The sequence below is a fragment of the Corynebacterium sp. 2571A genome (genome assembly GCF_055700935.1).
This window is the reverse complement of sequence record NZ_JASTTE010000005.1, coordinates 104,844-161,865: the sequence shown is the minus strand read 5'-3', so window position 1 is coordinate 161,865 and position 57,022 is coordinate 104,844. Positions and strand designations below refer to the sequence as shown.

The 57,022-nt window shown below is 66.3% G+C and carries 53 protein-coding genes and 2 pseudogenes (2 of these 55 only partly in view); 23 read left to right on the top strand and 32 right to left on the bottom strand.

Annotation, left to right across the window (positions count from 1 at the left end; all coding sequences use genetic code 11):
• The 11 genes and pseudogenes from QQS53_RS10850 to dacB form a co-directional block, all read right to left on the bottom strand.
• Positions 1 to 381, bottom strand: the 5' portion of a protein-coding gene (locus QQS53_RS10850) for a Rossmann-fold NAD(P)-binding domain-containing protein (RefSeq protein ID WP_472775841.1). It extends 225 nt beyond the left edge of the window; 381 of the gene's 606 nt are visible here — the first part of the coding sequence; its start codon is at positions 379 to 381; its stop codon lies off the left edge, out of view.
• A gap of 2 nt (positions 382 to 383) precedes the next feature.
• Entirely contained in the window at positions 384 to 1,076 is a 693-nt protein-coding gene (locus QQS53_RS10845; RefSeq protein ID WP_472775840.1) for a DUF6779 domain-containing protein, read from the bottom strand.
• Positions 1,077 to 1,081: 5 nt separating this feature from the next.
• Positions 1,082 to 1,552 carry a DUF3180 domain-containing protein gene (locus tag QQS53_RS10840; RefSeq protein WP_368534206.1) on the bottom strand — a complete coding sequence of 157 codons (471 nt, stop codon included), beginning with the start codon at positions 1,550 to 1,552 and terminating at the stop codon, positions 1,082 to 1,084.
• Positions 1,553 to 2,020: a 2-amino-4-hydroxy-6-hydroxymethyldihydropteridine diphosphokinase gene (gene folK, locus QQS53_RS10835; protein WP_472775839.1), complete on the bottom strand. Its 468-nt coding sequence runs from the start codon at positions 2,018 to 2,020 to the stop codon at positions 1,553 to 1,555.
• Positions 2,020 to 2,391, bottom strand: a complete 372-nt coding sequence (folB, locus tag QQS53_RS10830; RefSeq protein ID WP_472775838.1) for a dihydroneopterin aldolase — start codon at positions 2,389 to 2,391, stop codon at positions 2,020 to 2,022. Before folB ends, folK begins: the two co-directional genes overlap by 1 nt.
• Complete coding sequence (gene folP, locus QQS53_RS10825) at positions 2,391 to 3,251, bottom strand: dihydropteroate synthase (RefSeq protein WP_472775837.1); 861 nt, start codon at positions 3,249 to 3,251, stop codon at positions 2,391 to 2,393. The genes folB and folP overlap by 1 nt, the downstream gene beginning before the upstream one ends.
• 4 nt (positions 3,252 to 3,255) lie before the next feature.
• Positions 3,256 to 3,828: a GTP cyclohydrolase I FolE gene (folE, locus tag QQS53_RS10820; RefSeq protein ID WP_472775836.1), complete on the bottom strand. Its 573-nt coding sequence runs from the start codon at positions 3,826 to 3,828 to the stop codon at positions 3,256 to 3,258.
• Positions 3,829 to 3,901: 73 nt separating this feature from the next.
• Positions 3,902 to 5,896 (bottom strand): annotated as a pseudogene (ftsH, locus tag QQS53_RS10815) (ATP-dependent zinc metalloprotease FtsH); the annotation flags it as partial.
• 12 nt (positions 5,897 to 5,908) lie between these two features.
• Positions 5,909 to 6,496: a hypoxanthine phosphoribosyltransferase gene (hpt, locus tag QQS53_RS10810; protein ID WP_472775915.1), complete on the bottom strand. Its 588-nt coding sequence runs from the start codon at positions 6,494 to 6,496 to the stop codon at positions 5,909 to 5,911.
• A 42-nt stretch (positions 6,497 to 6,538) separates the two neighbouring features.
• Positions 6,539 to 7,417 (bottom strand): annotated as a pseudogene (gene tilS / locus QQS53_RS10805) (tRNA lysidine(34) synthetase TilS); the annotation flags it as partial.
• A 2-nt stretch (positions 7,418 to 7,419) separates the two neighbouring features.
• The gene (gene dacB / locus QQS53_RS10800) at positions 7,420 to 8,682 is read right to left on the bottom strand and encodes a D-alanyl-D-alanine carboxypeptidase/D-alanyl-D-alanine endopeptidase (protein WP_472775835.1); all 1,263 of its coding nucleotides are present in this window, start codon (positions 8,680 to 8,682) and stop codon (positions 7,420 to 7,422) included.
• Between the two features lie 86 nt (positions 8,683 to 8,768).
• Here dacB and QQS53_RS10795 point away from each other — a divergent pair, with 86 nt between their 5' ends.
• The 4 genes from QQS53_RS10795 to QQS53_RS10780 are packed head-to-tail and all read left to right on the top strand — an operon-like array spanning position 8,769 to position 13,883.
• Entirely contained in the window at positions 8,769 to 9,245 is a 477-nt protein-coding gene (locus tag QQS53_RS10795; RefSeq protein WP_070768674.1) for an inorganic diphosphatase, read from the top strand.
• Positions 9,246 to 9,253: 8 nt separating this feature from the next.
• A complete protein-coding gene (locus QQS53_RS10790) occupies positions 9,254 to 9,544 on the top strand; it encodes a rhodanese-like domain-containing protein (protein ID WP_290223330.1) in 291 nt (96 codons plus the stop codon).
• Positions 9,545 to 9,602: 58 nt separating this feature from the next.
• On the top strand, positions 9,603 to 10,046 hold the full coding sequence (locus QQS53_RS10785) for a MarR family winged helix-turn-helix transcriptional regulator (RefSeq protein ID WP_290223332.1): 444 nt from the start codon (positions 9,603 to 9,605) through the stop codon (positions 10,044 to 10,046).
• Positions 10,047 to 13,883, top strand: coding sequence for a Pls/PosA family non-ribosomal peptide synthetase (locus tag QQS53_RS10780; protein ID WP_472775834.1), 3,837 nt, complete (start codon positions 10,047 to 10,049; stop codon positions 13,881 to 13,883). It abuts the gene before it with no gap.
• On the opposite strand, the gene QQS53_RS10775 is transcribed toward QQS53_RS10780, so the two are convergent.
• From QQS53_RS10775 to QQS53_RS10745, 7 genes are all read right to left on the bottom strand, one after another.
• The gene (locus QQS53_RS10775; protein WP_472775833.1) at positions 13,880 to 15,289 is read right to left on the bottom strand and encodes a metallophosphoesterase family protein; all 1,410 of its coding nucleotides are present in this window, start codon (positions 15,287 to 15,289) and stop codon (positions 13,880 to 13,882) included. The genes QQS53_RS10780 and QQS53_RS10775 overlap by 4 nt on opposite strands.
• Before the next feature lie 241 nt (positions 15,290 to 15,530).
• Entirely contained in the window at positions 15,531 to 16,430 is a 900-nt protein-coding gene (gene ppk2 / locus QQS53_RS10770; protein WP_070768679.1) for a polyphosphate kinase 2, read from the bottom strand.
• Between the two features lie 132 nt (positions 16,431 to 16,562).
• Positions 16,563 to 16,703: a hypothetical protein gene (locus QQS53_RS10765; protein ID WP_472775832.1), complete on the bottom strand. Its 141-nt coding sequence runs from the start codon at positions 16,701 to 16,703 to the stop codon at positions 16,563 to 16,565.
• A 91-nt stretch (positions 16,704 to 16,794) separates the two neighbouring features.
• A complete protein-coding gene (locus QQS53_RS10760; protein ID WP_472775831.1) occupies positions 16,795 to 16,995 on the bottom strand; it encodes a hypothetical protein in 201 nt (66 codons plus the stop codon).
• 512 nt (positions 16,996 to 17,507) lie between these two features.
• Entirely contained in the window at positions 17,508 to 19,157 is a 1,650-nt protein-coding gene (groL, locus tag QQS53_RS10755) for a chaperonin GroEL (RefSeq protein WP_472775830.1), read from the bottom strand.
• A 188-nt stretch (positions 19,158 to 19,345) separates the two neighbouring features.
• Positions 19,346 to 20,584 carry a metallophosphoesterase family protein gene (locus tag QQS53_RS10750; RefSeq protein ID WP_472775829.1) on the bottom strand — a complete coding sequence of 413 codons (1,239 nt, stop codon included), beginning with the start codon at positions 20,582 to 20,584 and terminating at the stop codon, positions 19,346 to 19,348.
• A gap of 104 nt (positions 20,585 to 20,688) precedes the next feature.
• The gene (locus QQS53_RS10745) at positions 20,689 to 22,647 is read right to left on the bottom strand and encodes an OPT family oligopeptide transporter (protein WP_472775828.1); all 1,959 of its coding nucleotides are present in this window, start codon (positions 22,645 to 22,647) and stop codon (positions 20,689 to 20,691) included.
• A gap of 184 nt (positions 22,648 to 22,831) precedes the next feature.
• Here QQS53_RS10745 and QQS53_RS10740 point away from each other — a divergent pair, with 184 nt between their 5' ends.
• From QQS53_RS10740 to QQS53_RS10705, 8 genes are all read left to right on the top strand, one after another.
• Entirely contained in the window at positions 22,832 to 24,193 is a 1,362-nt protein-coding gene (locus QQS53_RS10740) for a M20/M25/M40 family metallo-hydrolase (protein ID WP_472775827.1), read from the top strand.
• A gap of 315 nt (positions 24,194 to 24,508) precedes the next feature.
• On the top strand, positions 24,509 to 27,523 hold the full coding sequence (locus QQS53_RS10735) for a Na+/H+ antiporter subunit A (protein ID WP_472775826.1): 3,015 nt from the start codon (positions 24,509 to 24,511) through the stop codon (positions 27,521 to 27,523).
• Positions 27,524 to 28,024 carry a Na(+)/H(+) antiporter subunit C gene (locus QQS53_RS10730; RefSeq protein ID WP_290223359.1) on the top strand — a complete coding sequence of 167 codons (501 nt, stop codon included), beginning with the start codon at positions 27,524 to 27,526 and terminating at the stop codon, positions 28,022 to 28,024.
• Positions 28,017 to 29,777: a Na+/H+ antiporter subunit D gene (locus QQS53_RS10725; RefSeq protein ID WP_472775825.1), complete on the top strand. Its 1,761-nt coding sequence runs from the start codon at positions 28,017 to 28,019 to the stop codon at positions 29,775 to 29,777. The genes QQS53_RS10730 and QQS53_RS10725 overlap by 8 nt, the downstream gene beginning before the upstream one ends.
• Complete coding sequence (locus QQS53_RS10720) at positions 29,778 to 30,317, top strand: Na+/H+ antiporter subunit E (RefSeq protein ID WP_472775824.1); 540 nt, start codon at positions 29,778 to 29,780, stop codon at positions 30,315 to 30,317. It begins immediately after the preceding gene.
• Complete coding sequence (locus tag QQS53_RS10715) at positions 30,318 to 30,593, top strand: monovalent cation/H+ antiporter complex subunit F (RefSeq protein WP_472775823.1); 276 nt, start codon at positions 30,318 to 30,320, stop codon at positions 30,591 to 30,593. It abuts the gene before it with no gap.
• Positions 30,590 to 30,970 (top strand): monovalent cation/H(+) antiporter subunit G, encoded by a 381-nt coding sequence (locus QQS53_RS10710; protein WP_472775822.1) that lies wholly within the window; start codon positions 30,590 to 30,592, stop codon positions 30,968 to 30,970. Before QQS53_RS10715 ends, QQS53_RS10710 begins: the two co-directional genes overlap by 4 nt.
• 13 nt (positions 30,971 to 30,983) lie before the next feature.
• Positions 30,984 to 32,246, top strand: a complete 1,263-nt coding sequence (locus QQS53_RS10705; RefSeq protein ID WP_472775821.1) for a glycosyltransferase 87 family protein — start codon at positions 30,984 to 30,986, stop codon at positions 32,244 to 32,246.
• Here the strand turns inward: QQS53_RS10705 and QQS53_RS10700 are convergent.
• The 3 genes from QQS53_RS10700 to QQS53_RS10690 form a co-directional block, all read right to left on the bottom strand.
• Positions 32,243 to 33,382 carry a glutamate--cysteine ligase gene (locus QQS53_RS10700; RefSeq protein ID WP_472775820.1) on the bottom strand — a complete coding sequence of 380 codons (1,140 nt, stop codon included), beginning with the start codon at positions 33,380 to 33,382 and terminating at the stop codon, positions 32,243 to 32,245. The genes QQS53_RS10705 and QQS53_RS10700 overlap by 4 nt on opposite strands.
• A gap of 71 nt (positions 33,383 to 33,453) precedes the next feature.
• Complete coding sequence (locus tag QQS53_RS10695) at positions 33,454 to 34,098, bottom strand: LytR C-terminal domain-containing protein (protein WP_472775819.1); 645 nt, start codon at positions 34,096 to 34,098, stop codon at positions 33,454 to 33,456.
• A gap of 10 nt (positions 34,099 to 34,108) precedes the next feature.
• Positions 34,109 to 34,414, bottom strand: a complete 306-nt coding sequence (locus tag QQS53_RS10690) for a DUF3263 domain-containing protein (RefSeq protein WP_472775818.1) — start codon at positions 34,412 to 34,414, stop codon at positions 34,109 to 34,111.
• Here QQS53_RS10690 and QQS53_RS10685 point away from each other — a divergent pair.
• The 5 genes from QQS53_RS10685 to QQS53_RS10665 all read left to right on the top strand — a co-directional run bounded on the left by QQS53_RS10685 (position 34,413) and on the right by QQS53_RS10665 (position 38,589).
• On the top strand, positions 34,413 to 35,036 hold the full coding sequence (locus QQS53_RS10685; protein WP_472775817.1) for a peptide deformylase: 624 nt from the start codon (positions 34,413 to 34,415) through the stop codon (positions 35,034 to 35,036). The two genes, QQS53_RS10690 and QQS53_RS10685, sit on opposite strands and share 2 nt — an antisense overlap.
• Before the next feature lie 3 nt (positions 35,037 to 35,039).
• Complete coding sequence (locus tag QQS53_RS10680; RefSeq protein ID WP_472775816.1) at positions 35,040 to 35,786, top strand: GNAT family N-acetyltransferase, cg3035/Rv0428c family; 747 nt, start codon at positions 35,040 to 35,042, stop codon at positions 35,784 to 35,786.
• Between the two features lie 3 nt (positions 35,787 to 35,789).
• On the top strand, positions 35,790 to 36,599 hold the full coding sequence (locus tag QQS53_RS10675) for an exodeoxyribonuclease III (protein WP_472775815.1): 810 nt from the start codon (positions 35,790 to 35,792) through the stop codon (positions 36,597 to 36,599).
• A complete protein-coding gene (locus QQS53_RS10670) occupies positions 36,599 to 38,071 on the top strand; it encodes a phospholipase D-like domain-containing protein (RefSeq protein ID WP_472775814.1) in 1,473 nt (490 codons plus the stop codon). Before QQS53_RS10675 ends, QQS53_RS10670 begins: the two co-directional genes overlap by 1 nt.
• Before the next feature lie 80 nt (positions 38,072 to 38,151).
• On the top strand, positions 38,152 to 38,589 hold the full coding sequence (locus QQS53_RS10665; protein ID WP_472775813.1) for a hypothetical protein: 438 nt from the start codon (positions 38,152 to 38,154) through the stop codon (positions 38,587 to 38,589).
• Between the two features lie 2 nt (positions 38,590 to 38,591).
• On the opposite strand, the gene QQS53_RS10660 is transcribed toward QQS53_RS10665, so the two are convergent.
• From QQS53_RS10660 to QQS53_RS10640, 5 genes are read right to left on the bottom strand one after another with little or no spacing between them, the layout of a single operon-like run.
• Positions 38,592 to 38,939 (bottom strand): hypothetical protein, encoded by a 348-nt coding sequence (locus tag QQS53_RS10660; RefSeq protein ID WP_472775812.1) that lies wholly within the window; start codon positions 38,937 to 38,939, stop codon positions 38,592 to 38,594.
• Complete coding sequence (locus QQS53_RS10655; RefSeq protein ID WP_472775811.1) at positions 38,864 to 39,175, bottom strand: MFS transporter; 312 nt, start codon at positions 39,173 to 39,175, stop codon at positions 38,864 to 38,866. Before QQS53_RS10655 ends, QQS53_RS10660 begins: the two co-directional genes overlap by 76 nt.
• 27 nt (positions 39,176 to 39,202) lie before the next feature.
• Entirely contained in the window at positions 39,203 to 39,964 is a 762-nt protein-coding gene (locus QQS53_RS10650) for an ABC transporter permease (protein WP_472775810.1), read from the bottom strand.
• Entirely contained in the window at positions 39,954 to 40,892 is a 939-nt protein-coding gene (locus tag QQS53_RS10645; RefSeq protein ID WP_472775809.1) for an ABC transporter ATP-binding protein, read from the bottom strand. Before QQS53_RS10645 ends, QQS53_RS10650 begins: the two co-directional genes overlap by 11 nt.
• A gap of 30 nt (positions 40,893 to 40,922) precedes the next feature.
• The gene (locus tag QQS53_RS10640) at positions 40,923 to 41,438 is read right to left on the bottom strand and encodes an NUDIX domain-containing protein (protein ID WP_472775808.1); all 516 of its coding nucleotides are present in this window, start codon (positions 41,436 to 41,438) and stop codon (positions 40,923 to 40,925) included.
• A 105-nt stretch (positions 41,439 to 41,543) separates the two neighbouring features.
• On the opposite strand from QQS53_RS10640, the gene QQS53_RS10635 reads away from it, so the two are divergent.
• From QQS53_RS10635 to QQS53_RS10625, 3 genes are read left to right on the top strand one after another with little or no spacing between them, the layout of a single operon-like run.
• Positions 41,544 to 43,022 (top strand): hypothetical protein, encoded by a 1,479-nt coding sequence (locus tag QQS53_RS10635; protein ID WP_472775914.1) that lies wholly within the window; start codon positions 41,544 to 41,546, stop codon positions 43,020 to 43,022.
• Positions 43,022 to 44,071 (top strand): glutamate ABC transporter substrate-binding protein, encoded by a 1,050-nt coding sequence (locus QQS53_RS10630; protein ID WP_472775807.1) that lies wholly within the window; start codon positions 43,022 to 43,024, stop codon positions 44,069 to 44,071. Before QQS53_RS10635 ends, QQS53_RS10630 begins: the two co-directional genes overlap by 1 nt.
• Positions 44,064 to 46,484: a serine/threonine protein kinase gene (locus QQS53_RS10625; protein ID WP_472775806.1), complete on the top strand. Its 2,421-nt coding sequence runs from the start codon at positions 44,064 to 44,066 to the stop codon at positions 46,482 to 46,484. The genes QQS53_RS10630 and QQS53_RS10625 overlap by 8 nt, the downstream gene beginning before the upstream one ends.
• Positions 46,485 to 46,762: 278 nt before the next feature.
• On the opposite strand, the gene QQS53_RS10620 is transcribed toward QQS53_RS10625, so the two are convergent.
• From QQS53_RS10620 to QQS53_RS10600, 5 genes are all read right to left on the bottom strand, one after another.
• Entirely contained in the window at positions 46,763 to 47,653 is an 891-nt protein-coding gene (locus QQS53_RS10620; RefSeq protein ID WP_472775805.1) for an endonuclease domain-containing protein, read from the bottom strand.
• 139 nt (positions 47,654 to 47,792) lie between these two features.
• A complete protein-coding gene (locus tag QQS53_RS10615; RefSeq protein ID WP_296203237.1) occupies positions 47,793 to 49,013 on the bottom strand; it encodes an acetate kinase in 1,221 nt (406 codons plus the stop codon).
• Positions 49,014 to 50,390, bottom strand: a complete 1,377-nt coding sequence (gene pta / locus QQS53_RS10610) for a phosphate acetyltransferase (RefSeq protein WP_472775804.1) — start codon at positions 50,388 to 50,390, stop codon at positions 49,014 to 49,016.
• 149 nt (positions 50,391 to 50,539) lie between these two features.
• Positions 50,540 to 51,526: a lactate/malate family dehydrogenase gene (locus QQS53_RS10605; RefSeq protein WP_472775803.1), complete on the bottom strand. Its 987-nt coding sequence runs from the start codon at positions 51,524 to 51,526 to the stop codon at positions 50,540 to 50,542.
• An 88-nt stretch (positions 51,527 to 51,614) separates the two neighbouring features.
• A complete protein-coding gene (locus QQS53_RS10600) occupies positions 51,615 to 52,964 on the bottom strand; it encodes an SLC5/6 family protein (protein WP_472775802.1) in 1,350 nt (449 codons plus the stop codon).
• 439 nt (positions 52,965 to 53,403) lie between these two features.
• Here QQS53_RS10600 and ilvA point away from each other — a divergent pair, with 439 nt between their 5' ends.
• From ilvA to QQS53_RS10585, 3 genes are all read left to right on the top strand, one after another.
• Positions 53,404 to 54,681 (top strand): threonine ammonia-lyase IlvA, encoded by a 1,278-nt coding sequence (ilvA, locus tag QQS53_RS10595; RefSeq protein ID WP_472775801.1) that lies wholly within the window; start codon positions 53,404 to 53,406, stop codon positions 54,679 to 54,681.
• 138 nt (positions 54,682 to 54,819) lie between these two features.
• Positions 54,820 to 56,184 (top strand): FAD-dependent oxidoreductase, encoded by a 1,365-nt coding sequence (locus QQS53_RS10590; RefSeq protein ID WP_472775800.1) that lies wholly within the window; start codon positions 54,820 to 54,822, stop codon positions 56,182 to 56,184.
• 23 nt (positions 56,185 to 56,207) lie between these two features.
• Entirely contained in the window at positions 56,208 to 56,765 is a 558-nt protein-coding gene (locus QQS53_RS10585; RefSeq protein WP_472775799.1) for a GNAT family N-acetyltransferase, read from the top strand.
• 15 nt (positions 56,766 to 56,780) lie between these two features.
• On the opposite strand, the gene purT is transcribed toward QQS53_RS10585, so the two are convergent.
• Positions 56,781 to 57,022, bottom strand: partial view of a formate-dependent phosphoribosylglycinamide formyltransferase gene (gene purT, locus QQS53_RS10580; protein WP_472775798.1) — the 3' end only. 1,135 nt of this gene lie beyond the right edge of the window; only the last 242 of its 1,377 coding nucleotides appear in the window; the start codon falls outside the window, past its right edge — the gene reads right to left on this strand; it ends in the stop codon at positions 56,781 to 56,783.

The following is a 57,022-nucleotide window of genomic DNA, read 5'->3' as shown; positions in this document are numbered from 1 at the left end:
AGCGAGCAGCATATACTTTCCACGCGCCTCGAAGACTAGGAGCGTGGCGACGGTCTCGCCGAGCTCGTCTAAGGCATCGACGGCCCAGGCCTCGTCATCGACCGGGCAGACAGCGGCGACGATAGCGCCGCGGGTCTCCAGGGCATCGAGGGCCTGCGCGCCCCGGGTCAGGCAGGTGTGCATGACGATGGTGCCGGAGCGGACGATGCCGGCCGCCTCGTCGATGGCCCCGGGCAGCCGGTCTTCCTCCACCGCCAGGATGAGAGCCTCCGCGTCCGCGGCAGTACCGAGCTTGTGGCCGGCTTCGGCCAGGCGTTCGGCGAAGAGCTTTCCGGGGGCGGAGTCACCGATCACCCCGATGCGCATGCGCGGTGCGTCCACGGCTACTTCTTTTTCTTCATCTCGGCCATGAGCTCCGCGACGGAGACCGAGCCCTCGCGGTGAGCGTCCTGGCGGCGGCGGCCGCGCTTTTCTTCCTTCGGCTTACTCACTTCCGGATCCCCGCCGCTATCCCAGCGCACGGCCTGGAAGGAGTCAGTCTGGAAGGTGGGGCTTTCCTTCTCCGGCTTTTCCTGCTTTTCCTTGATGATCTCCTCGAGCGGGGTCTCCTGCGGCGTCTGGTTGCCCAGGCGGCCGGCGATGGCGTCCTCGGAGGGGGCGCCGGCGGAGGTCTGCTTGAAGTTGTCTTCCAGCTCCATGATGCGGCGGGCCTCGGCGCGCAGGGCGGCCGGCTCGTAACCGAACTCGCGGCCCGACAGATCCTCCAGCTGCTTGCGGATGGTGCTCAGCTGCTCACGGATCTCGGCGAGGACCTCCGGTTCTTCGGCGGTCTGCGCCTTTTCCAGCTCCGCCTGGTGGAGCTTCTCGCGGTAGGCGAGCTCGTCCTCGCTCTTCTGGGCCAGGCGGCGGTAGCGGGTGACGAGGAAGAACCCGACCACAGCGGCCCACAGAGCGGCGAGAAGTGCGATCTTTAGCGCGGCGTCGGAACCGGCAATGAGCATGACGATGCTGGCAACAATTGCGAGCACCACCAGCACTGCGAGCCCAATCTGGCCGCGATCGGTCTGGTTATTCATGGGTACTACTCTAACGCGTCCGATCCCGTTTCGGGCGGAGGGACTTCGCAGTATCGCTCCAAAACCACTCCCGCGATCGCCATAGCCAGCCCACCCAGGGCGGAGGCCAACACGCCGGTCAGATCGTCGGAGGCAGCGGCCAGGCGGCCGGCGTTCGGGACGACGTAACAGGCAATGCCTGCGTACGCGCCGCCGACGATGGTCCCGGTCCACGCCGAGGCCTTCGCCACCAGCATGAACTGGGCGATCGTCAGAGGGTTCAGCTGGGTGCGGTCCAGGCCGATGCCGTCGTCGTTTTTGGCCTGCCGCACCTTCCACGCCAGGCCTAGGCAGAGCGCGGTCATGACCCATAGGGTGATAGACACCGTCGCGGGGATGGCCAGCATGGAGCCGTAGAAGCGGCCGGTCAGGATCGCGGCCGCGGCGGCCACGAAGAGCCCTACCCCGACTAGCGTTCCAATGGAGGTGCGTTTCACTTAGCGTTCCTTGATCTCGGCGACCTCGGCCGGGTCCAGCTTCGCGATCAGATCGCGGACGGGCACGCCGTTCAGGCGCGCGTCCGGGTCGGCCGCCAGCCACGGGACGAGGACGAAGGCGCGCTCGTGGGCGTACGGGTGCGGCACGGTCAGCGCGGGGTCATCACTGACGTAGCCGTCGATGTCGACGATGTCGACGTCCAGGGTGCGCGGGCCCCAGTGCTGGATGCGCTGGCGATCGGCGGCCTGCTCGAGCTTCTGCCCGCGGCGTAGCAGCTCGATCGGGGTCTCCTCCACGTCGACGATGAGCACCGCGTTGAGGAATTCGTCCTGGTCGGTAACGCCCCACGGCGGGGTGGAATAGACGGGTGAGGCCGCCACCGTCTGGTCCGCGAACTCGCGGAAGACGGTCTCCAAGAGTTTTTCCCGGTCGTCCATGTTGGAGCCGATGGATAGTACCGCGCGCATTAGCCCCTCCGGATGGTCTTCTTCGAGCGCCGGGCGACGACGGCGACGTCACCGAAGGTGCGCTCAATGGGGGCCTGCGGCTTGTGCACGGTCACCTCGACGGCGAAAAGCTGCTCGTAGGCTTCCATCGCGGCGTCGGCAATCCGGGAGGCGACTGTCTCGATGAGATCGTAGGGCTCGCCCTCGACGATCCCGGCGGCGAGATCCGCCAGCTCCGCGTAGTTGATGGTCGCGGCTAGATCATCGCTCTGACTGAAGCTCAACCAGCAGGTGATGTCGACGAGGAACTTCTGGCCGTCCCGCTTCTCGTGGTCGAAGACCCCGTGGTAGCCGTAGCACTCGAGGCCGGTGAGCTCAATGCGATCTGCCATTAGTTCCCCCGGTAGTCCGCGCCGAGCTTCCAGGCGGCGGCGACATCGACGGCGTCGCGGGAGACGGCCACCTCGTGCACGCGCACGCACCACGCGCCCAGCTGGGCGGACAGCGCGGTCACGGCGGCGGTCGCGGGATCGGCTTCAGTCGGGCCGGCCGGCAGGTCGCGGTTTTTACGAATGCCGGTCAGGAAACGCTTCCGGGAAGCGCCGACGAGCACCGGGTAAGGCCCGTCGATGAATTCGGGCAGGGCTTTCAGCAGCGCCCAGTTGTCCTGCGGGGTCTTGGCGAATCCCAGGCCCGGGTCGATGCTGATGTTGCTCTCGCTCACGCCGGCCTGCAGCGCCTTGCCTACCAGATCGTCCAGGACGTTGTGCACGTCGCGCACGACGTCGCCGCCGTGGTCGGCCGCGCCCGCGGCGTCGCCGAAGCGGACAGTGCGCCAGTGCATCAGGCACACGGGCAGGTCGGTCTCGCCCATCACGCGGAACATGTCCGGATCGGCCAGGCCGCCGGAGACGTCGTTGAGCAGATCCACGCCGGCCTCGGCGGAGGCGGCCGCCACGCTGGCGCGCATGGTGTCCACGGAGGTGAGGATCCCGTCTTCGTGCAGGGCCTTGATCACCGGGGTGACGCGGTCGCGCTCGACGTTAGCATCCACGCGGGTAGCCCCCGGGCGGGTGGACTCGCCGCCGACGTCGATGATGTCCGCGCCCTGGGCCACGAGCTCGTGAGCGTGCGCGATGGCGTCGTCGACGGCCAGCCACTTGCCGCCGTCGGAGAAGGAATCCTCGGTTACGTTGACAATCCCCATGACCAGCGTGCGGCCGGTCGGGGCGGACAGATCTGCAATCGACATGGTGTTAGCTCCGGATTAGGCTCATGACCTCAGCGCGTGAGGCCGCGTTGGTTTTGAACCCGCCGCGCACGGCGGACGTCGTGGTGGTCGCGCCCGGCTTGCGGATGCCCCGCATGGCCATGCACAGGTGCTCGCACTCGATGACCACGATAACCGACTGCGCTCCCAGGGTATCGGTCAGCGCGTCGGCGATTTGGGTGGTCAGGCGCTCCTGCACCTGGGGGCGCTTGGCGTACATATCCGCCAGGCGGGCCAGCTTGGACAGGCCGGTGACGTGCCCATCCTTGCCGGGAATATAGCCGATGTGGGCCACGCCGTAGAAGGGCACCAGGTGGTGCTCGCAGGTGGAATAGATCGGGATATCGCGCACCAGGACCAGCTCTTCGTGGTTCTCGGCGAAGGTCTTGTGCAGCACCTCGGTGGGATCCACGTTCAGGCCGGCGAAGATCTCCGCATACGAGCGGGCCACGCGGGCCGGGGTCTCCTGCAGGCCCTCGCGGTCCGGGTCTTCGCCCACGGCCAACAGGAGTTCGCGGATAGCCGCCTCGGCGCGCGGCTGGTCGAAGGAATTAGTCATCGTCGCGGTCCTTTTCGTAGTCCCCGGCGTGCTCGCCGAAGTTGAATCCGTACTCGCCGGACGGGGTCTCGCCGGCCTCCCGGCGCTCGCGGGCCTCGCGGGAGGCGTCCAGCAGCGTCATGCGCTTGGGCAGCTCCTCGCCGCGCTCCTTGGCCAGCTCGACCGGGGTCTTGACCGGCTCGCGGCCGGCCTGCTGCGGGAAGCGCACGTTCTCGCCCGGGAAGACGTCGTAGGACTCGCGCGGGACGATGTCGGTAAACAGGCGCTCCAGGTCCGGGCGGCGCAGCGTTTCCTTCTCCAGCAGCTCGGTGGCCAAAGCGTCCAGGTAGTCGCGGTGCTCGGCCAGGATCTCGTAGGCCTGCTGGTGGGCGCGGTCGAGCAGGTAGTGCATCTGCTCGTCGATCTTGGCGGCGACCTGCTCGGAGTATTCGCTGGTCCCGCCCGGGCGCCCGCCGAAGGGATCGCCCTGTTCCTGGCCGTACTTCACGGTGCCCAGCTCCGGGGAGAAGCCGTATTCAGTGATCATGGCGCGCGCGATCTTGGTGGCCTGCTCGATATCGGCGGAAGCGCCGGTGGTCGGGTGGCCGAAGACCAGCTCCTCGGCGGCGCGGCCGCCCATGGCGAAGACCAGGCGGGCGAACATCTCGTCCCGGGTGTACATGCCCTTGTCGTCTTCCTGGGCGGTCATGGCGTGGCCGCCGGTACGCCCGCGGGCCAGGATGGTGACCTTGTAGACGCGCTCGATGTCCTTGAGCGCCCACGCGGACAGGGTGTGCCCGCCCTCGTGGTAGGCGGTGACCTTCTTCTCCTGCTCGGAGATGATCTTGGACTGGCGGCGCGGGCCGCCCACCACGCGGTCGGTGGCCTCCTCGAGGGCGTCGGCGGTGATCACGTTGCCGCCGATGCGGGCGGTCAGCAGCGCGGCCTCGTTGAGCACGTTGGCCAGGTCGGCGCCGGACATGCCGGCGGTGCGCTTGGCCAGCTGGGTGACGTCCACGTCCTTGCCCAGCGGCTTGTTCTTGGAGTGCACGCGCAAGATCTGCTCGCGGCCGGCCAGGTCCGGGGCGGTGACCGGGATCTGGCGGTCGAAGCGGCCCGGGCGCAGCAGCGCCGGGTCCAGGATGTCCGGGCGGTTGGTCGCGGCGATGAGGATGACGCCCTCGCGGTCGCCGAAGCCGTCCATCTCCACCAGCAGCTGGTTCAGGGTCTGCTCGCGCTCGTCGTGGCCGCCGCCCATGCCGGAGCCGCGCTGGCGGCCGACGGCGTCGATCTCATCGACGAAGATGATGCACGGGCTGTGCTCCTTTGCCTGCTTGAACAGGTCGCGCACGCGGGAGGCACCCACGCCCACGAACATCTCCACGAAGTCCGAGCCTGAGATGGAATAGAAGGGCACGCCCGCCTCGCCGGCCACGGCGCGGGCCAGGAGGGTCTTACCGGTGCCGGGCGGGCCGTAGAGCAGCACGCCGCGCGGGATCTTCGCACCCAGCTCGTGGTAGCGGGTCGGATCCTCCAGGAAGTCGCGGATTTCTTGGAGCTCGTCGACGGCCTCGTCCGCGCCGGCCACGTCCTCGAAGGTGTTGGTCGGCATGTCCTTGGTGAGCTCTTTGGCCTTGTTGCCGCCGATGCCGAACATTCCCCCGCCCTGCTGCATGCGGGACATGAAGAAGAACAGGAGGCCAAACAGCAAGAGCATGGGCAGCAGGAAGCTGAGCATGGAGCCCAGGAAGGACTCCTGGGTCACGTTGGTCTCGTACTTCTCGGCGTCGGTGTCCTTGACCGCGTTGAAGATCTGCTCGCTGGCCCGGGCCGGGTACTTCGCGACGATCTGCTCGACGCCCTCGCGGTCCTCGACCGTGATGGGCTTTTTCAGCTCCAGGCGCAGCCGCTGTTCGCGGTCGTCGATCTGGGCTTCCTTCACATTGCCGTCCTGCAGCTGCTGGATGGCCACCGAAGTATCCGCCGGCTCGTAGCCGCGGGTGTCGTCGGTCAGGAAGGTAAAGGCGTACAGGGCGATGAGCAGGATCGCCGCGATGCCGCCGTAGCGGAGGATTTTCTGGTTTTTCATCAAGGAATAAGTCTAGTTGTTGCTGTAGACACTGGGGTGCAGGGTGCCCACGAACGGCAGGTCGCGGTAGCGCTCGGCGAAGTCGAGGCCGTAGCCGACCACGAACTCGTTGGGGATGTCGAAGCCGACGTCGAACAGGTCCAGCTTGGCCTTGACGACCTCCGGCTTACGCAGGAGGGAGACCACCTGCAGGGACTTCGGGTTGCGGTTTTCCAGGTTGCCGATGAGCCAGGACAGGGTCAGGCCGGAGTCGATGATGTCTTCGACGATGAGCACGTCGCGGTCCGCGATGTCTCGGTCCAGGTCCTTGAGGATGCGCACCACGCCGGAAGACGAGGTGGAGTTGCCGTAGGAGGAAACGGCCATGAACTCGAGCTGGGCCGGGATGGACAGCGCGCGGGAGAAGTCCGTGAGGAAATAAGCCGCGCCCTTGAGCACGCAGACCAGCAGCAGCTCGTCCTCGGCGTCGCGGTAGTGTTCGGAGACCTTGTCGGCCATTTCTTGGACACGGCGGGCGATGTCGTCTTCGGAGAGGAGGACCGCTTCCACATCAGAGCCGTAACGCTTGTCCGGCACGGAGTAGTCCTTGGCCTCATGCAGAGTCATGGTGGGGTGACCTTTCTTCTTCGCTTCTACCAGTGACAGTTTGCCACCTCGGCGCAGCACTTCCAAGCTCTGCACCGCCACCGGACCCTGGCCGTGCCAGTCGGTGCACAGCTTGTCGATGCCCCGGATGGCCGCCCGGCTCACCGGCACGCCGTGCGCGTTCAGCCAGCTGGCAATCGCGCGGCGGCGCTGCGGCTCGGCCAGGGCGGCCAGCTCCGCGCAGTCGTCGGTTAGGCGCGCGGGGCTAAGCAGCTCGTCGTCGGCAGCGACGTCCGCGGCCGCCTGGGCCAGCGCCGGGGTGGGATCCCCGCCGATGATGTCGCGCAGCAGCGGCAGGACCTGGGTGCGGATGGCCACGCGGCGGAAGCGGGCATCGGCGTTCTGCGGATCCTGCCAGGGGGTATAGCCCAGCTCCCGGCACGCGCCCGCAGTGTCGGCTCTCCTGATGCTAAGGAACGGCCGCCAGAGGTTATTTTCCACTTTTCGCATGCCCGTCGCCTTGCCGCGCAGGGCTCCCAGCAGCAGGGTTTCCGCCTGGTCGTCGGCGGTGTGGGCGACCAGGACGGGCCTTTCGGTGCCCAGCGCCTGGTACCGCGCGACCCGGGCGGCGGCCTCGGTGGGCTCGGGCACGTCGACGGTAACGACCTCCCCGGCCACGCCCAGCTGCCGCGCCGCCTCTACCGCGCGTTCGGATACCTCCCGCGAGCCGGGCTGCAGGCCGTGATCGACGGAGACGGCGGTGATTTTGTCTTTGTGCTCTCCGTACTCGGCCGCCAGGGCGGCGGTCAGGGCGAAGGAGTCCGCCCCGCCCGACAGCCCGACGGTGACAGCGGGATAGCCCTCCGCGAAGGGCCGCACCGCGGTGCGGCAGGCCAGAAAGTGCGGGGATTTCCGCGGCCAGAAGGGCTCGGCCATGGCTAGTACTTGGCCAGGATGCTGGTCAGCGCGTCCTGGGTGGCGCGGGCGGGCAGCAGCTCGCCGTCGTTGGTCAGCAGGGCGAAGGCGTAGATGCGGCCGGACTGGCCCTGGGCGGTGCCGGCCAGGGCGGCGGTGCCCGTGAGCGTGCCGGTCTTGGCGCGCACGTAGCCCTTGCCCGCCAGGTCGCCGTAACGCTCGTGCAGGGTACCCTCCCCGCCGGCGACCGGCAGGTAGGTCAGCAGCGGGCGCAGGTCCGCGTCCTCGGCGGCGTGCTCGACCAGGTGGGCCAGCAGCTGGGCGTTCAGGCGGTTGTCCGGCGAGAGGCCGGAGTTGTCCTCCAGGTGCGCCCCGCTCAGGTCGTAGCCGGCTTCCTGCAGGACTTCGAAGGTGGCCTCGGTCGCGCCTTGGAAGCTGGCCGGCTTGCCCTGATGCAAGGCGAGCTCGCGGGCGATAGCCTCGGCCGCGACGTTGTCGGAGTGCTTGACCATCTGCTCGGCGCGCAGGGACAGCGGCTCGGATTCGATGGTGGCCACGACCTGCGCGCCCTCCGGGGCGGTACCCTCGCCGGCCTCCGCGTCCAGGCGATCGGCCAGCTGCTGGGCGACGTCGCGGGCCGGCTGGTGGCTGCGCGGCACATCGCCCTCGGTAGCGCCCAGGCGCCCGCCGTAGATCATGGACGGCTGCATGGGGGCGACGTAGCCCTCGTCCACGTTCGCCGGGTCCCAGCCGGTGGCCTGGTCGGGGCCGGACCAGACGGAGTTGTCGATTAGCACGCGGGAAGCACTTCCGATCTCTTCCGCGGCGCGCTCTAGCTGCTCGTGCGTCATCCACACGTCGCCGGCGGATTTAATGATGACGTCGTCGCCGTCGCGGACAATCTCGGTGCGCAGCCGCTCGTTCTCGTCCAGGGCCAGCGTGGCCGCGGCCGTGGTCAGCACCTTGGTGGAAGAGGCGGGGACGAGGGCTTTGCCCGCGTCTTTTTCCCACAGCACCGCCCCGTCGGTGGTGTCGATGATCTGCGCGCCGAAAGTAGCCAGGTCATCCTTGTCCAGGGCCTCGATTTCGGCGTCAAGCGCGGCAGCGTCGATATCCCCCGGGGTGGCCGGGGTGAGCGCGTCTCCAGGGGCGGAGACGGCATACGCCTCGCCGTGGTCTAGGTCGCTGTAGGCCTGCTGGACCGTGATACCCACCGCAGCGGTCGTGCCCACTGCCGCGGCGGTGACCACCGCGGCCAGGGTCCACCACACATGTTTTGCCTTCATCGCCTAATACCCTACCCCGGGCGCGCGCTAGGATGTTCACTAGAATCATTACTGCCAATCTGCATTTCTTTTCATGGAGGTACAACGTGAGCGTTGAAGTAACCATCGAGATCCCGAAGGGCTCCCGCAACAAGTACGAGGTGGACCACGAGACCGGCAAGATCTACCTGGATCGCTACCTGTTCACCCCGATGGCCTACCCGGCGGACTACGGCTTCATCGACCACACCCTGGGCGAGGACGGGGATCCGCTCGACGCTCTGGTTCTCCTGCCCGAGCCGGTCTTCCCGGGCGTCATCGTGGAAGCCCGCATCGTGGGCGTGTTCAAGATGACCGACGAGGCCGGCGGCGACGACAAGCTGCTGGCCGTGGTCGATGACCCGCGCTGGGAGCGCTACCAGGACATCGACGACGTCGAGCAGCACATCAAGGACGAGATCGAGCACTTCTTCACCCGCTACAAGGACCTGGAGCCCAACAAGGAGGTCACCGGTTCCGGCTGGGGCAACAAGGAAGAGGCGGAAAAGATCCACGCCGCCGCCATCGAGCGCTACCAGGGCTAGTCCTTATTATGCGTAACGTTAACCCGACTGAGGTCCCCGCGGGCGCCCAGCTCATCGACGTGCGGGAGGACAGCGAGTGGGCCACCGAGCACGCCGCTGGCGCCACCCACATCCCGATGGGCGAAATCATCGACCGCGTGGGCGAGCTGGATAGCGATAAGCCCGTGTACGTTATCTGCCATTCCGGTGGGCGCAGCCTGCAAGTGGCCGCCTACTTAGAGCAGAACTTTGGTCTCGACACCGTCAACGTCGTCGGCGGGACCGACAACTGGAAGGCCAGCGGCCGCGAGATGGCCTAAATAGTTGGAAGACGCCAATCATTTAGGTTTTCGACCTTAGGGGCGCTACTATGGTGGAATGACCTCAATACCCACCGAATTGCTAGAATCCCCGTCCTTCCAGTTGGAGCGCCTCCGCCGCCGCACCCGCGACGGCGTCGAGGCCGCCTTGTCCACCAAGCAGACCACCCTGCGCGAGTACTGGGTGTTGACCTGCTTGGTGGATTCTTCTGCCACCTCCCAGTCCTCCCTGTCCGAGCTTTTGGCTATCGATGCCTCGGATATGGTCCGTCTCTTGGACTCGCTGGAAAAGCGCGGCTGGGCTAAGCGCGAGCGCGACCCGCAGGACCGCCGCCGCCAGATCGTGGCCTCGACCAAGAAGGGCTCCAAGGCCCAGAAGGAACTGGCCCAGCTCGTCGACTCCGCCGAGGAAGAGGCCCTGGACTCTTCCACCAACAAGCAGCTCAAGCACCTGCGCAAGCTGGCCAAGTCGATCATTGCCGCGGACGAGGAAGAAGCGTAAATGGTCCCGCAGCACTACCTAGCCAGTGCCCTAGCCCCGCGCCCGCGGACTCTCTGGGACGTGCTGTGCACCACCGCTGAACTCTTCCCGGAGGCAGCCGCCATCGACGACGGCGAGGTGATGACCTACGCCGAACTCATCGACAGCGCCCGCGCCTGGGCCGCCGAGCTGGCCTCCCAGGGCATCCGCCGCGGCGACCGCATCGGCATCCGCATGACCTCGGGCCACCGGGATCTCTACCTGGCCATCGTGTCCACCCTGGCGGTGGGTGCGGCCTACGTGCCGGTGGACGCGGACGACCCCGACGAGCGCGCCGAGATGGTCTTCGGCGAGGCCGATATCGACGGCCTGTTCACCGACGCCGGATTCCGCGCCCTGCGCCAGCGGGAACCCGCTCCGCTGGAGGAACCGCAGCCGCAGGACGACGCCTGGATCATCTTCACCTCGGGATCGACCGGCAAGCCCAAGGGTGTGGCGGTAAGCAACCGATCCGCGGCGGCCTTCGTGGACGCGGAAGCCGCGCTCTTTTTGACCGACAACCCGCTCGGCCCGGACGACCGCGTGCTGGCGGGCCTGTCCGTGGCCTTCGACGCCTCCTGCGAGGAGATGTGGCTGGCTTGGGGCCACGGCGCCTGCCTGGTGCCGGCCCCGCGCTCGCTGGTGCGCTCCGGCATGGATCTGGGGCCCTGGCTCATCCGCCGCGACATCACCGTCGTCTCTACTGTCCCGACCCTGGCCGGCCTCTGGCCCGCCGAGGCCCTGGACCACGTGCGCCTGCTCATCGTGGGCGGCGAAGCCTGCTCGCAGGAATTGGTCGAGCGCCTGGCCACCGAGGACCGCGAGATGTGGAATACCTACGGGCCCACCGAGGCCACCGTGGTCGCCTGCGCCGCGCAGCTCAAACCCGGCCAGCCCGTCTCCATCGGCCTGCCGCTCAACGGCTGGGATCTGGCCGTCATCGACGGCTCCGGCAACCCGGTGGCCTACGGCGAGGTCGGCGAGCTGGTCATCGGCGGCGTGGGCCTGGCGTCCTACCTGGACCCGGTCAAGGACGCGGAGAAATACGCTCCGCTGGAGACCCTCGGGTGGCAGCGCGCCTACCGCACCGGCGATCACGTGCGGCTGGAAGAGGACGGACTCTACTTCGTCGGCCGCGTAGACGACCAGGTTAAGATCGGCGGCCGCCGTATCGAGCTCGGCGAGGTCGAGGCGGCAGTCGCCGCCCTGGACAACGTCTACAACTCCGCCGTCGCCGTGCAAAAGACCCCCGGCGGCGAGTCCGTGCTGGTGGGCTACGTGAGCCTAGAAGACCCCGCGCGAGCCTTCGACGAGCGCCAGGCGCACGAGCGGCTAGCCGAGACCATGCCGGCGGCGCTAGTGCCGCGCATCTGCGTCATGGATGAGCTGCCCGTGCGCACCTCCGGCAAGGTGGACAAGAAGGCCCTGCCCTGGCCGCTGCCCGGCGTGGGCGTGGACAGCGCCGGCCTGACTAGCACCGAGGCCAGGCTGGCCCAGCTCTGGGTCGACGTGCTGGGAGTGTCCGTGGAGGACGAGAACGCGGACTTTTTCTCCCTGGGAGGGACTTCCCTGGCCGCCGCAACCCTGGTCGGCCGGATCCGGGAGCGCTACCCCACCGTGGCCGTGCGCGACCTCTACGATCACCCGCGGCTGGGCTCGCTGGCCGAGCACCTCGCCGGCGCCGAGCCGCGCCCGGCAACCCACGAGCCGCGTTCGGTGGCCCCGGTGGGGGCCGGGACCCGCATGCTCCAGACCCTGACCAACGTCGTCGCCATGACGCTGTCGGGCATGACCTGGATCGCCTGGCTGCTGCTGGGCTCGAACCTGGCGAAGGCGGCCGGTGTTGATTTCGCCGTGCACACCAACTGGTGGCTGGTGACCGTCCTGCTGGTCGTCTTCGCGACCCCGCTGGGGCGTATCCCCATCGGCGCTTTGGGCGCCCGCGCGCTCACGGCCGGGATCTCCCCGGGCGACTACCCGCGCGGCGGCTCGGTGCACCTGCGCATCTGGGCCGCGGAACGCTGGGCGGACGCCTCTGGCTCCCGGGGCATCGCGGGCGCTACCTGGGTCAACAACTACGCCCGCTTGCTCGGAGTGAAAATCGGCAAGTCCGTGGACCTGCACACCCTGCCGCCCGTGACCGGGCTGCTGACGGTGGGCAAGCACGCGGCCATCGAGCCGGGCGTGGACCTGTCCGGCTACTGGGTGGACGGGGACATCGTCCACGTCGGCGCCATCGACATCAAGGAGGGTGCCCGCATCGGCGCGCGCTCGACCCTGCTGCCCGGCGCGGTCATCGGCGCTTATGCCCACGTGGAGACCGGCTCTACCGTTACCGGGGCCAAGAAGGTCAAGGCCGGCCAGCGCTGGTCCGGTTCCCCGGCGCGCAAGGTCGGCCGGTCCAAGCACCGCTTCCCCGACCACCCGCCGGCCCGGCGTTCCGGCTGGGTGCCGGTCTACGGGCTGACCTCGGTGGTACTATCCCTGCTGCCGATCATCGCCTTGGCTGCCGGCGCCGCGCTGGTGGTCGGGCTGGTTAACGGCCCGGGCAACCCGGCGGTCGGCGCCATCCTCTTCGCCCCGTTGGGCGGGTTAGTGGCCTTCGCGACCTACCTGGCGCTGACCTGGGCGGGCGTGCGGTTGTTCTCGCTGGGGCTCAAGCCCGGCACGAACCCGGTGCGCTCGGCGGCCGGCTGGCGCACGTGGACCATCACCCGCCTGATGGACGACGCACGCACCCACCTCTTCCCGCTGTACGCGGGCCAGCTGACCCCCGCCTGGCTGCGCAGCCTGGGCGCGAAGATCGGCTCCGACGTGGAGGTCTCCACCGCCGTGATGGTGCCCAAATTCGCGGAGGTCAAAGACGGCGCATTCCTGGCCGACGACACCCTGCTGGGCGGCTACGAGCTCGGCGGCGGCTGGATGCTCACCGGCGTGTCCAAGGTGGGCAAGCGCTCCTTCCTGGGCAACTCCGGCGTGACGGGACCGGGCCGCAAGCTGTCCAAGAACTCCTTGGTGGCCGTTCTCTCCTCGACGCCGAAGAAGTCCAAGGCCGGCGCCAACTGGTGGGGCTCCCCGCCGGAGCGCATGCGCCGCGTGGAGGCCCACGTCTCCACCGGCGAGTCCCGCACCTACCGCCCGGGGATGGGGGTAAAGGTCGCCCGCGGGCTGGTGGAGACCCTCCGCCTGCTCGCGCCGATGGCCTCGGCCATGCTGGCCGCCGGCGTGCTGGCCACCCTGCTGTGGCTGCTCAAGGCCGCCAACCTGGGCGCGGCGATCGCGCTGAGCGGCCTCGTCCTCATGGCGGCGGGCGCGGTCGCGGTGGCGATTGCCTGGGTGGCCAAGTGGGTCTGCGTCGGCAAACACCGCGCCGCAGATCACCCGCTGTGGTCGGCGTTCGTCTGGCTCAACGAGCTCCAGGACACCTTCGTGGAGGTCGTCGCCGCGCCCTGGTTTTTCAACCACACCACCGGCGCGGGCGAAATCAACCTGGCGCTGCGTGCGCTGGGCGTCAAGATCGGCCGCGGTGCCTGGATTGAGACCTATTGGTTCCCGGAGACGGACCTGTGCGTGGTCGGTCAGGGCGCGTCCGTGGGGCCCGGTACGGTGGTCCAGACCCACCTTTTCCAGGACCGCGTGATGAGCCTGGACACCGTCACCGTCTCCGACGGGGCCACCCTGGCCGCCCACTCGGTCGCTCTCCCGGCCGCCACCATCGGGTCCGGCGCGACCGTCGCTCCCGGCTCCCTGGTCATGCGCGGCGATGCCGTGCCGCGCGACTCGGTCTGGCAGGGTAACCCCATCGAGCCGCTCGCCTAGCGCGGGAAGTCCTGGTACTTCAGCATCTTTCCGGCCTGGAAATCCCAGGCTTCCACGCGCACCCGGTCCGGGTATACCTTGACCCGCAGGCCGGAGGATGCCTCCTCCTTCTCCTTCACGATTTTCTCGTCGTGGTCGCCGTCGGGCAGGTATTCGTTGAGGATCGCCCCGGTATTAACCACCGGGAAGGCGGCGTCCTTGTAGCGGTAGGTGCCCCACCAGTTGTTTTGGCGCAGCGAGGAGTGCGAGTGGCTGGTAAAGGCCACGATGTTCGGGTGCCGGGCGAGCACCTCGCTGAGTGCCTCCAGATCCTCGAAGTCGTTCTGGTACCACGCGGAGTGCGACATCGACACTGTCTGCGGCAGGAGCGGGTGGGTAAACACCAGCGGGGTTATTCCCTGGCTCTCCCAGTAGCCCAGGCGGGAATCCAGCCAGCCCAGCTGCTCTTCTGACAGCCGCTGGAAAGGCTCCTTGCCGCCGCGGTCGCGGTCGGAGTAGTACTCCGTGTTGATAGAAATCAGCGGCACCCCGCCAGCAATGACCTCCGCCCACGGCTCCGCCTGTCCGGAGTGTTCAAGGAAGCGCTGCAGATACGTCTCGGAGCCCTCGGGCCCGTACATCTCGTGGTTGCCGATAGTCCACAGTTCCGTGCCGGAATCATGCGGCTGCGCCCGGTGCGCGGCGAGGAATTCATCCCACTGCGCCTCGGAACCATCATCGACCAGGTCCCCGTTGAGCACCAGCGCGTCTGCTTTATCCTCCATGCCGTTGAGCTGGCGGACCGCGTCCTGGTAGTCCTCCGGGTCACCCTGCACGTCGGAGAGCACGTCCACGACCGCCTCCGGCGTGCCCACCTGCCCGAGCGGCCGCGTGACCTGAACGTTGTCCAGCGCCCACCACCAGTCATCGTTGCCGTTTTGGTAGACGAATTCCACCTGCATGGTTTTAGCCCCCGCCGGCACGTCGAGCTCCAAGCTCTCGTGCTTGGAGAAGACATCCTCGGAAAAGACCGCGGCCTCGTGCGCCTCGCCGCCGTCAAAAGCCACGCGCACCGCCGCCGACTGCTCCGGGGAGCCTTGCCGGTAGTGGTGGTCGAATTCCAGGTTTACCGTTTCCCCGACCACGGGGATCTCCGGGCTGCGCAGCGCCGTGGTCATGGAGTCGGTCTCATTGAGGCGCTGCTGCTTGTTGTCCACGATGGCCACGTTCCCATGCGCCTGCGTGAACCAGTGCCGCATATCCGTCCCTGCCGCCCAGGTCCAGTCCCGGATGCCGGACAGCGCCCACCCGTTCCAGCGCGCCTCCCCGGAGCTGACCCCGGACGTTGCCACCGACCAGCCCTCCGGCACGTTGTGCGTGAACTTCGCGGGGTTGGCGACCTCGTCGAAGCCCTCCGACCACAGCACCCGGTCACCCGAGTCAGCCGCAGAGTCAGAAACAGAAGAAGAACTCGACGACGAACCCGACGACAACGAAGATAAAGACGAAGTAGAAGACAGCGACGACTGTGCATGTGCCACCGGCGTGGCAAGGGCCGCAGTGCACAGCAAGCTAACGAAAAAACGGGAAGAGTTATTCACCCCACTAACTCTTCCCTACCCCCACCACCGCAGGGTGACGACGAGATTAACCCTGAGGAAACTTCTGCTAGTCACCAATCTGGTCGCGGCCGCGCTTGACGATGTTCTCGTCCACCTCGCCGACGACGGAGTGGTCCTTGTTCGTGTACTCGAACTTGGACAACACGTAGCGCATGGCGTTGATGCGGGCGCGCTTCTTGTCATTCGACTTGATGGTGATCCACGGCGACTCGTCCGTATCCGTGTAGCGGAACTGCTCTTCCTTGGCGCGGGTGTAGTCATCCCACTTGTCCAGGGAGGCCAGGTCCATCGGCGAGAGCTTCCACTGACGCACCGGGTCGATCTGGCGGATGGCAAAGCGGGTGCGCTGTTCCTTCCGCGTCACGGAGAACCACAGCTTGGTCAGGGAGATGCCGGATCCCAGGATCATGTTCTCCAACATCGGCACCTCGCGGAGGAACTCCGCGTGCTGGGATTCGGTGCAAAAGCCCATGACGCGCTCGACGCCGGAGCGGTTGTACCAGGAACGGTCGAAGAAGACGATTTCCCCGCCGGCCGGGAAGTGCTGGATATAGCGCTGGAAGTACCAGGAGGTCGACTCGCGCGGGGAGGGCTTTTCCAGCGCCACCGTGCGTGCACCACGGGGGTTGAGGTGCTCGTTGAAGCGCTTAATGGTGCCGCCCTTGCCCGCGGCGTCGCGGCCCTCGAAGAGGATAATGTGGCGCTGGCCCGTTTCCTTGGTCCAGTTCTGCCACTTCAGCAACTCGATCTGGAGCGCACGCTTGGTGGACTCGTACTCGTCGCGCGTCATACGCTCGTCATAGGGGTAGTTTTCCCGCCAGGTCTGCACCGGCGAGCCATCCGGCATAATCAGCGCCGGGTCGTCCTCGTCAGAGTCGTCGACAACGTAGCCGTCGGTCTGCGCCAGGTCGATCTCGGGAAGTTCGTCGTCTTTGTGTTCAGCCATGTATTAAGTGTAACCTGCCTACCCCATTCTGGCGCGCCGATCTAGACATCTACTTTGCACAAAAGATCAAAAAAGACCCCGTCCGAAGACGGGGTCTGATGCCGGCTGCTTCAAACAGTCAGAGCGTAGCTCTTAGGCGAACATGCCGACGAGCTTGGACAGGCCCTTGGCGAGCTCCACCAGCGGCTCCATCCAGTCGGTGACGCGGCCCAGATCAGCAGCGAAGGCGGAAGAGCCCTCAGCGAAAGTGTTGAAGCCTTCGTTCTCGAACATAGTGTTTTCTCCTTTGAGAGTCGGATTAGATCGTGGGAGGGCTTAAAGCCCGTGGTTAGTGGCAGAGATAGCCACTAACCGATGGAATTACTTAGGCAGCAGCCTCGTTAGCCTTGACTACCTTGTCGGTATTCGGGAAGAAGTCAGAGCTGGTCAGTTCTTCCTGACCCAGGAACTTGACCAGACGGGCCAGGCCCTGGAAGATGCCATCAACGTTGTCGAAGACCTTGCCCCAGCCTTCCCAGGTGTCAACGAAGTTGTCGATGTGAGTCTGGATGAGAGAGAGATCCATGTTGAACTCCTAATCTAGTTCCGACTTACGCCGGAGAGGGTTTGCGGTTTTGCAGACACCCTGCGGACGTCACACGAAGTAATTTTGCCACATTTCTTCCCGGCGTCAACCGGAAGATGTTTTCACATTTTATTCACGCTCTAGAACTTGCGCCACACCCGACCCGACAGAAACAGACAGTACAACAGTACTACCCCCGCTTTTCCTGCGGTTTTGGCCATTTAGGTACAAATTTTTGTAATTTTTTTCGCCCTATGTAACAGGCAAATGTCTCGTCACGATAAACGGTCGCCCACTCTACGCTTTTTGATTGCTAATTCTTCTCAGTTTGGCACCCTAATGCGGGGGTAACCTTTAACAATCATTGCCTGCACAGAGCTGGTAATATATATTCCCGACGGACTAAAAGATAGCTGTGCAGAACCAAAGACTCCGCGCTCTGGGTGTGCGAGAGCACAAAAGGCCGCCTCCCGTATGGGAGGCGGCCTTAGGTTTGTGGGATGCTGGCTAGCTTAGAAGCCGCCCATGCCACCCATGGCATCGGCAGCAGCTGCGGCGTCGCCCGCACCGGCCGGCTGCGGCTTGTCAGCCACGACGGCCTCGGTCGTCAAGAACAGGGCCGCGATGGAGGCCGCGTTCTGCAGGGCGGAACGGGTGACCTTCACCGGGTCGTTGATGCCCTTCTCCATCAGGTTGACGTACTCGCCGGTGGAGGCGTCCAGGCCCTCACCAGCCGGCAGGGAAGCAACCTTGTCGGCCACCACGCCCGGCTCCAGGCCGGCGTTGTGGGCGATCTGCTTCAGCGGAGCGGACAGGGCCTCACGGACGATCTTGACGCCGGTGGCCTCGTCGCCGGTCAGATCGGACAGGCTGTCCAGGGCGGAAGCGGCCTGCAGCAGGGCCACGCCGCCGCCGGCGACGATACCCTCCTCGACGGCTGCCTTCGCGTTGCGGACAGCGTCCTCGATGCGGTGCTTGCGCTCCTTGAGCTCGACCTCGGTGGCGGCACCGACCTTCAGGACGGCCACGCCGCCGGACAGCTTGGCCAGGCGCTCCTGCAGCTTCTCGCGGTCGTAGTCGGAGTCGGAGTTCTCGATCTCGGCGCGGATCTGCTTGATGCGGCCGTCGATCTGCTCCTGGGCGCCGGCGCCCTGGACGATGGTGGTGTCGTCCTTGGTGACAACGACCTTGCGGGCCTGGCCCAGCAGCGGCAGGTCGGCGGTCTCCAGGGACAGGCCAACCTCCTCGGAGATGACCTGGCCACCGGTCAGGATAGCCATATCCTGCAGGGTGGCCTTGCGGCGATCGCCGAAGCCCGGAGCCTTGACGGCCACAGACTTGAAGGTGCCGCGGATCTTGTTGACCACCAGGGTGGACAGGGCTTCGCCCTCGACGTCCTCGGCGATGATCAGCAGCGGCTTGCCGGCCTGCATGACCTTCTCCAGCAGCGGCACCAAGTCCTTGATGTTGGAGATCTTGGAGGAGACCAGCAGGATGTACGGGTCCTCCAGGACGGCCTCCTGGCGCTCCATGTCGGTGGCGAAGTAGCCGGAGATGTAGCCCTTGTCGAAGCGCATGCCCTCGGTGACCTCGAGGTCGACGCCGAAGGTGTTGGACTCTTCCACGGTAATGACGGAGTCCTTGTTCACCTGGCCGTTGCCCACGGTGTACATGGCCTCGGCGATCTTCTCGCCAATAGCCGGATCTGCTGCGGAAATGCCAGCGGTGGTGGCGATCTGCTCCTGGGTCTCGACCTCCTTGGCCGAGGACAGCAGGGAGTCCACGACGGCCTTGGTGGCGGACTCGATGCCGCGCTTGATGCCCATCGGGTTGGAGCCAGCCGCGACGTTGCGCAGGCCCTCGCGAACCAAAGCCTGGGCCAGGACGGTAGCGGTGGTGGTGCCGTCACCGGCAACGTCGTCAGTCTTCTTCGCTACTTCCTTGACCAGCTCGGCGCCGATCTTTTCGTAAGCATCTTCCAGCTCAATCTCGCGTGCGATGGAAACGCCATCGTTGGTAATGGTCGGAGCGCCCCAGGACTTCTCCAACACAACGTTGCGGCCCTTCGGGCCCAGGGTGACCTTGACGGCGTCGGCCAGGGTATTCAGGCCGCTTTCCAGGCCGCGGCGGGCCTCTTCATCGAAGGCGATAATCTTTGCCATGGTGTTTGTGCTCCTCGTTTATTAGATAGGACGACACTCACGTCGGTGTTTGCATGGACGCCCGCGACGGCATGATTGGCGAGTGTTAGACCAACCTCAACCATGCAAACCAAGATTTCTAGCACTCGCCTTCTGCAAGTGCTAAGCACCATTCTGGCACTCGGGACCCCCGAGTGCAAGGACGCCGACTACCACGAGCTACCCGAGCTCAGGCTGCTGGAGTTTTGTCTGCTCGAGCCAGTATTCGGTTTCGCCTCCTCTTGGGCGCTGACGTAGTCCGGAAAGGCCCTCGGCTCCTCCAACGGTTGCTTTGCCGGGGCCATGTCCAGGCCGAGGTCCTTAGCGAAGACGACGCGAGTGGACTCGTAGACCTCCGAGGCATCCAGATTCAGTTCGAAAACCCGCGCGCCGCGCAAGGTGTGCATCGCCGGCGTGCCGTCCCGCAGACCATAGGGGCCAAACCCGGTACCCGGCGCATAACCCAGCTCCACGCCGAAATAGTTGCCTTTGTACGTGTTGATATGGTCGTGGCCGCAGTAGATGCCTTTCACGTCTCCCCGGTTAGCCACCGCGGCGTAGATACCGGAGTTGAACGCGCCCTTATAGACGTCCTCGTTCTTCTCGCCGACTATCTGGTGGCGCTGCTTGGCCTTCCCATGATCGGCCAAGGCGTCGTTGTCGGGGCCGCCGAACCACATATCGCGGTGCTCGTAGGTCGGGATGTGGAAAAACATTAATCCTGGGACCTTAGAACCCGCCTCAGCCTCGAGCTGGGCAGACTGTTCCTCGTACCAACGAATCTGCGCCGGGCGGAGGTAGTCATAGGCCGGCATACCCTCCAACGCCTGCCCGGCCACTTCCTCACCGAGGTACGCGCCCGAGTCCAACAGCCAGAGCGCAAACGCCGGAGTCTTTCCATACAGCACGGGAATCAGCGTGTTCGAAACCCCATAGCCCTCCCCCGTGGCCGGCGCGTTGTGGTTGTGGCGGTATTGCCGGACAAAGCGGGTCATCTCCGGCTTCCGCACGGTGACCGCCCCGACCTCCTCGGCTGGGTCCTCGTCGTGGTTGCCGAAGGTCACCGCCCAGGCGATGCCGCGCTCTTCCATCGGCAAGACCACGTTGTTGATGGCCTGGTAGACCTGCTCGTTGGTGGCCGGCCCGGCCGCGATGACGTCGCCGTTAATCAGAGCGAAGTCGGGTTTTTCGGCGTCCAAGACCTTGTCCATAAACTCGATGGTCCGGCGGTCTGTCAGGTGGTCGTCCTGCGTGTCGTTGAACTGGATGACCTTGCAGCGGCGTTCGGCGTTAAAGCGCAGCGCCTGATGCGCTGGGGCCGCGACGGCGGCCGGCGGGTGGGTGGTGGCAGCAGCCATTCCCAGCGCGCCGGTGGCGGCCAAGAGAGTACGGCGGTTAAAAGGGCTCACGGGCTTTTCTCCTCTACTATACGAATGCAAAAGCAGAGCCTACGCAGTCGAGATAGCCCGTGAGTTAATACTGCGTAAACTCTGTTTCTAGTCTTCTGAGCGCCTTAGGCTTCCTGCGATTTCTTCGCGGTGTAGCGGTAGACGAAGGCGAGCACGACCACAAAGAGGAGGGCGCCGACCCAGTTGGCGGCGGGGCCGCCGTCGAGGATCTCCAGCGGGCTGTCACCGCCGGAGGCGGCGATGATGGCGGCGTTGACCACGCCGAACAAGGACTCGCCGACGATGAGGCCGGTGGCGGCCAGGGTGCCCAGCCGCTTCTTGGCTTCCGCGCCGTCCTGCCGGGCGGCCCAGCGGTTGTAGAAATACCCCAGCAGGGCGCCTATCGGGATGGTCACCGAGAGCGTGGCCGGCAGGTACATGCCCATGCCGGCGGCCAGCGGCGACAGGGACTTGTTCGTCGTGGTGCGCTGCAGGGTCTCGTCAATGGCAATCAGGATGGCGCCGATGCCGGCGCCTAAGAAGATGAGGTTCCAGTCCAGGGAGCTGTCGAAGATGCCGGAGGCGACCGAGGACATCAGGGCGGCCTGCGGGGCGGCTAGTGCGTCCTCGCCGGCGCCCTCCATGCCCTGGAAGCCGAAGCCGGTCAGCATGACCTGCAGGATGGGCGGGATGACCAGGGAGCCGAAGACAACGCCGATAATCAGGGCGACCTGCTGTTTCCACGGGGTCGCGCCGACGAGCTGGCCGGTCTTAAGATCCTGCAGGTTGTCGTTGGAAATCGTGGCGATGCCGAAAACAATCGCGGCGGTGAAAAGGGTGTAGGCCACCAGGGAGAGCGGATCCGCGCTCGTGCCGCGGGTAACCGCGGCGATGATCAGGGACGCCGCCAGCACCGCGATGATGCCGATGGAAGAGATCGGCGAGTTAGACGCGCCGATCAGGCCGGCCATGTAGCCGCAGACCGAGGCGATGATGAGGCCGGCCAGCAGCGTAAAGAGCACGGAGACGGTAATCAGCACGCCCATGTGCTCGTGGATGTCGGTGCCCTGCACGAAGTCCCACAGCAGCAGGCCGATGGGCAGCATCAGCACCACGATGGTGGTGGCCACGTACGGGAAGGGGATGTCGCGCTCGGTGACGGCGACGGCCTGGCCGGCCTTCCGCAGGCGGGAGGAGGTGAGGCTTTCGCCGATGCCTTTGGCGATGGGCCCGATGATTTTCAGCAGGGTCCAGATGGCGGCAATCGCCATCGCACCCACGCCGATGAAGCGGATCTCGTCCGAGAAGACGGTGTCCACCACGTCCGGCAGGCTGGCCGCGGCGGTTATATCCCCGGTCTTCCAGGGCAGCAGGATGAAATAGGAGATGCCGACGCCGACCAGCATGGCAATACCCACGGGCAGGCCAACTAGGTGGCCGACGCCGATGAGCGCCGGCGAGAGGCTCATGCCCAGGGTGGTCGCGCCCGCGCCCAGCTTGAAATAGCTGCCCAGCGAGGAGGCCGCGGCCTTCATGGCCGCCAGCAGGCTCATCCCCGCGGAGACTAGGCCGCCGACCAGGATGACGCGCAGGCCGCGGGCGTTTTCGGCGTGGTTGCCATTGTCGTCGCCGACCTTGAGCACCTCAGCCGCGGCGACGCCCTCCGGATACGGAAGATCGGAGCCGGTGACCAGCGCGCGACGCAGCGGGATGGAGTACATCACGCCCAGGATGCCGCCGATGGCGCAGACCGCGGCGGTCTCCAGGAAGGAAAAACCAGTCCAGTAGCCGACCATGACCAGGCCGGGCAGCACGAAGATGATGGCAGACAGGGTGCCGGACGCCGAGGCGATGGTCTGGACGATGTTGTTTTCTTTAATATTGTGCCCGGCGAATTTGCGCAGGATAGCCATGGAAATCACGGCTGCCGGGATGGAGGTGGCAAACGTCAGCCCCACCTTCAGGCCGAGGTAAACGTTGGCGGCGGTAAAGACTAGGGTGATCAGCCCGCCGATGATGATGCCGCGGAGGGTAAGTTCCCGCAGGCTCGCCTGTGAACCGGCGGCGGTTTCCGTTGTCGCCATGCCAGGTCCTTTCTAGCTAGTATGGAGGTTTTTCGCCCGCGCCCGTGAGGATTACTGCCAGAACCTGACAGGGTGGGAGTCCTAGCAGGTGGTTTCCTGGTTGCGAGTTAACGAAATTCTAGTACTTGACAGGTTGATTCCCTAAACGAGCCTCCCAGTAGGCGGGACGGGTAGTTTAGAGGGCATGACCGAAAACATTTCCGCACAGCAAGCACTCGAATTCGTCACCGGCGACCGCGAGCAGATTTTTAAGCAGCTTTCCGAGCTGGTCGGCTTCAACTCCGTCCACGGCGATCCAGAGCTTCAAGACCAGACCGAAAAGGCCGCCGCCTGGGCCGCCAACGCCCTGCGCGAGTTGGGCGCCGAGGTGGAAGAAATCTCCGCGGTAGACGGCTCCACCGCCGTGGTGGGCACCCGCGCCGGCAAGGAGGGCGCGCCGACGGTGCTGCTCTACTCCCACTCCGACGTCGTGCCGGCCGGCGACCCCGCCGCCTGGGACTCCGATCCCTTCACCCTGACCGAGCGCGACGGCCGCTGGTACGGCCGCGGCGCCGCGGACTGCAAGGGCAACGTCGCCATGCACCTGGCGGCCCTGCGCGCCGTCGAGGCCCTGGGCGGGACCGACCTGAACCTGAAGTTCCTCATCGAGGGCTCCGAGGAGCAGGGCGGCGAGGGCCTGTCCCACCTCATCGAGACCCGTCCGGAGCTTTTTGCCGCCGACGCCATCATGATTGCCGACGCCGGCAACGTGAAGGTCGGCCAGCCGACGCTGACGACCTCCCTGCGCGGCGGCGGCCAGATCGTGGTCCGCGTGGACACGCTGTCTTCCCCGGTCCACTCCGGCCAGTTCGGCGGCGCCGCCCCGGACGCGGTCAAGGCCCTGATGCGCGCCATCGACTCGCTGAGCGACGACCGGGGCCGCCTGGTCATCGACGGCGTCGACACCTACGCCAAGTGGGAGGGCCGGGAGTACTCCCGCGAGGACTACCGTTCGGACGCGCAGCTGCTGGACGGCGTGGACATCCTGGGCGATGAGACCGACGCCGTGGCCGACTTCCTCTGGGCCCGCCCGGCCGTGAGCGTGACCGGCTTTACCTCCACCCCGGTCGCCGAGGCGGTCAACGCCGTGCCCGCCACCGCGCAGGCCAACCTGAACGTGCGCGTGCCGGCCGATATGGACCCGCGCGAGGTCATCGACGGCATCGTCAGCCACCTTAAGGCCCACACCCCGTGGGGCGCGCACGTAAGCTGCGAGGTCCCGGAGATCAACCGCGGGTTTACCACCGACCCGACCAAGCCGGCCCTAGCCACCCTGGGCGAGTGCCTGGGGGCCGCCTACGACGTGGAGGTCGCCCAGGTCGGCATGGGCGGTTCCATCCCGCTGACCGTGGAGCTGCAGGAGGCCCACCCGAACGCGGAGATCGCGCTGTACGGCGTCGAGGATCCGCAGGCGGCCATCCACTCCGCCAACGAGTCCGTGGACCCGACGGAAATCGAGCGCATCGCCACCGCCGAGGCGCTGTTCCTGCTGCGCTACGGCAAATAATCCCGGGTGGCGCCGCCAACTGACCCCATATAATACTGAGTGGAAAATTTTAGGTTTAAAAACCAGCACTTTAACGGTAAAGTGGGGAAACGTTGGCCGCGCCATTCATGACGCCGCCTCAACGCTGGACGCTCCCGCCTGGTGGTGTCGCTTGTGTTTCTCAGTGAAAATCAGATCGGTTCCGCCGCCATCCTTAAGCGCGGCGAATGAGTGCAGACTGCCGCTGGGGCAGCACCGTTGTGCGTCGACATGGACCCTTTCCTCGCGGCACCCTGTCCTATCCGCGACTTACACGTAGGGAGCACTCGTCTCACCGTGCTGATTTTGCTTTGCGCACTGCTAATCGCCTCGATCAGTGCGCCTATCCTGATCCACTATCTGGGCAGACCCGCGTTCGGTTTGCTCGCCCTCGTCCCCGGCGCCGGCTTCGTGTGGGTGCTCAGCCTCTTCGCTAACGGGACGTTCAACAACGGCGGATCCGTCGACGTCTCCGTCGAATGGATGCCCGCCGCGCACCTGGCCTTCGACCTGCGCCTGGATTCCCTGGCCGGGCTGTTCAGCCTGATCGTGCTGGGCGTGGGCGCGCTGGTCCTGGTCTACTGTTGGGGCTATTTCGACCAAACTCCCCGGCGCCTGTCCATGTTCGGCGCGCAGATGGTCGCCTTCGCCACCGCCATGTTCGGCCTGGTGGCCTCCGACTCCATGCTGCTGATGTACGTCTTCTGGGAGATCACCTCCCTGCTGTCTTTCCTGCTGGTCTCCTACTACGGCGAGCGCGCCTCCTCCCGCCGCGCCGCCCAACAGGCGCTCATGGTCACCGTGCTGGGCGGGCTGGCCATGCTGGTCGGCATCATCCTCTTCGGCCGCCAGACTGGCATCTGGCACTTCTCGGAGATCTCCGGGCTGGAGCAGATCGAGCTGACCCCGTACATCACCGCCGCCATCGTGCTGATGCTCTTCGGCGCGCTGACCAAGTCCGCCATCGCCCCGGCGCACTTCTGGCTGCCGGGCGCTATGGCCGCGCCGACGCCGGTCTCGGCCTACCTCCACTCCGCGGCCATGGTCAAGGCCGGCATCTACCTGGTCGCCCGCCTGGCCCCGGACCTGCAGGTGGTAAACACCTGGCACCTGGTCATCATCCCGCTGGGTGTTATCACCATGCTGCTGGGCGGCTGGATGGCGCTGAAGCAGAAAGACCTCAAGCTCATCCTGGCCTACGGCACGGTCTCCCAGCTGGGGTTTATCACCGCCGTGGTGGCCATCGGCTCCCGGGAGGCCATGCTGGCCGGGCTGGCGCTGACGTTTGCCCACTCGCTGTTTAAGGCCCCGCTGTTCATGGTGGTCGGCGCCATCGACCACACCGCCGGCACCCGCGACATCAACGAGCTGTCCGGCCTGGGCCGCCGCCACCCGGTGGTCTACGGCCTGGCGATCGTCTCCGCGCTGTCCATGGCCGGCATCCCGCCGCTGTTGGGGTTCGTGACCAAGGAAGCGGTCATCGAGTCCGTCATGCACGAGCAGCTTTTGGTCGGTATGCCGCGCAACATGCTTCTGGTCGGCGTGGTGCTGGGCTCCATCCTGACCATGGCCTACGCGCTGCGCTTCCTGTGGGGGGCTTTCGCCACCAAGCCGGCTAGCCACCCGACGGGTGGCGGCACCTCCGAGGCGGTGGAGAACATGCACGCCATCGGGCCCATGCTCTGGTTCCCGCCGGCCGCGCTGACCGCCTGCACGGTGGCCTTCGGCGTCTTCCCGCGCCCGCTGTCGGATCTCATCAACCAGCACCTGGACAACGTCTACGGCGCGGACCCGGAGGCGACCTACCTGGCGCTGTGGCACGGCTTCAACCTGCCGCTGGCCATCTCCGCGCTGATCATCGTCTGCGGTGTCGCCATGCACTGGCAGCGCGGCGTGGTGGCCAAGGCCCAGCTGGAGCACCCGGCCCTGGGCTCGGCCGACGTGGCTTACGATGCCACCATCGACGGCATCCGCAACCTGTCGCTGCGCACCACCGCCTTCACCCACCGCGGCTCCCTGCAGATGAACCTGACCATCATCTTCGCCTGCCTGATGCTGCTGCCGGCCGCCGCGATCGTCTCCGGCGGCCTCAACGACGTGCGCATGGTCGTGGCGGAAAGCCCCTGGCAGGCCATCGCCGCCATCATCATGATCGTCGCGGCCATCGCGGCGACCGTCACGCACAACCGCCTGTCGGCCGTGCTGATCGTCGGCGTGTCCGGCTACGGGCTCTCCGCCGTCTTCGCGCTGCAGGGCGCGCCGGACCTGGGCCTGACCCAGCTGCTGGTCGAGACCCTCATCGTGGTGCTGTTCATGCTGGTGCTGCGCAAGATGCCGGCCAACGTCGAGTGGCGCCAGGGACCCCAGCTCAACCGGCTGCGGGCCTGGCTGTCGGTGGGCGTGGGCCTGACCGTGACCATCGTGGGCATGTTCGCCATCAACTCCCGCACCGCGGATCCCATCTCGGAGCCCATGCCGGAGCTGGCCAAGGAGATCGGCCACGGCGCGAACGCCGTCAACGTCCTCCTGGTCGACATGCGCGCCTGGGACACCATGGGCGAAATCACCGTGCTGGTCATCGCCGCCATCGGCGTGGCCTCCCTGATTTTCCGCACGCAGTCCTTCGAGCGCGACTCCCGCCGCCCGACGCTGCGGGTGACCGGCCGCCGCTGGCTGGCCGCGGAGGTCGAGACCGAGCAGGCCCTGAACCGCTCGCTCATGATCGACGTGTCCACCCGCATCCTCTTCCCGCTGATGATGGCGCTGAGCTTCTACTTCTTCTTCGCCGGGCACAACGCCCCGGGCGGCGGCTTTGCCGGCGGCCTGGTCGCCGCGCTGGCGCTCACACTGCGCTACCTGGCCGGCGGCCGCGAGGAGCTGGAGGAGGCCCTCCCGGTCGATCCGAGCCGGCTCATGGCCACGGGCCTGTTCGCCTCCCTGGCCGCGGCCATCGTGCCGATGTTCTTCGGCCGCCCGCCGCTGGCCTCGGCCTACGGCTCCCTGGACATCCCGCTCATCGGCAGCGTGTCCTTCCCCTCGGCGCTGGTCTTCGACGTGGGCGTCTACCTGATCGTCATCGGGCTCATCCTGTTTATCCTCTTTTCCCTGGGCGGCAAGCTCGACGAGGAGGAAGAGGTCCGTAAGCAGCGCGCCCGCGACCGGGCCCGCTCGCTGGCCCGCCGCCAGCGCCAACGCGAAAACGCAAAAAACAAGAAGGCCGCGGCGGCCCGCGCCCAACCGGCCAAGGCGGCGGCGCACCACCAGTCCACCGCCAACGACATCACCAACCGATCCACCGGAAAGGAGAAATAAATGGAAGCGAACCTGTTCTTGCTGCTCGCCACAGGCGTGCTGATCTCCGCCGGCGTCTACCTCCTGCTCGACCGCGCCATGACCAAGATGATGCTGGGCCTGCTGCTCATCGGCAACGGCGCCAACCTGCTCATCCTGCAGGCCGGTGGTTCGGCCGGCTCCCCGCCGGTGATGGGCCGGGAATCCGCCCAGTACGGCGAGAAGATCGCCGACCCGCTGGCGCAGGCGATGATCCTGACCGCCATCGTGATCTCCATGGCCATGACGGCCTTCATCCTCACCCTGGCCTACCGCCAGTACCGCTACCGCACCGCCGACGTCATTGAGGACGACGCGGAGGATGCCGCCATCGCCAAGATCGCCGCCCGCCCGGGCAACGCGGCGGCCGCGCCGGACCACGACGCCTCCGACGACCCGACCACCGGCCGCGCCACCAAGCACGGCGACCAATTCGGCCCGAAGTTCTTCGAGGAGCCCGTGAAGGGGGCCAAGGATGAGTGAGACTTTCCAGCCCATCGTCGACTGGGCCCTGCCGAACATGGGCTACATCATTCCGCTGCCCATCCTGATCCCGGCCCTGGCCGCCGCGGCCGCGATGATGTTCGCCAAAAGGCCGGGCGTCCAGCGCCAGATCGCGTTCTTCTCCCTGCTGGTTACGGCCGCGGTGAACGCGGTGCTCATCATCGTCGCCGACGCGGAGGGCATCCAGACCGTCCAGATCGGCGGCTGGGACGCGCCCGTGGGCATCACGCTGGCCGCCGACCGGCTGGCCTCGGTGATGCTGTTTACCTCCTCCATCGTGCTCTTTAGCGTGATGTGGTACGCCATCTCCCAGGGCGTGCGCGATGGCTCCAAGGACGAGCCGGTGGCGGTCTTCCTGCCGACCTATATGTTGCTGACCATGGGCGTGAACGTCTCCTTCCTGGCCGGCGACCTGTTCAACCTCTACGTCGGCTTCGAGATCTTCCTGGTGGCCTCCTACGTGTTGCTGACCCTGGGCGCCTCGCCCGGCCGCGTGCGCGCCGGCGTGGGCTACGTGATGGTCTCCATGGCCTCGTCGATGATCTTCCTCTTCGGCATCGGCATGGTCTACGCCTCCGTGGGCACGGTCAACCTGGCCCAGATCGGCATGCGCATGGAGGACATCCCGGCCGGCACGCAGACCGCCATCTACGGCGTACTGCTCATCGCCTTTGCGATTAAGGCCGCCATCGTCCCGCTGGACGCCTGGCTGCCGGACTCCTACCCCACCGCCCCGTCGCTGGTGACCGCGGTCTTCGCGGGCCTTCTGACCAAGGTCGGCGTCTACGCCATTATCCGCATGCGCACCACGGTCTTTACCGACGGGCGCCTGGATACGCTGCTGATGTGGGTAGCCCTGGCCACCATGGTGCTGGGCATTCTGGGCGCTATCGCCCAAAGCGATATCAAGCGTTTGCTGTCCTTTACCCTGGTCAGCCACATCGGCTACATGATCTTCGGCGTGGCGCTCGGCACCGCCCAGGGCCTGTCCGGCGCGATCTTCTACGCCGTCCACCACATCCTGGTGCAGACCTCCCTGTTCCTGGTGGTCGGCCTCATTGAGCGCCAGGCCGGCACCTCTTCGCTGCGCCGGCTGGGCTCGCTCATCTACTCGGCCCCGCTGATCGCCATCCTGTACTTCATCCCGGCGGTCAACCTGGGCGGCATCCCGCCGTTCTCCGGCTTCATGGGCAAGATCCTGCTGCTGCAGGCCGGCGCGAACGAGGGCTCCTGGCTGTCCTGGGTGCTCATCGCCGGCGCAGTTACCACCTCCCTGCTGACCCTCTACGTGATGATGCTGGTCTGGTCCAAGGGCTTCCTGCGCGACCGCGCCGATGCCCCGGAGGGCAACGTGGCCATGGCCCGCCCGTCCCCGCTGGGCGATATCACCGACGAGGTCGCCTACTCCGACCGCGAGGACGTCGGCAAGCTGCCGCTGGGCATGGTCGGCTCCACCGCGCTGCTGGTGGCTGCCTCCACGGCGATCACCTTCCTGGCCGGCCCGATCTCCGGGATCACCTCGCGCGCCGCCGAGTCGGCGCAGGACACCTCGATCTACCAGTACGCGGTGCTGGGCGACAACGCGGACAACCCCACCCGGCACCTGGACCAGCGCGAGCGCTACCACGGCGGTCAGGATTCCCTGGAGTCGCGCACGCACCCGCTGCCCGAGCCGGAGCCGGGGATTGCCACCAGCCCGAACGACATCGACGAGTCGGAGGAGGAAGAGTAAATGACTCATCCCATCAAACCCACCTTTTCCCGCCGGCTCAGCTACCGCTTCCGCCCGGGCTTCTTGCTGGCTATCACCGTCATGTGGGTGCTGCTCATGGGCGAGGTCTCCGTTGCCAACATCGTCGCCGGAATCGGCGTCGGGCTCATCATCATGGTGATTTTCCCGCTGCCGGCGATGCCCATCAACAGCCTGTCGGTGTCCTGGGGCCGGCTCATCAGGTACGCCTTCACCTGGACCGGCGAGCTCTTCCAGGCCTCGCTGAAGGTCGGTTGGTTGGGCGTGCGCCCCCAGCCGAAGCCGCGCAGCGCCATCCTCAACGTCCCCATGCGCGTGGAGAGCGAATTCGTTCTATCCTTTGCGGTGATGCTCTACAACCTGCAGCCGGGTGGCACGATCACGGATATCGACATCGCCAACCGCATGCTGACCGCCCACGTGCTGGACGCGGACACGGACGACGACATCGCGCGCGAGATAGCCAACATCCGCAAGCTGGAGGCGCACATGATCGATATCTTTGAAAGGAAGGTGCGCTAGATGGACCCGACAATCTACAACATCGTCTTGGGCGGCGCCGCCGTGCTGTTCATGGCCGCATTCCTCATGACCACCTGGCGGATCATCGTCGGCCCGAACTCCATGGACCGGCTGATCGGCATGGACGGGTTCGTCGCCATGTTCCAGTGCGCCATGGCGGTCTATATCTGCTGGACGCTCAACACCACCGTGGTCAACTCCATGCTGGTCGTGGCCCTGCTGGGCTTCATTTCCACGGTCTCGGTCACGCGCTTTAGGAAGAGGGATAACCAGTGACTTATTCGCTCATCGCCGATATTGTCTCGCTCATCCTCATCGTCTGCGGCGCGCTGCTGGTCTTCGCCGCCGCCGTGGGCGTGGTGCGCTACAAGGACACCATGTCCCGCGTTCACTTCGTGACCAAGCCGCAGACCGTGGGGCTCATCCTGACCATGCTGGGCGCCCTCACTAGGGTGACCGGCTCCGAGACCTTCGGGGTCGCGGAGCGCGGAGACCTCGGCATGCTCTTCCTGCTGGTACTCTTTGCGATGATGACCAGTCCCGTCACCGCGCAGCGCATGTCCCGTATTGCCCGGCGTGAGGGTCTGTACGGAAAGGAAGAGGATATGACACGCAACGACCGACCGGCAGGCAAATCCATGCGCCGGAAGTAGCAGGCACGCCGCTGTGAAAAAAATCTACGGTCTGCCCACCGTCGGGCTGGTTTTCCTGGCCCTTACCTGGTGGGCCTGGCACCAGATCGCGCCGGTGCGGGAACAATCCGCCTTCGTCTGGCGGATGCCCCTGGACTTGGCGATCTACCTCAAGGGCGGCGCGAAGGTCGCCCAGGGCCAGCCGCTCTACGACGGCCCGCTGATTTTTGATCTCCCCTTCACCTATCCCCCGTTCGCCGGCGTGGTCTTCGCCGGCCTCGATCCCTTAAGCGACAACGCCACCATGAGCCTGTGGCACGGCGCGACCTTCCTGGCGCTTTTCGCCGTCGTCGCCATGGCCCTGCGGGAGCGCGGTCTGCGCCTGGGGGTGCTCGGGGTTGTCGTTTTCTTGGTATTCACCCTGACCACGGTCAACCTGGAGCCCATCCACGGCACGGCCTTCTACGGCCAGATCAACGTCTTCCTGATGTTTCTGGTCGCGCTCGATTTCCTGCCGCGGAAGTTCCGCCTGGCCGGCATCGGCACCGGCCTGGCCGCCGGGCTGAAGCTCACCCCGGCGTATATGGGCCTGATTTTTGTCATTCAGCGCCGCTGGTGGCACGCGGTCATCTGCGTGCTGACCTTCCTGACCACCGTGGTGGTGGGCCTGGCGGTGGTGGGCGACGGCATGCGCTTTTGGACGGAGTCGATGTTCGAGTCCTCGCGCGTCGGCGCGCACACCAACCCGGGCGCGCAGGCGCTGCGCTCGGTGCTGGAGCGCGCCTTCGGCGTGGCCGGCGGGCCGGTCTGGCTGGGCGTTGTCGTGGCCGTCTTCGTGCTGACCTGCGCGGCGGTAGCACTGGCCAGCCGCAGCGGGAACAACACGCTGGCGCTGGCCTTTACGGGCTTGAGCTCTTGCCTGGTCTCCCCGTTTAGCTGGTACCACCACTTCGTCTGGGTGGTGCCCCTGGCCATCGGCTTTTTCGCCTGGATCAACCAGACCCTGGGCCGCAGGTGGCGCGGCACCGTCCTCCGCGAGCAGTTAGTCGGGCTCATCTCCGTGGCCGGGCTCTGCCTCATCCTCGCGCCTTTCGTCGGCGAGCGCAGCTTCCCCTGGTTTGCCTACCGCACCTTAGACGGGCTGGAGGCCACCTGGCCGACGCTGATCTTCTCCTGCTCCCCCATCGTCTTCATGCTGGTCTACGTCATCTACCGGCTCATCCCGCGCGCCCAAGTCGACGAGGGCCCGGACACCCAGGACCTGCCAGTTATCACCGGCCGGCACCGCGCGGCCTAGCGCACGGGGCGCTTGTCCTCCATCTCCTGGCAGGCCAGGTCGACCGCGCCGACCCAGCTGCCGGTGGATTCGAAGATGGCGCGCTGGCGCTCGTAGCCGGCGCCGCCGTCGATGATCTCGCTGATGAGCTGCAGCTCTTCCGCGCAGCCCAGCTCGCGGCTTAGGTCCGCCAGTTCCTCCATCAGGTCGGCCAGCTCGTCCTTGACCCAGCGCTCGTCCGTCTCCCGCGAGGTGATGACCAGCGCGTCCATGCCGTAGCGCGCCCCGCGCCACTTGTTCTCAGCCACGTGCCACGGCTGCAGGGTGGGCAGCTCCTCCCCGGCCTCCAGCATGCGGTCGTAGTGGACCACCAGGCAGTGGGTGAGGGCGACGATGGCGGACAGCTCGCGCAGGTTGCTCGTGGCGTCGGAGACGCGCACCTCGATCGTGCCCCACTTGGAGGCCGGACGGATGTCGAAGTGCATGGAGCCGGTGTGGTTGATGACCCCGGAGATCGCCTGATCCCGCATGTAGTCCTGCCACTGGGACCAGGTGGAAAACTGGTACGGCATGCCGGCGGTGGGGAGCTGCTGGTAGAGCATGGTCCGGTTGGAGGCGTAACCGGTATCAATCCCCTCCCAGCCCGGGGAGGAGGCGGAGATAGCCAGCAGGTGCGGGTACTTGGTCATCAGCGCGTTGATGATCGGCCAGACCTTGTCCTCGTGGCTGATCCCGACGTGGACGTGGGTGCCCCACAGCAGCATCTGCTGGCCCCAGTACTGGGCGCGGTTGATGATTTCGCTGTAGGCCTGCTTTTCCGAGACCGGGTTTTCGCGGAAATCGGAAAACGGGTGCCCGCCCGAGGACCACAGCTTGACCCCCATCTCGTCTGCCACGGCGCGGACCTTGTCCAGGGTGCCGCCCAGGTCCGCCATGGCCTCCGGCACGCTGTGGGTAATCCCCGTGACCAGCTCGACGGTGTTTTGCAGAAATTCCTTTTCCAGGCGGACGTCCGGGTGCGCGGCGCGGACTCGATCGATGAGCTCGGCGCCGCGCGGGACGAAATCCCGCGTGTCTGGATCCACCAGCGCTACCTCCCACTCCACGCCCAGGGTGGGCTCGGCGGAGCGCGCGAATTTTTCTTCCGGGATCTTCACGCGTCAATCGTATCTATTCGGCGTTAGAATCCGTTAGCTGCCGCGCCTTTTAATTCTTTCTTTACGCGTATTTAGGCGTCGGTGAGCACCACGGTCAGCCCGCGGCCTTCCGTGGCCTTGTCCGGCAGGCTGTCGATGTTTTCGCGGGCGATGCCGCCCAGCCCCGAGGCGATCTTGCGGGCCTCGGCCTCCGCGGCCGCATCGCCCTTGGGGAAGAAGACGGTGGTCTCCGGCAGGACTTCCGCGGGGAAGTTGCCCACCTCGCCCAGCTCGTAGCCCTTGCCCTCCAGGTCGCGGGAGACGCGGTCGGCCAGGCCCTGGGTCATGGAGTTATTCAGCACGCTGACCTTCTTCGGCGCGGGCTGCTCGGCTGGGGCCGGGTTGGCCTGCTCCGGCTGGCCGCCAGCCGGGGCGGCTTCCTCGCGCTTGTCCTCTTCGGCCGGCGACGGCGACGGGGCGTCGCTGCTGCGCTCGGCGTCGGCAGTGGTCTCCTGGCTGGGCGCGGCCGCGGAGGTGGTCGGGCCCTCCGGGCCGCCGGCGGGGGCGGAAGAGGTGGCGGCGGCCGGGGTGGATTCTTCGTCCCCGCCGCCCTGGGTCAGGGCGTAGAGGGCCCACAGGCCCAGCACGACAGCGACGGCGATGAGCACCATCGCGAAACCGCGCAGGGGCAGGCTGGTCGAGGTGGCGTCGTTCTTCTCCTGATTCACATTAGTCACAGAACTTACTTTAAGCCCCAGGCGTTTCATTTTGTTGCGCGGCGCGCCGGACTTCTTCGCGCTGGCCGCGCACCCGCCGCAGGCGGCCCACCAGCACTGGCGCGTATTCCTGCGCCGCCGGCAGGTCCAGCAGCGCGTTGAGGCGTTGGTGGTAGCGCACCGGCGTCAGGTCCAGCTGGGCGCGGATGGCCTCTTCCTTGCGGCCGACGGCGCGCGGGGCGTGCGCCTCGAAGTCCAGAATGGCCACGTCCTGCTCGGATAGGCCGGACCGGTCGGGTAGGTCAGATTGCGCGGACATGCTTAAACTGTAGAACATGAGTATTCGCCCCATCGTGATCCACGGCGACCCCGTGCTGCATCACCCCACCGAAAAAGTCACGGAAGACCTCTCCAGCCCAGAGTTCCAGCAGCTCATTAGCGATATGCACGAGACCATGGACGCCGCCCACGGCGTCGGGCTGGCCGCCAACCAGATCGGCATCAACAAGCGCCTATTCGTCTACCACTGCCCGGACACCGACGGGCCCGACGGCACGGAGAAGGAAGACGGCGGGATGCGCCGCGGCTGCGTCATCAACCCGGTGCTGGAGACCTCCGAGATCCCCGTGACCATGCCGGCGGACGACGGCTCCGATGACGAAGGCTGCCTGTCCGTGCCGGGCGAGTCCTTCCCCACCGGCCGCGCCGACTGGGCGCGGGTGACCGGCCAGGACGAAAACGGCAACGACATTACCGTCGAAGGCTACGGCTTCTTCGCCCGCTGCCTGCAGCACGAGGTCGGCCACTTGGACGGCTACGTCTACACCGACACCCTCATCGGGCGCTACAAGCGCGCGGCCAAGAAGGCCATCAAGCGCGAGGGCTGGAACGTCGCCGGGCTGACCTGGACTCCGGGCGTGGACGAGGATCCCTTCGGCCACACGGACGACGAGGACTAGCCCGTGGGCTTCGCGTTTCGCTCCGACGCGGTGGAGGTAGGCGACCGGGTCGTGGCCCGGCGCGAATACTCCGGCGGGGTCAAAAGCGACGTCATCGGGCACGTGCAAAGCCTCGACCCACTGGTCATCCGCCCGCAGCAGGTGGGCGGCTACCCCTCTGACAAGGAGGCGGTGGAAATCGCGCCAGACGAGCTGAAGATCATCAAAAAGCTCTCCCCGCGCACCATCCGCAACTCGGATATCCGCCACGTCGAGGAGGCCATCGCAAGCGCCTACCCGGAGGCCCACCAGCGGTGGTCGGCGGACGGGCAGTGGCTGATGCGCGCCTCCGGCTCGGTGCCGCTGGGCCCCTCGGCCGGTTTCACTCCCATGCCGACCGCCGAGATCCTCGACCACGCGGGCCCGCGCCTGCTGCTGCCGGAGCGCATCGGCAAAAACGGCCTGCCGCACTCCCACCCGGTCGGCCCGGAGCAGGTCTGCTACGTCGGCGGGCTGCCCGACGACGGCAGCGCCGAGGACCCCGACACCGCGCCCGCCGCCCTGGGCACTGCCGGCGACGACACGGTGTGGGTGGTCGTGCCCACCGCCCCGGCCAGCGCGGCCGAGCTGCGCGACACGCTGCGCTGGGGCCGGGCCCAGGGCGCGACCCGCGCGGTGGTGGTCCTGGAGGTCCCGGATGCCGCCGCCCGCGCTATCGCCGCCGAGTGCGGCCTGGATGAGCACCATCGGCGGCGGTTCGCTACCCTGTAAATCATGCGCATAGCCACCTGGAACATCAACTCCGTCCGCACGCGGGCCGAGCGCGCGCTGGCCCTGCTGGACGCCCACGACATCGACGTGTTGTGCCTGCAAGAGACCAAGGTGGCTGATGACAAATTCCCGACGCAGGTGTTCGAGGACGCCGGCTACCACGTGGCCCGGCACGGCCTGAACCAGTGGAACGGCGTGGCCATTATTAGCAAGCAGGCCCCGGAGGAGACCTACGAGGGCTTCCCCGGACAGCCCGGCTTCGCCAAAGACCCGGACAAGGAGCAGGCCCCGGAGGCCCGCGCGCTGGGGGTGGTCATCCGCGGCGTGGAGATCTGGAGCCTGTATTTCCCCAACGGCCGCGAGATCACCGATCGCCACTACGACTACAAGCTGCAGTTCTACTACGCGCTGGCGCGCTACGTGGAGCAGCGCTCCCACCGCAAGCTGCTGCTGACCGGGGACTTCAACGTCGCCCCGCGCGACGAGGACGTCTGGGACCTATCCGTTTTCCGCGGCAAGACCCACGTGACCGAGCCGGAGCGCGCCGCCTTCCAGATGCTGCTGGAGGCCGGCACGCAGGAGGTCACCCGCCAGTTCACGCGGGAGGCGCGCTGGACCTACTTCGACTACAAGGGCATGCGCTTCCAGAAGGGCGAGGGCATGCGCATCGACTTCCAACTGGCCTCACAGCCGCTGGCCGAGCGGGTGCGCTCCGCCGCGGTCGACATGGCCGAGCGCGCGGAGAAGGGCACCTCCGACCACGTGCTGCTGATGGCGGACTACGACCTTCCGGACTTCGACGCGGTGCGCTAATGAGCCTCAGCATTGATCTCACCTTCTGGCAGGCCTTCTTCATGGTGCTGGACTACGCCATCAAGGCCGTCGCCATCGGCATTGTCCCAGAGGGCCGCCGCCCGTCCAGCTCGAATGCCTGGCTGCTGGCCATCCTCTTGCTGCCCTTCGTGGGCCTGCCGCTGTTTTTGCTGATGGGCTCGCCGTATATCAACCGGCGCCGCCACCGCATCCAGCAAGAGGCGAACGAGATGATAGACGACATCACCGCCGCCACCCCGGATCACCCGGAGGACCGCCTGCCCGCGGAGGTTGAATCCCTCATCCACCTCAACCGTGAGCTGACCGGTTTCCCCTGCCTGGTCGGCCACAACCAGGGCCTACACGCGGACTACGACGAGTGCATCCGGGCCATTGCCCGGGCCATCGATGCCGCCGAGGAATACGTCTACGTCGAAATCTACATCCAGTCCTGGGACGAGGCCACCGACGTCTTCTACCAGTCCCTGGCCCGCGCCCGGCAGCGCGGGGTGGAGGTCAAGCTACTACTCGACCAGATCGGCAGCATCAAGTACCCGGGCTATTTCAGCTTCGGCAAGAAGCTCAGCGCCATCGACGTCGACTGGCGCCTCATGCTGCCCATCCAGCTGCACAAGTTCCGCTTCCGCCGGCCCGATCTGCGCAACCACCGCAAGATCGTGGTCATCGACGGCCACACCGGCTTCCTGGGCTCGCTGAACATGATTAAGCGCCAGTACAAGTCCGCCGACCGCGCCTGGATCGACTACATGGTCGAGCTCACCGGTCCAGTGGTCACAGCCCTAGCCGCCGTCTTCGCCGTGGACTGGTACCTGGAATCCGACGAGACCCTGGGGCTCAAAGAGCTGCCCTACGACGACGCCTGGGACGCCGACGCCAACTTCCTGCAGCTCATCCCCTCCGGGCCGGGCTATACCACGGAGCCGAACCTGCGCATGTTCAACTCCGTGGTGCACCACGCCAAGGAGCGTCTGGTGATGGTTTCGCCCTATTTCGTCCCGGACGAGTCCCTCATGGAGGCCGTCACCACCGCTTGCTACCGCGGCGTGCGGGTGGAGCTCTACGTCTCCGCCAAGGCCGACCAGTTCATGGTCAACCACGCCCAGTCCTCCTACTACCAGACCCTGCTAGAAGCCGGCGTCCACATCTACCAGTTCCCCGAGCCCTACGTCCTGCACTCCAAGTTCACCCTCGCGGACCCGGACGAGCGGGCCAATACCTCCACCTACCCGCTGGCCATGTTCGGCTCCTCCAACATGGACATGCGGTCGTTCGGGCTGAACTACGAGTCCACCATGCTGGTAGCCCGCGGCGACCTCATCGACCAGCTCAACCAGCTAGCCGCCAACTACCGCGGCGTCTCCCACGAGCTGACACTGGAGGAGTGGAACACCCGCGGCTTCTTCCGCCGCTACGTGGACAACGTCATGCGGCTGACCTCGGCGCTGCAGTAGCCGCCCGTGCGTGACGCGTCAACATTGCTAGAGTGGGGAGCAGAAAGTTCAATCCCCGTTCGCTTTTTCTAAGGAGCATCATGTCCAAGTCTTCCAAGCCGACCCTCGGCCACCGTCTCGCCTCCGTCGCGCTGCGCGCTATCCCGGGCGCATTCATCCTCAACTCCGGCATCGGCAAGCTGGGCCTGCGCGGGGAAAACGCGGCTGGCCTGCGGGACTTCGCCGCCACCGGCGTCCCGGCTCTGGGCGATATGGATCCGGATACCTTCGGCAAGTTCATCTCCTACTCGGAGATCGGCATCGGCGGCGCCCTGCTGGCCCCGTTCGTCCCGAACCGCCTGGCGGGCCTGGCCCTGACCGGCTTCTCCTCCGGCCTGCTGACCCTGTACTTCAACAACGACAACATGACCCAGGACGACGGCATCAGCCCGTCCGAGGACGGCACCCCCATCGCCAAGGACAGCTGGATCCTGGCCATCGGCCTGGCCCTTATCGCCCTGGGCAAGGGCAAGAAATAAAGCTACTCGCCCACCTGCCAGCGCGTGGCGGCCAAGGCGGCGGCCGCCGCCACGCCCGCGCAGGCGCACATGCCCAGTGACATCGTCAGCAGTCGATCACTGCCCAGCCCCATCAGCGGGCTAACCAGCCCGCCCAGCAGCGACTGGACCCCGCCCATCACGGCCGAGACCGAACCGGCCTTATCCCGGCGCAGGCCCGTGGCCAGGGCCGCGGCCTTGCTGGCCAAAAGGTCCGGCACCACCGCCCGGGAGAGCACCACGCAGGCCCCGCCGCCTAGGCCCTGCAGGAAGCGGGCCGCGACCAGCACTCCGATGTTGGGCGCCAGCGCCGCCAGCACCGACGCGGCCACCGCCCCACCGCGCCGAGCAGGAGCAGGGTCTTGCGCCCGAGGACATCGGAAAGCGGGCCGATAAACAATTGGCCCGCCGCCAGTCCGACGAAGAACGCGGTCAGCGTGAGCTGGACCCACGCATCCGCCACCCCGAACTCCGCCGCGATGGCGGGCATAACCGGCAGGTACATATCCGTGGCGAAGGCGGCCGTGGCCGACAGCAGCGCCAGGGACAGGAGAAGTGAATAGGGCACGGTTTCCTAGACTAAACCGTGCGGGACTTAGGCGTCGCGCTTTTGCAGGAAGAAAACGCCCAGCAGCCACAGGCCGCCGGCCCACAGCAGGAAGATAACCAGGTTCATCCAGTTGCCGTCCCACACCGCCTTTTCCGGCACGGTCTCAAAGATCCAGTTCTGCAAGGCCGTAAACGGCATGAACGGGGCGATATGTTCACCGATCTTCGGCAGCTGGCCAATCAGCTGGTCGATGCCCAGGTTCAGGATCAAGCAGATGGCCACGGTGCCGGCGGTCTGCCGCAGCAGCAGGCCCATGCCCTGGGAAAACAGCACCATCGCCGCCATGACCAGCGGGTAGACCCACAGGAAGCGCCGGGCGCTCTCACTGTTCCACGGGTCATAATCCGGGGCGACGTCGCCGGCAATGGCCTGGGTGAGCAGGTAGACGCCCACCACGGCGAGGAAGACCAGGAGGGCGGAAATGACCGCGTACATGACCAGCTTGACCACCGCCACCATCGGGCGGTTCGGGTTGGCCATATAGACGTTGGCCTGGATGTTGTAGCGGTATTCGGTGGTGATGATCATGATGGACTGGATCATCAGCACCGGCAGGCCCAGCATCCAGACCGCGGTGGCGGAGGACTCCGGGGTCAGGAACATGGCGGCCTCCGGTGTCTGCCGGGTAATAGACGCGTTCAGGGCGCTCCAGCCCCAGGTCAGCAGGAAGAACACGGCGCTGGTGAGCCAGAACGACCGCGTGGTAATCAGCTTGGTCCACTCTGCGCGCAAAGTATTAACGAGCATCATCAGCCCCCTCAATCTGGCCGTGGTACTGGACTGCGTGTCCGGTCATTTCCATGAAAGCGTCCTCCAGCGAGGCGCGGTGCAGCGTCAGCTCGTTCAGCGGCACGCCGACCGAGTACGCCAGCTGCCCGATAAGGTCCGTGGCCTGCTCCGGGATAATCAGCGTGGGCCGGCCCTCCTGGTCCCGGCTGTGCTGGTAGGTGATGTTCTCCTCGTCCAGCGCGTTGCTAAACGCATCCAGGTACTCCGAGCGGACGATGACCTGCGAGGCGGCGTGCTCCTTGATGAAGTCGTAGGTGGACTGGTTAGCCACCAACTGGCCGCGGCCGATGACCACCAGGTGGTCGGCGGTCATGGACATCTCCGACAAAAGGTGCGAGGACACCAGGATGGTGCGGCCTTCCCGGGCGAGCGCCTGGAGCAGGTCGCGCACCCAGCGGATGCCCTCCGGGTCCAGGCCGTTGACCGGCTCGTCCAGGATCAACACGCCCGGGTTGCCCAACAGGGCGCTGGCCAGGCCCAGGCGCTGCCCCATGCCCAGCGAGAAGCCGCCGGCCTTCTTGCCGGCCACGTCCGACAGGCCCACCAGGCCCAGTACCTCGTCCACGCGGCGGGTGGGGATGCCGTTGGACTGCGCCATCCACTTCAGGTGATTGGCCGCCGAGCGGTTCGGGTGCACGGCCTTCGCGTCCAGCAGCGCGCCGACCTCCCGCAGCGGGTTCTTCATCTCCCGGTAGCTCTTGCCGCCGATGCGGGCCGTGCCCGCCGTCGGCTTATCCAAGCCCAAGATCATGCGCATGGTGGTGGATTTGCCCGCACCGTTGGGTCCCAAGAAGCCGGTCACCATTCCGGGGTTGACCGTAAAACTTAAGTTATCGACGGCGCGGACCGACTTATACTGTTTAGTCAGCCCGTTCACTTCAATCATGCCCACTAGCGTGCCACAATTCGGGCGGTTTTACCTGCCCAAGGCACGCGCCGCGCGGCACAAATCCGCGTAAGCGGAGCGAAAGGCGGACAGCAGCGGCAGCTGCTCAACCTCACCGAGCGGCACCCAGCGCAGCTCCAGCGATTCCTCGTTGGGCACGGTGTCCAGCAGATTTCCGTTCTTGGTCCGGGCCAGGACCGAGGTATAGGTCCAGCCGCCGGGCAGATCCGGGCGCGCAGGGTTGGCCGGGTAGGGGCCGGCGGTAACAATCTCATCAATAATTTCTATGTCCCCCGGGTCGATGGTGCATTCCTCGACCGCCTCGCGCACCGCCGCCTGGCTGGCGGTTTCGTGCAAGTCCCGCGCGCCGCCGGGAATCCCCCAGGTGCCGCCCTGGTGGGTCCACTGCGCGCGGTGCTGGAGCAGGACCCGTGGGCCCTCGGCCAGCAGGAAGAGGCCGGCCGCGCCGTAGAGTCCCCAGGCCGGTGTGCCGCCTGGGCCAGCTGCCCAGCCGTCGCCGCTTTCGGGTTTTCCTGCCACATTCATCACCCTCCATGCTATAACTTTTGGCAAAACCCCGCGGACAGGTGGCGTAGCACACAGCGGAAAAGCTATTCTAGATGAATGACCGGTTCCGGGGCACCCAGCTTGATGCGGCCACGCCGCAGGAAACCTAAGTCGACCCAGCCCACCGAGCACGACTCCCAGTTCGCCGGGGGCGACCACTGGCTCGACGACCTCACGGCCCCAGCAGACCCTGCCTTCAACCCGGCCACCCACCTGGCGATGTCCACCTTCGCCGGCCCCGCGCGCCTGGCCCGCCGCATCTGGTCCTTCCTGGAGACCACGCCCGGCAAGCTTTTCACCGTCACGGTGATTCTGACCCTGGCCATCGCCGCGGCCGGCATCTCCATGTCCAATTCCTCGGCCGCCCGGCAGGACAACCTGGATACCCTGCTGTCCACCACGGAGCCGATGTCGAACTCGGCCCACAACCTCTACACCTCCCTCTCCCTGGCGGATACCGTCGCCACCACCGGCTTCGTCCAGGCCGGCGTCGAGTCCGGCGTGAACCGGCAGAAGTACAACGACGCGATCGACCGGGCATCGGTAGCCGCCACCGAGTCCATCCTGGGCACCTCTGACGACGACCAGCGCATCCGGGACCTGGTCGGCTTCATCCAGCGCGAGCTGCCGGTCTATACCTCCATGGTGGAAACCGCCCGCGCCAACCACCGCGCCGGCAACGCCGTGGCCAGCGCCTATATGTCCAACGCCTCGACGCTGATGCGCGAGGAGATCCTGCCCGCCGCCGACGAGCTTTTCCAGCTGACCAGCCAGAAGGTCTCCGACGAGCGCCGCGAGCTCACCCGCCCCCAGTGGGTGCCGCTATCCGGCCTGGTGGCCGCCGTCATCTTCCTGGTTCTGGCGCAGTGGTGGCTGTGGCGGCTAACCCGGCGCCGCTTCAACCGCGGCTTTGTCACCGCCACCGGCCTGCTTACCCTGGCGGTGCTGTGGGTGACCCTGTCCAACCTGGCGACCTGGTCCGCCGGCATGCAGGGCTTCGAGGACGCCTCCCGCCCGTGGGACGCGCTGACCAATTCGCGCATCGCCGCGCAGCAGGCCCGCACCTCGGAGACTCTGGCCCTGGTCAACCGCCAGTCGGAGCAGGAGACCGCCGTGACCTTCGACGAGACCACCGAATCCATCTCCCGCGCGTTGGAGGACTACGCGGCCTCCGAGTCGATCACCACCGAGTCCGAGCTCGACCGCGACGACCTCATCCGCGGCGCCCAGCACTCGCTGGAGCGCTGGACCCAGTCCCACGAGGCGCTGCTCAACGCACTCAGCGAGGGCCGCTACGACGACGCCATCTTCCTGGCCACCGACCCCAACCCGGGCGACACGCTGCCCGGGGAGACCTCACCCACCAGCGCGGCCAGCTCCTTCAACGAGCTCGACAGCACCCTGGACCAGCTCATCGCCGACGCCCGGCGCGCCATGCGCCTGCACATCCAGGAGGGCCTGACCGCCATGACGCTGGTCTCCAGCGCGGTCATGCTGCTGACCGTGGCCGCGGTGATTTCGGTCTGGCTGGGCATCCGCCCCCGAGTGCAGGAGTACCTCTAATGCCAAAGCGCAAGAAAGCCCTGCCCGCGCTCCTCAGCCTCCCGCTGCTGCTGGCCGGCTGCGTGAACTACTCGGCCGACCTCGCCCCGACCAACGAGATCGACCGCATCCTCCCCGACCACACGCAGCGGGAGAAGACCGGCCCCCCGCTGCCCGCCGGCGCCTACTACGAGCCCGCCGATGCCGAAGCCGCCGACGCGGACTTCCGCGGCAACCCCGCGGGTTCCTGGCGCCCCGACGACAAGGACGCCAAGGAGCGGGTGCCCGATATCGTCAAGCGCGGCCGGGTGATTGTCGGCGTGGACCAGTCGCACAACCTGCTTAGCTACCGCGACACCACCACCGGGCAGATGACCGGCTTCGAGGTCGACCTGGCCCACGAGATCGCCCGCGACATCTTCGACGATCCGTCCAAGGTGGATTTCCGCTTCCTCTCCTCCGCCGAGCGCGTGGACGCGCTGGAGTCCGGCGAGGTTGACATGGTGGTCCGCACCATGACCATCAACGAGGAGCGCCAAGAGCAGGTGGAGTTTTCCACGCCCTACCTCGACGCCTCCACGCGCCTGCTGGCGCTGCAGTCCAGCGGCATCGACTCGCTCGAGTCCACCGCCGACAAGCGGGTCTGCGCCACCGCCGGCTCGACCTCGCTCAACCAGGCCCGCCTCCACCTGCCTGAGGCCCAACTGCTGGTCACGCGCTCCTGGGGCGACTGCCTGATGGCCCTGCAGCTGAGCCAGGCCGACGCCGTCATCACCGACGACACGCTGCTGTCCGGCATGGTGGATCAGGACTCCTACACCGAGATCGTCGGCGAGCCCATGTCCACCGAGTCCTACGGCGTAGGGATCAAGAAATCCCGCCCGGGCGCGGACACCCGCCCGCTGGTCCGGCAGGTCAACTCCACGCTGGAGCGGCTGCGCCGCGACGGCACCTGGGCGCGCCTCTACGACGAGTGGTTCGGCCCCTACCTGGCTCCCGCCAGCCCGCCGGCCCTGGACTACCGCAGCGAAGACACCGATGACGATTCCGAGGAGGCACGCAATGACTGATCGCTCCGATCATCTGGAACCGGGCCCAGAGGCCGACATGGACGCCGCCACCGCGGCCGTGCCCTTCGATCCCTTCGCCGACGACGAAGAAGTTGAGACCGGTACCGCCGCCGTGGCCTTCGACCCCTTCGCGGACGACGAGGACGATGAGGACGACGAATTCGCCGCGGACTCGGACAACATCGCCGCGCTGATCAAGGACCTGGGCAACCTGCGCGACAAGAAGGCGCGCGACGCGCAGCAGGTGGCGGATACCTCGCAGCGCTCCCGCCAGAAGGCGCTCGACACCTTCCGCTCCAGGCGCGCGACCCGCCGCCGCGACCGCGAGGTCGCCGACGGCATGGTCCACCTGCCGTTCGTCTCCCCCAGCAACCCGCGCCAGGCGCTGCTCGACGTGGACGAGGTCGTCGAGCGCAAGAAGATCCCGCGCCCGCAGCTCAACCCCGGCGACATGGTGGCCAGCCAGTACGAGATCCTGGGCGTCATCGCCCACGGCGGCATGGGCTGGATCTACCTGGCCAACGACCACTTCGTCTCCGGGCGCGTGGTCGTGCTCAAGGGCATGCAGGCCCACAAGTCTGAGGACGAGACCGCCGCCGCGGCCGCCGAGCGTGAGTTCCTGGCGGATATCACGCACCCGGGCATCGTGAAGATTTTCAACTTCATCGACGACGCCCGCGTGCCCGGCGGCTTCATCGTGATGGAATACGTGGGCGGGCCCTCCCTGCGCAGCCGCCGCAACGCGCAGCCGGGCAAGGTGCTGCCCATCGACATCGCCATCGCCTATATCCTGGAGCTTTTGCCGGCCCTGGACTACCTGCACTCGCGCGGGGTGGTCTACAACGACTTGAAGCCCGACAACATCATCGTCACCGAGGACCAAGTCAAGCTCATCGACTTGGGCGCGGTCTCCGGGATCGGCGCCTACGGCTTCATCTACGGCACGCAGGGCTTCCAGGCCCCCGAGGTGTCCACCCAGGGACCATCGGTAGCCAGCGATATCTACACCATCGGCCGCACCCTGGCGGCGCTGACCATCGACCTTCCCAGCGAGGACGGCATCTACCTGCCCGGGCTGCCGAGCCCGGCGAAGGAACCTCAGTTCCGCCGCCACCTGTCCTTCTACCGGCTGCTGCTGCGCGCCACCGAACGCGACCCGGACAAGCGCTTCCGCAACTTAGGCGAGCTGCGCACGCAGCTCTACGGCGTGCTCCGCGAGGTCATCGCCGTCCGCGACGGTGTCCAGCACCCCTCCCAGCACTCGCTGTTTTCGCCGCAGCGTACCACTTTCGGCACCAAGCACCTGGTCTTCCGCACGGATCAGCTCATCGACGGAATCGACCGCACCGTGCGGACCACCGCCCCCGAGGTGGTCTCCGCCCTCCCGACCCCACTGCTGGACCGCAGCGACGTCGGCGCCGCGCTACTGCAGGGCGCGTCCTATACGGAGCCGCAGGAGGCCCTGGAGACCCTCCGCCAGGCGATGCAGACCGACGAATACGAGCAGTCCGCCGAAATCCCCCTGGGCGTGGTGCGCTCCATGATCGACCTCGGCTACACGGGTCAGGCCCGCAGCTGGCTGTCCTCGCTGGAGGAGCGCCTGGGCGGCGACTGGCGCTTCGAGTGGTACTCCGGCGTGACCGCGCTCCTGCTGGACGACTACGCCGAGGCGCAAAAGCACTTTTCCACCGTGCTCAGCCTCCTGCCCGGCGAGGCCGCGCCGAAGCTGGCGCTGGCCGCCATCAACGAGCTGCTCCTCCAGCAGCTGGGCTACGACGGCTCCTGCCTGCTCATGCCGAAGGTCGCCCGCGCCTGCGCGGTCCAAGACCTCAGCCTGGGCGACCTGCCCGACGAGGACTTCGCCGGCCAGCCCGAGCTCTGGGAACACGTCACCCAGGACCCCGGCGTGCTGCGGTTTAACTCCATGCGCCTCTACGGCCTGGTCTGGGCCACCAACCCGACCACGGTCTCCTCCGCCTTCGGCCTGGCGCGCCAACTGCGCGCCGAGCACCAGGTGGAAATGGCCGTCAGCACCCTCGACCGCGTGCCGAACGCCTCCCGCCACCAGCGCATGGCGCGGCTGACCACGGTGCTGCAGCTCATCTCCCACTCCCTGACCGAGCCCCGCGTGCGCCGCGCCGCCCGCCGCCTGGAGGAGATCCCCACGAACGAGCCGCGCTTTTTGCAGATCAAGGTCGCCGTGCTCTCCGCCGGGCTGACGTTCCTGCGCGATCACCAGCTCACGCACGCCGCCAGCCCGAACGACCTGTTCGAGTACGCCTTCACCCAGCGCGGACTGCGCTACGGGCTCGCCGACACGCTCCGCGCGCTCGCCCGCCAGGCCCCCTTCTCCCGGCACCGCTACGCGCTGGTCGACCTGGCGAACCAGGTCCGGCCGGTGACGACGTTTTAGGGTTCTTTGAGGATGGGGGCGGGGAATTATCGACCTTTGCCGCCGGGCTGGTCCGCGACTTTCACTTTTAATGCTTTGAACAGCGGTTTTGGGTTTTGGAATTATCGACCTTTGGGCAGAGGGCTATATTTTCCACCGGTTCCCCTTGAACGCGGGCGGAAATATCGACGTCCGCCGCCCAACCGCCCCGCGCCCGACGCCCGAATAGCCGTGACCAGCGGTCTTAAGCCCTGGAAATATCGGCTTCTGTGCAAAGGTCGATAAATTCCAAGCCCGCCCTACCTCCCGGCCCGCCGCAACGTGGTGGTCAGCATCTCCATGAACTCGGCGTAGTCGCTGAACAGCTGTTGGGGCGTCACCCGGCGAACCACGAAGCCCTGGTTTTGCAGGTAGACCTCGCGGTCCCGCTCGGAGCGGATGACGTCTTCGACCGCGCGGCCGTAGGTCTGCCCGTCGTATTTGGCGGCGCCGTCCACCTCAAGGACCAGCCAGCCATCGATGAGCAGGTCTACGCGGAAGGCCCCGATCCGGGCCTGCGGCTCAACGCGGTGGCGCTGTGCCACCCCGCTGTGGATGAGCAGGCCGCGGGCGAGCGACTCGTACGGCGACTCCGAGACGCCGATCGCGGCCGCAATGACCTGGCGGGCCTGGCCAATCCCCCGCGTGCCCTTGAGCCGGCCGGCCACGGCCTCCAGCGCGGCGCGCTCGTAACCGCGGGCCAGGTAGCTGTCGGCGGCCACCAGCCCGCGCACGAAGCCGTGCAGGCGGGCCAGGTCCACCACGGTGCGGGCTGGGCTCGTCGCTCTGACGCTCGTGGCGCCGTCCTCAGCGGACACCGCGGCAGAAACCGAGACGATATCGCCCGGCGGCAGCTTCATCTTGTGGTAGCGCCACCCGGGCGGGACCTGCGCGTTGGGCGGGGCGGTGCCGCCGGCGAGGACGAGTTCTATGTCCTCCTCCCCGCGGGCGCTGAGCACCCACAGCCGGTGGACGCGGGCGGCCGAGCAGGCCGCCAGCACCGCGCGGTGGGCGCTGAGCGCGGCGGCCAAGCAACGCAGCCGGGTCTGCTCATGGACGGGTAATGAGGTATAAGCCTGCGCGTCGACAGTCACTTGCGGCGCGAGGCGGGTGCAGTGGGCATTAGCGCTACGGGTCTTAGTCAGCTTCATACCGCCATCCTGACCGGAAGCGCAAGCCCCGGTCTAGGCCACCCCGGCCCAGATACAGCAAAACTGTGGATAACTGGGCGCGGGCCCTAGTTATCCACAGTCGGGGGCGCGCTCAAGTGGCGCGCGGCAGCACAAAGTGCTAGTACAGGCCGGCCTCGCGGGCCATGGCGGCGATCTCGGCGGACTTCTGCGCGATGGCCAGCTCCTCGTTGGTCGGGACCACGAAGACCTTGACCGGGGAGTCCGCGGTGGAAATCATGCGCGGCTCCTTGGAGCGGACCAGGTTGGCTTCCTTGTCGAAGTGGATGCCGTACATGTCCAGGTTGTACAGGGAGTCCTGGCGGACCTCGGTGTCGTTCTCACCGACGCCGGCGGTGAACGTGATGGCGTCGACGCGGCCGAGCGCAATCATGTAGGAACCGATGAAGCGGCGCAGCTGGTGGATGTAGATGTTGTACGCCAGCCAGGCGTCGGAGTCCTCGTTCTCAATCCGCTCGCGCAGCACGCGGAAGTCGTTGACGCCGGAAATGCCCTTCACGCCGGACTGCTTGTTGAGCAGCTTGTCGATCTCATCGATGGACATGCCCGCCTGGCGGGACAGGTGGAAGATGATGCCCGGGTCGATGTCGCCGGAGCGGGTACCCATGGCCAGGCCGGCCAGCGGGGTAAGGCCCATCGAGGTGTCGATGGCGCGGCCGTTGGAAATAGCGGCGGCGGAAGCGCCGTTGCCCAGGTGCAGCGTGATCTGGTGGGTATGGCCCGGGTCGCGGCCCAGCAGCTTCGGGACCTGCTGCGAGACGAACTCGTGGGAAGTGCCGTGGAAGCCGTAGCGGCGGATGTCGTACTTCGTGGCGACTTCCTTGTTGATGGCGTACAGCGCGGCGGCCGGGGCCATGCGGTTGAAGAAGGCGGTGTCGAAGACGGCGACGTGCGGCAGGTCCGGCAGGATGGCGCGCGCGACGCGGATGCCGTCCAGGTTGGCCGGGTTGTGCAGCGGGGCCAACGGGATGAGGTCCTCGATCATGGACTCGATCTGCTCGTCCAGCAGCTGCGGCTCGCTGAACAGGCGGCCGCCGTGGACGACACGGTGGCCGACGGCGATGAGCTCCAGCTGGGTGGGGCCGACCTGGTTGTCCTCCATGATTTCGAAGGCGCGCTTCAAGCCCGCGGTGTGGTCGGGGATTTCCAGCTCTTCGCGGATCTTCTCGCCGTTGACGGTGACGTTGATGGCACCGTTCGGCTCGCCGATCTGCTCGACCAGGCCGGTGACCAGCGGTGCGTCGGTGGCTTCGTTCTCCGGGTTCACCACCTGGAACTTGATGGAGGAAGAGCCGGAGTTAAGTACTAGAACGTAGGCCATTTAGGCGTTGCCTCCTGCCTGGATAGCGGTAATAGCGACGGTGTTGACAATATCGGGGACGGTAGCGCCACGGGACAGATCGTTGACCGGCTTGTTCAGCCCCTGCAGGATCGGGCCCACGGCCAGGGCGCCGCCGGTGCGCTGCGCGGTCTTGTAGCCAATGTTGCCGGCTTCCAGGTCCGGGAAGATGAAGACGTTGGCCTGGCCGGCGACCTCGGAGTCGGGCATCTTCTTCTTGGCCACGCCCGGGTCGCAGGCGGCGTCGAACTGCAGCGGGCCGTCGACCTTGAGGTCGCCGTTGATCTGGCGGGCGGCCTCCACGGCGGCCACGGCGCGGTCCACGTCCGGGCCGGAGCCGGAGGTGCCGGTGGAGTAGGACAGGACGGCCACGCGCGGGTCGATGCCGAACTGGGCGGCGGTCTTCGCGGAGACGGCGGCGATCTCGCCGAGCTGCTCGGCGGTCGGGTTCGGGTTGACCGCGCAGTCGCCGAAGGCCCACAGGCGGCCGCGCATGACCATCAGGAAGATGGAGGAGACCACGGAGGCCTCCGGGGTGGTCTTGATGATCTGGAAGGAAGGCTTGATGGTGTGGGCGGTGGTGTGCGCCGCGCCGGAGACCATGCCGTCGGCCAGGCCCTTGTGGACCATCATTGTGGCGAAGTAGGAGATGTCCTGCATGGTCTCGCGGGCCTGCTCGAGGGTGACGCCCTTCTTCTTGCGCAGCTCGGCGAAGTCGGCGGCGAATTCCTCGGCCAGCGGGGAGGTCAGGTGGTCGATGATGGTGGCATCGGTCAGATCCACGCCCAGTTCGCCGGCGCGGGTGGCAATGGAGTCCGGGTTGCCCAGGATGGTGAGCTTGACGATGCCCTTTTCCAGCAGCTGGCCAGCCGCCAGCAGGATGCGGTCGTCGTCGCCCTCCGGCAGCACGACGTGGGCGCCGGCGGCCTTGGCCTGGCCCAGCAGCTGCTGCTCGAAGACGGGAGCGGACATAACCGGCTCGACGTTGAGGTTAATCTGGCGGGCCAGCGCCTCGCCGTCCTTAAGCTGCTCCGGGGTGACAACGCCGGCGACGGTCGCCTGCACGTCCTTGGCGTGGCGGACCGCGAGTTCGGCCGCGCCCTTTTCCTGCTCGGCCACGAACAGCAGCGGCACGCCGACGGCGGCGGCAGCTACGGAGTCGAAGTGGGTGTCGCCGGTGCCCTGAATAACTACGGGCCCGTCGGCGGTAAGTTCCGCAGCGACGACGTCGGCGAGCTTCGGGTTGAGCTCATCCAGAGTGCGCAACTGCGCGTCTAGCTGGTGGGCAGTTTCCGCAAGGTTGAGGTCGGCAAAATCACGACCTACGACACTGACAAGGACAGAACGAGCATTAGACATGCGACGTACCTTTCATTCGCTGTCACGGGGCAATATCCACAGCAAAAGTGCTGTATATCACTCAGTAATTTGTTTAGTGACCTCCTCTACCCTACTTCAGAATGCCCATTTTTTCCGATTCGCGTAGATGTAAAACAGGTCACTCATGACTATAAGTTTTGGGCAGAATCCTCGATCGCGCGCTTTACCGCAGCTACGGACTTTTCTAGGGCCTTGGTTTCCCAGTCGTCCAGGTCCACCGGGATGCGCCGGAGGACCCCCGAACGCCCGATCAAACATGGCAGGGAGACCGCGACGTCACCGTCGTAGCCGTATTCGCCGTGCAACGTGGTCGAGACCGGGAAGATGGCGCGCTCGTCGAGCAGGACCGCGCGCGCCAGGCGCATGGCCGAGGCGGCGACGCCGGCGTTGGTCCAGCCCTTGGAGTGGAAGACCTGGTAGGCGGCTTCGACGACGCGCTCGGCCAGGTCTGCCGCGTCGAGCTGGGCGCCGGGGAAGTACTCCCCGAGCCGGGCGGCCGGAATGCCCGCCACCGAGAGGTGGGATAGGACCGGGAAGGCGGCCATGCCGTGCTCGCCCATCATGTAGCCGTCCACCGAGTCGGGGCTAATGGCCAGATCGTCGGCGACCAGGCGGCGCAGGCGGGACGAGTCCAGCATGGTGCCGGTGGCGAAGATCTTATGCTCCGGGTAGTCGAATTCGTTCTGGGCGATCCAGACGATGGTATCGGCCGGGTTGGTAATGAAGATGAGCACGGGGCCGGCCTCTTTGTCGGCCACGTTCGCGCACACCTCGCGCATGATCCCGCGGGTGATATCGCCGTTGACGGGCGCGAGCGCCGCCCGGTCCGGGTTGGCGTCGGGGTTGTCGGGGTCCACGATCATCGACGGTCCGGCCGCCGAAATCACGACGTCGGCGTCCGCGCACTCGGAGTAGTCGCCGCGGCGCACACGCGGCACATAGGCGCCCGGAACGCCGGTCAGGTGGTGTTGGTCGAGGGCCTCGCCGTAGGCGATGTCGGGGTCGCTGTCGATGACCACGATGTCGGCGAACAAGCCGGAATGTACCGCCTCTGCCAGCACGTAGGAACCTACGTGGCCCGCTCCGGTGATAACGAGCTTGGCTGGTCGGTTCATGACTTTCCTTTCGACGAGAGTTTAAAAGTATGGGGTTCCCCGGCAGGCGAAAACCGCCGACCTCGAGTCTAGGCCGGCGGGAAAGCGCTTACAGGGAGTGGAAGATGGAGAAGAAGATGGTTGCCACGGCCACCAGGCCGATGAAGGTGACGAACCAGTTGGACGGCTTGCCGCGGAAGCGCTTGAGCGCGTCCACCTTGTGGATGGCCCACATCGGAATCAGGAAGAGCAGGACGGCGATGGCCGGGCCACACAGGGTCTCAATCATGCCCAGGATGGACGGGTCGGCCCAGGCGACCAGGATGCAGGTCACCAGGATGAAGATCAGGGAGCCGGTCTCCAGCGTGCGGTTGTGGGTGAACTTGGTGTTGCCGGCCACGTGGTTGCCGGTAATCACCAGGCCCTCGACGGACTCGGCCGCGCCCAGGTAGTGGCCCAGGAAGGACTTGCAGATGGCCACTAGCGCCACGATGGGGGCTACCCACTGCAGGAAGGGGGCATCGAAGTGGTTGGCCAGGTAGGACAGGATGGTGATGTTTTGCTCCTTGGCCTCGGCCAGGTTCTCCGGGGACAGGGACAGCGCACAGGAGAAGACGAAGAACATCACGACGATGACCATGAGGCCTTCGGCTGCGGCCAGGACCTGGCCGGTCTTCTTATCGGCCCACTTGTCGCCGTATTCCTGGCGCTTCTCGGAGGCAAACGAGGAGATGATCGGCGAGTGGTTAAAGGAGAAGACCATCACCGGCACCAGCAGCATCAAGGTGGTAGCCAGCCCGTTACCGGAGGCTTCCCGAGCGACGTCCAGGTCAAAGGTCGAGAAGAAGGCGGTGTTCCAGCGCGGAATGAGGTAGAGCGCTAGGAAAATCAGCACGGCGATGAAGGGGAAGGCCAGCGCGGACATCACCTTGACCACGATTTCCTGGCCCATCTTCACCACGAAGATGAGTCCGCCGACCAGCAGGGTGGCCAGTATCCAGCGCGGCCAAGGCTCGACGTGCAGCTGGTGGATAAGGAAGGACTCCAGGGTGTTGGTCAGCGTTACCGCGTAGACCAGCACCAGCGGGTAGACCGCCACGAAGTAGAGGACGGTCATCACGACGCCGGCGTTGGCGCCGAAGTGCTCCTCCATGACGTCGGTCAGCTGGGACTTCGGATCGGAGCCGGACAAAACCAAGCGGGTCATCGCGCGGTGGGCCCAGAAGGTCATGGGGAAGGCGATGATGGTCATGATGATCAGCGGGATGATGCCGCCGATGCCCGCGTTGATGGGCAGGAACATGACGCCGGCACCGATGGCGGTGCCGAACAGGCTCAGCGTCCAGATGGTATCGGTTTTGCCCCAGCTAGGGGCCTTGTCAGCACTGTCGGCGCTGCCTAGCGCGGGATTGGTTGGCGCCCGCCGGGCGTCGGCGGCCTCGGGAGGGATGACGGACATAGTGTGTTCGACCCTTTCGACGTGTTCCCCGCAGCCCAACGCGAAAGAACCGGACCGATGGAGAACTATTTATCACTTCAGACTCCATCCTGCGGAAAATCTCCCCAGATTGCTATGAGCAAACTCACATTCGACGATTAATTATTATCACATCACCGAAATGAGAACTTTTTCGCAGGGATCCGCTATAGTAATTAGCCACACTCGGTTCTGACATAGTTTTTACCTAGTAGCCAACAGGAACCACTGGAAAGGCCGCCCAGGCTGCACCGAACCCGAACACCTACTGGAAATCCCCTGCGGAAACGGTGTTCGACCCTTGCGGCGCCCCTCCCCCGCTTCCCGCCCCCGATTATTGTGCACGTCACGGAAAATCCGGCCACTATGACCAAAATCAAAGCACTTTTGCGCAGGTCAGAGACCTTATACCATCGGAGGCATGAGCACTACAGTCCAGACCCCGCTCGTCACCGCCGCCGAAATCGAGGCCGCCCACGAGCGCATCCAAGATGAAATCAACCGCACCCCGCTGCGCTACAGCGAGCGACTGTCCCACCTGACCAACTGCAACGTCTACCTCAAGTGCGAGGAACTACAGGACGTGCGCTCCTACAAGATCCGCGGCGCACTCAACAGCATCAAGAACCTGAGCGACGAGGAGCTGGCCGCCGGCATCGTCACCGCCTCGGCCGGCAACCACGCCCAGGGCGTGGCCTATGCCTGCAAGACCATGGGTGTCCAGGGCAAGATCTTCGTGCCGGTATCCACCCCGGCCCAGAAACGCGACCGCATCCTGGCCCACGGCGGGCGCTTCGTGGACCTGGTCGTGACCGGCGAGTCCTTCGACGAGGCCTCCGCCGCCGCCCACGAGGACGCTGCCGAGCGCGGCGCCACCTTCATCGAGCCCTTCGACGCCCACGACACCGTCGTCGGCCAGGGCACCATGGCCAAGGAGATCCTCGAGCAGCTGGCCGAGGAGGGCAAGGAGCTGCACGCGCTCATCGCCCCCGTCGGCGGCGGTGGCCTGCTCTCCGGCCTGACCAGCTACGTCGCGGAGAAGGCCCCGGAGGCCCAGATTTACGGCGTGGAACCGGCCGGCGCGGCATCGCTAGCCGCAGCCTTCCGTAACAACGGCCCGATGACGCTGCCGACCGTGGACCCGTTCGTGGACGGCGCGGCCGTCAAGCGCATCGGCGCGCTGCCCTACGAGATCCTCTCGGCCAACAAGGACCGGCTGGAGCACTTCGCGGTCAGCGAGGACGACGTCTGCATCGAGATGCTCAATCTCTACCAGAACGAGGGCATCGTCTCCGAGCCGGCCGGCGCGCTTTCGGTGACCGGCCTGACCAAGCTGGACCTGGCGCCGGGCTCGACCGTGGTCTGCGTCATCTCCGGCGGCAACAACGACGTCATCCGCTACACGGAGATCATGGAGCGCTCCCTGGTCCACCGCGGACTGAAGCACTACTTCCTCATCAGCTTCCCACAGGTCCCGGGCCAGCTGCGCATCTTCCTCGACGAAATCCTCAACCCCGGCGACGACATCACCCGGTTCAAGTACCAGAAGCGCAACAACTGCGTGCTGGGCACCGCGCTGGTGGGCCTGGTGCTGGAAAAGCCCGAGGAGCTCGACCAGCTCATCGAACGCTTGGACAACTCCAAGTTCGAGTACGAGTACCTCAAGCCGGGGACTCCTGAATATAAGATAGTCGGATAAGCCCTTCCGAGGCTGATTTGGGGAGCAGGCTTGTTACCCTATCTAGTACGTTGCTCACATCCGAACGTATGATGAGCTCAGATTAGACAAGTACAATTAACAGCCACTCCCAAGAATCAGTGAGGACACCGACACATTATGACTTCCCCTCTGCGCGTTGCAGTCGTTGGTTCCGGCCCGGCCGGCATTTACGCATCCGATCTTCTGGTTAAGTCCGAGGTCGACGTGAAGGTCGATCTGTTTGAGAAGATGCCCGCCCCCTTCGGCCTGATCCGCTACGGCGTGGCCCCGGACCACCCGCGCATCAAGGGGATTGTTCAGTCTCTGCACAACGTCATGGAAAAGGAAGACATTCGCTTCCTGGGCAATATTGAGGTCGGCCGCGACGTCACCGTCGAGGAGCTGCAGGACTACTACGACGCCGTCATCTTCGCCACCGGCGCCACCGCCGACCGCCTAGTCAACATCCCGGGCGAGGACCTCGAGGGCGTCCACGGCGCCGGCGAGTTCGTGGGCTTCTACGACGGCAACCCGAACTTCCAGCGCGACTGGGATCTCTCCGCAGAGTCCGTGGCCGTCATCGGCGTGGGCAATGTCTCCCTGGATGTTTCCCGCATCCTGGCCAAGACCGCCGATGAGTTGCTGGTTACGGAGATCCCGGACAACGTTTACCAGACCCTGAAGACCAACCGCGCCAAGGAGATTCACGTCTTCGGCCGCCGCGGCCCGGCCCAGGCGAAGTACACCCCGAAGGAGCTCAAGGAGCTGGACGAGTCCCCGACCATCGAGGTCATCGTCGATCCGGAGGACATCGACTACGACGCCGCCTCCGAGGAGGCCCGCCGCGCCACCAAGTCCACCGACCTGGTCTGCCAGACCCTGGAGGGCTACGCCATGCGCGAGACCAAGGGCGCGCCGCACAAGCTCTACATCCACTTCTTCGAGGCCCCGGTAGAGATCCTGGGCGAGGACGGCAAGGTCACCGGCCTGAAGACCGAGCGCACTGAGCTCGACGGCACCGGGCAGGTCAACGGCACCGGCAAGTTCACCGAGTGGCCGGTCCAGGCGGTCTACTCCGCCGTGGGCTACCACCCGCAGGACGTCGAGGGCGTGCCCTACGACGAGGAGAAGGCCGTCATCCCGAACGACGGCGGCCACGTGCTGCGCGACAACGGCGGGGAGAAGATCCCGGGCCTGTACACCACGGGTTGGATCAAGCGCGGCCCGGTCGGCCTTATCGGCAACACCAAGTCCGACGCGAAGGACACCACCTCCATGCTGCTGGCCGATCACCTGGCCGGCGAGCTGACCGAGGCCACCAAGCGCGACCCGCAGGACATCCTGGACCTGCTGGCCAGCCGCGATATCGCCGTGACCACCTGGGAAGGCTGGCACCGTCTGGACGCCGCCGAGCGCGCCGCCGGTGAGCCCCAGGAGCGCGAGCGCGTCAAGATCGTCGAATGGGACGACATGGTCCGCTACGCCGGCCCGCAGGATAAATAACACCTACCGCTAAGGTGGTGGGCGTGACTAGAAAATCTTCCCACCCCACCATCACCGCCGCGCCCCTGGCGGCGCTGGCCCCGCTGGACGTCCACGCGCTCTATAAACTGCGCGTGGACGTCTTCGTGCATGAGCAGGCCACCCCTTACGCCGAAATCGATGACACGGACGCCCAGCCGTCCACCATCCACCTCCTGGCCTGGGAGGACACCGGGCAGGCCCAAGATCCCACTCCCCAGCTCCTGGGCACGGCCCGCCTGTTCCCGGCGACCATCCCGGACCCGGAGGCGGCCAACACCCGCGGCACCGCCGAGACCGGCGACTCCCCCACCCTCGACGTCGTCCAGTTCGGCCGCTTCGCTCTGGCTCCCGCCGCCCGGGGCACGGGCCTGGGCCCGCAGCTTATCGATGCCGCCTTGCAGTTCGCCGCCACCGCCCGGCCCGGCACGCCGGTGTACCTGGAGGCGCAGTCGCCGCTGACCGGCTACTACGGCCGCTTCGGCTTTAGCGCGTGCGGCGAGCCCTTCGACGAGGACGGCACCCCGCACACGCCGATGATTAAGCGCGCCGCGGCTGAGTAGCTAGGGCGCAGGCTCCTAGTTCCGGCCCCACAGCGAGGTGTTTTCGACCGCGGCTTCCTCGTCGTCATCATCGATGCCGCCGGTCAGCTCGGGGTTAACGCGCACCAGCGGCTCGTCCAGCAACACCACCTTGTGCAGCTGCGGGATGTCCGGGGCCTGGGCTTCCTCGACGACCTCGGCCGCGGTCGGGGTGCCGCGCACCTCGATGCGGGCGGCCGCCACGTTGGCCCTGTCGCGGGCCTCCTCGATGTCCTCGC

Coding starts and splice junctions, on each gene's coding strand:
- dacB (WP_472775835.1), bottom strand. CDS start 8,682: ATGAAGGCAAAACATGTGTGGTGGACCCTGGCCGCGGTGGTCACCGCC.
- QQS53_RS10780 (WP_472775834.1), top strand. CDS start 10,047: ATGGTCCCGCAGCACTACCTAGCCAGTGCCCTAGCCCCGCGCCCGCGG.
- QQS53_RS10745 (WP_472775828.1), bottom strand. CDS start 22,647: ATGGCGACAACGGAAACCGCCGCCGGTTCACAGGCGAGCCTGCGGGAA.
- folB (WP_472775838.1), bottom strand. CDS start 2,391: ATGGCAGATCGCATTGAGCTCACCGGCCTCGAGTGCTACGGCTACCAC.
- QQS53_RS10785 (WP_290223332.1), top strand. CDS start 9,603: ATGACCTCAATACCCACCGAATTGCTAGAATCCCCGTCCTTCCAGTTG.
- ilvA (WP_472775801.1), top strand. CDS start 53,404: ATGAGCACTACAGTCCAGACCCCGCTCGTCACCGCCGCCGAAATCGAG.
- QQS53_RS10600 (WP_472775802.1), bottom strand. CDS start 52,964: ATGTCCGTCATCCCTCCCGAGGCCGCCGACGCCCGGCGGGCGCCAACC.
- folK (WP_472775839.1), bottom strand. CDS start 2,020: ATGCGCGCGGTACTATCCATCGGCTCCAACATGGACGACCGGGAAAAA.
- folP (WP_472775837.1), bottom strand. CDS start 3,251: ATGTCGATTGCAGATCTGTCCGCCCCGACCGGCCGCACGCTGGTCATG.
- QQS53_RS10625 (WP_472775806.1), top strand. CDS start 44,064: ATGACTGATCGCTCCGATCATCTGGAACCGGGCCCAGAGGCCGACATG.
- QQS53_RS10720 (WP_472775824.1), top strand. CDS start 29,778: ATGACTCATCCCATCAAACCCACCTTTTCCCGCCGGCTCAGCTACCGC.
- QQS53_RS10690 (WP_472775818.1), bottom strand. CDS start 34,414: ATGTTCTACAGTTTAAGCATGTCCGCGCAATCTGACCTACCCGACCGG.
- QQS53_RS10675 (WP_472775815.1), top strand. CDS start 35,790: ATGCGCATAGCCACCTGGAACATCAACTCCGTCCGCACGCGGGCCGAG.
- QQS53_RS10620 (WP_472775805.1), bottom strand. CDS start 47,653: ATGAAGCTGACTAAGACCCGTAGCGCTAATGCCCACTGCACCCGCCTC.
- QQS53_RS10725 (WP_472775825.1), top strand. CDS start 28,017: ATGAGTGAGACTTTCCAGCCCATCGTCGACTGGGCCCTGCCGAACATG.
- QQS53_RS10740 (WP_472775827.1), top strand. CDS start 22,832: ATGACCGAAAACATTTCCGCACAGCAAGCACTCGAATTCGTCACCGGC.
- QQS53_RS10845 (WP_472775840.1), bottom strand. CDS start 1,076: ATGAATAACCAGACCGATCGCGGCCAGATTGGGCTCGCAGTGCTGGTG.
- QQS53_RS10665 (WP_472775813.1), top strand. CDS start 38,152: ATGTCCAAGTCTTCCAAGCCGACCCTCGGCCACCGTCTCGCCTCCGTC.
- QQS53_RS10645 (WP_472775809.1), bottom strand. CDS start 40,892: ATGATTGAAGTGAACGGGCTGACTAAACAGTATAAGTCGGTCCGCGCC.
- groL (WP_472775830.1), bottom strand. CDS start 19,157: ATGGCAAAGATTATCGCCTTCGATGAAGAGGCCCGCCGCGGCCTGGAA.
- QQS53_RS10685 (WP_472775817.1), top strand. CDS start 34,413: ATGAGTATTCGCCCCATCGTGATCCACGGCGACCCCGTGCTGCATCAC.
- QQS53_RS10765 (WP_472775832.1), bottom strand. CDS start 16,703: ATGTTCGAGAACGAAGGCTTCAACACTTTCGCTGAGGGCTCTTCCGCC.
- QQS53_RS10635 (WP_472775914.1), top strand. CDS start 41,544: ATGCGGCCACGCCGCAGGAAACCTAAGTCGACCCAGCCCACCGAGCAC.
- QQS53_RS10605 (WP_472775803.1), bottom strand. CDS start 51,526: ATGAACCGACCAGCCAAGCTCGTTATCACCGGAGCGGGCCACGTAGGT.
- QQS53_RS10760 (WP_472775831.1), bottom strand. CDS start 16,995: ATGGATCTCTCTCTCATCCAGACTCACATCGACAACTTCGTTGACACC.
- QQS53_RS10630 (WP_472775807.1), top strand. CDS start 43,022: ATGCCAAAGCGCAAGAAAGCCCTGCCCGCGCTCCTCAGCCTCCCGCTG.
- pta (WP_472775804.1), bottom strand. CDS start 50,390: ATGTCTAATGCTCGTTCTGTCCTTGTCAGTGTCGTAGGTCGTGATTTT.
- QQS53_RS10715 (WP_472775823.1), top strand. CDS start 30,318: ATGGACCCGACAATCTACAACATCGTCTTGGGCGGCGCCGCCGTGCTG.
- ppk2 (WP_070768679.1), bottom strand. CDS start 16,430: ATGGCTGAACACAAAGACGACGAACTTCCCGAGATCGACCTGGCGCAG.
- QQS53_RS10730 (WP_290223359.1), top strand. CDS start 27,524: ATGGAAGCGAACCTGTTCTTGCTGCTCGCCACAGGCGTGCTGATCTCC.
- QQS53_RS10790 (WP_290223330.1), top strand. CDS start 9,254: ATGCGTAACGTTAACCCGACTGAGGTCCCCGCGGGCGCCCAGCTCATC.
- folE (WP_472775836.1), bottom strand. CDS start 3,828: ATGACTAATTCCTTCGACCAGCCGCGCGCCGAGGCGGCTATCCGCGAA.
- QQS53_RS10670 (WP_472775814.1), top strand. CDS start 36,599: ATGAGCCTCAGCATTGATCTCACCTTCTGGCAGGCCTTCTTCATGGTG.
- QQS53_RS10640 (WP_472775808.1), bottom strand. CDS start 41,438: ATGAATGTGGCAGGAAAACCCGAAAGCGGCGACGGCTGGGCAGCTGGC.
- QQS53_RS10650 (WP_472775810.1), bottom strand. CDS start 39,964: ATGCTCGTTAATACTTTGCGCGCAGAGTGGACCAAGCTGATTACCACG.
- QQS53_RS10615 (WP_296203237.1), bottom strand. CDS start 49,013: ATGGCCTACGTTCTAGTACTTAACTCCGGCTCTTCCTCCATCAAGTTC.
- QQS53_RS10590 (WP_472775800.1), top strand. CDS start 54,820: ATGACTTCCCCTCTGCGCGTTGCAGTCGTTGGTTCCGGCCCGGCCGGC.